The sequence below is a fragment of the Pseudomonas sp. KCJK8993 genome (assembly GCF_046230915.1).
GTDB lineage: Bacteria > Pseudomonadota > Gammaproteobacteria > Pseudomonadales > Pseudomonadaceae > Aquipseudomonas > Aquipseudomonas piscis.
In genome coordinates, this window is record NZ_JBJJLO010000024.1 from 1 (window position 1) to 57,671 (window position 57,671).

Annotated in this window: 46 protein-coding genes (1 of these 46 running past the window's edge); 25 read left to right on the forward strand and 21 right to left on the reverse strand. The window is 64.9% G+C overall.

The features are described from left to right. Positions 1-305: 305 nt before the first annotated feature. Positions 306-1,046, reverse strand: a complete 741-nt coding sequence (locus tag ACK6AU_RS10500) for a TraX family protein (RefSeq protein ID WP_409299198.1) — start codon at positions 1,044-1,046, stop codon at positions 306-308. Positions 1,047-1,161: 115 nt separating this feature from the next. On the opposite strand from ACK6AU_RS10500, the gene ACK6AU_RS10505 reads away from it, so the two are divergent. After that, on the forward strand, positions 1,162-2,202 hold the full coding sequence (locus tag ACK6AU_RS10505; protein WP_185697140.1) for a low specificity L-threonine aldolase: 1,041 nt from the start codon (positions 1,162-1,164) through the stop codon (positions 2,200-2,202). Positions 2,203-2,265: 63 nt separating this feature from the next. Here the strand turns inward: ACK6AU_RS10505 and gbcB are convergent, their stop codons facing one another. After that, positions 2,266-3,366 (reverse strand): glycine-betaine demethylase subunit GbcB, encoded by a 1,101-nt coding sequence (gene gbcB / locus ACK6AU_RS10510; protein WP_185697139.1) that lies wholly within the window; start codon positions 3,364-3,366, stop codon positions 2,266-2,268. Positions 3,367-3,656: 290 nt separating this feature from the next. On the opposite strand from gbcB, the gene gbcA reads away from it, so the two are divergent. Continuing rightward, complete coding sequence (gene gbcA / locus ACK6AU_RS10515; protein WP_185697138.1) at positions 3,657-4,949, forward strand: glycine-betaine demethylase subunit GbcA; 1,293 nt, start codon at positions 3,657-3,659, stop codon at positions 4,947-4,949. 85 nt (positions 4,950-5,034) lie between these two features. Here the strand turns inward: gbcA and ACK6AU_RS10520 are convergent, their stop codons facing one another. The 8 genes from ACK6AU_RS10520 to ACK6AU_RS10555 all read right to left on the reverse strand — a co-directional run bounded on the left by ACK6AU_RS10520 (position 5,035) and on the right by ACK6AU_RS10555 (position 18,668). Next, positions 5,035-6,312, reverse strand: a complete 1,278-nt coding sequence (locus ACK6AU_RS10520) for a metallophosphoesterase (protein WP_185697137.1) — start codon at positions 6,310-6,312, stop codon at positions 5,035-5,037. 113 nt (positions 6,313-6,425) lie between these two features. Continuing rightward, entirely contained in the window at positions 6,426-9,878 is a 3,453-nt protein-coding gene (locus tag ACK6AU_RS10525; protein WP_409299202.1) for an alpha/beta fold hydrolase, read from the reverse strand. Between the two features lie 883 nt (positions 9,879-10,761). Continuing rightward, positions 10,762-11,532: an electron transfer flavoprotein subunit beta gene (locus ACK6AU_RS10530; protein WP_185697135.1), complete on the reverse strand. Its 771-nt coding sequence runs from the start codon at positions 11,530-11,532 to the stop codon at positions 10,762-10,764. A 10-nt stretch (positions 11,533-11,542) separates the two neighbouring features. Continuing rightward, entirely contained in the window at positions 11,543-12,766 is a 1,224-nt protein-coding gene (locus ACK6AU_RS10535) for an electron transfer flavoprotein subunit alpha/FixB family protein (RefSeq protein WP_409299204.1), read from the reverse strand. Then, a complete protein-coding gene (gene dgcB, locus ACK6AU_RS10540) occupies positions 12,766-14,712 on the reverse strand; it encodes a dimethylglycine demethylation protein DgcB (RefSeq protein ID WP_409299206.1) in 1,947 nt (648 codons plus the stop codon). The genes ACK6AU_RS10535 and dgcB overlap by 1 nt, the downstream gene beginning before the upstream one ends. Before the next feature lie 161 nt (positions 14,713-14,873). After that, positions 14,874-16,934 carry a dimethylglycine demethylation protein DgcA gene (gene dgcA / locus ACK6AU_RS10545; protein ID WP_185697132.1) on the reverse strand — a complete coding sequence of 687 codons (2,061 nt, stop codon included), beginning with the start codon at positions 16,932-16,934 and terminating at the stop codon, positions 14,874-14,876. A 15-nt stretch (positions 16,935-16,949) separates the two neighbouring features. Further along, positions 16,950-17,480: a DUF5943 domain-containing protein gene (locus ACK6AU_RS10550; protein WP_022641515.1), complete on the reverse strand. Its 531-nt coding sequence runs from the start codon at positions 17,478-17,480 to the stop codon at positions 16,950-16,952. 210 nt (positions 17,481-17,690) lie between these two features. Next, positions 17,691-18,668, reverse strand: coding sequence for a dipeptidase (locus ACK6AU_RS10555; RefSeq protein ID WP_185697131.1), 978 nt, complete (start codon positions 18,666-18,668; stop codon positions 17,691-17,693). 343 nt (positions 18,669-19,011) lie between these two features. Here ACK6AU_RS10555 and ACK6AU_RS10560 point away from each other — a divergent pair, with 343 nt between their 5' ends. The 3 genes from ACK6AU_RS10560 (at position 19,012) to ACK6AU_RS10570 (ending at position 21,035) form a co-directional block, all read left to right on the forward strand. After that, positions 19,012-19,416, forward strand: a complete 405-nt coding sequence (locus tag ACK6AU_RS10560) for a lysozyme inhibitor LprI family protein (protein ID WP_022641517.1) — start codon at positions 19,012-19,014, stop codon at positions 19,414-19,416. A gap of 140 nt (positions 19,417-19,556) precedes the next feature. After that, positions 19,557-20,474, forward strand: coding sequence for a LysR family transcriptional regulator (locus ACK6AU_RS10565; protein WP_409299209.1), 918 nt, complete (start codon positions 19,557-19,559; stop codon positions 20,472-20,474). A gap of 144 nt (positions 20,475-20,618) precedes the next feature. Then, positions 20,619-21,035 carry a DUF3010 family protein gene (locus ACK6AU_RS10570; protein WP_409299211.1) on the forward strand — a complete coding sequence of 139 codons (417 nt, stop codon included), beginning with the start codon at positions 20,619-20,621 and terminating at the stop codon, positions 21,033-21,035. Positions 21,036-21,287: 252 nt separating this feature from the next. Here the strand turns inward: ACK6AU_RS10570 and ACK6AU_RS10575 are convergent, their stop codons facing one another. Next, positions 21,288-22,235 carry a GlxA family transcriptional regulator gene (locus ACK6AU_RS10575; protein WP_185697129.1) on the reverse strand — a complete coding sequence of 316 codons (948 nt, stop codon included), beginning with the start codon at positions 22,233-22,235 and terminating at the stop codon, positions 21,288-21,290. A gap of 193 nt (positions 22,236-22,428) precedes the next feature. On the opposite strand from ACK6AU_RS10575, the gene ACK6AU_RS10580 reads away from it, so the two are divergent. From ACK6AU_RS10580 to ACK6AU_RS10595, 4 genes are all read left to right on the forward strand, one after another. Continuing rightward, positions 22,429-23,373, forward strand: coding sequence for a choline ABC transporter substrate-binding protein (locus ACK6AU_RS10580; RefSeq protein ID WP_185697128.1), 945 nt, complete (start codon positions 22,429-22,431; stop codon positions 23,371-23,373). A gap of 88 nt (positions 23,374-23,461) precedes the next feature. Next, positions 23,462-24,349, forward strand: a complete 888-nt coding sequence (locus ACK6AU_RS10585) for a 3-keto-5-aminohexanoate cleavage protein (RefSeq protein WP_185697127.1) — start codon at positions 23,462-23,464, stop codon at positions 24,347-24,349. A 140-nt stretch (positions 24,350-24,489) separates the two neighbouring features. Next, entirely contained in the window at positions 24,490-25,455 is a 966-nt protein-coding gene (locus tag ACK6AU_RS10590) for an L-carnitine dehydrogenase (protein ID WP_409299214.1), read from the forward strand. 86 nt (positions 25,456-25,541) lie between these two features. After that, positions 25,542-26,018, forward strand: coding sequence for a thioesterase family protein (locus ACK6AU_RS10595; protein ID WP_185697125.1), 477 nt, complete (start codon positions 25,542-25,544; stop codon positions 26,016-26,018). A gap of 86 nt (positions 26,019-26,104) precedes the next feature. Here ACK6AU_RS10595 and ACK6AU_RS10600 read toward each other — a convergent pair whose 3' ends face one another. Both ACK6AU_RS10600 and ACK6AU_RS10605 read right to left on the reverse strand, forming a co-directional pair. Beyond that, positions 26,105-27,055: a TIGR03899 family protein gene (locus ACK6AU_RS10600; protein ID WP_409299216.1), complete on the reverse strand. Its 951-nt coding sequence runs from the start codon at positions 27,053-27,055 to the stop codon at positions 26,105-26,107. A 230-nt stretch (positions 27,056-27,285) separates the two neighbouring features. Further along, positions 27,286-27,714: a DUF4952 domain-containing protein gene (locus tag ACK6AU_RS10605; RefSeq protein WP_185697123.1), complete on the reverse strand. Its 429-nt coding sequence runs from the start codon at positions 27,712-27,714 to the stop codon at positions 27,286-27,288. Between the two features lie 253 nt (positions 27,715-27,967). On the opposite strand from ACK6AU_RS10605, the gene ACK6AU_RS10610 reads away from it, so the two are divergent. After that, positions 27,968-28,231 carry a hypothetical protein gene (locus ACK6AU_RS10610; RefSeq protein ID WP_015637320.1) on the forward strand — a complete coding sequence of 88 codons (264 nt, stop codon included), beginning with the start codon at positions 27,968-27,970 and terminating at the stop codon, positions 28,229-28,231. Between the two features lie 66 nt (positions 28,232-28,297). Next, positions 28,298-28,744, forward strand: a complete 447-nt coding sequence (aac(6'), locus tag ACK6AU_RS10615) for an aminoglycoside 6'-N-acetyltransferase (protein ID WP_409299220.1) — start codon at positions 28,298-28,300, stop codon at positions 28,742-28,744. Between the two features lie 22 nt (positions 28,745-28,766). Here aac(6') and ACK6AU_RS10620 read toward each other — a convergent pair whose 3' ends face one another. Together ACK6AU_RS10620 and ACK6AU_RS10625 are read right to left on the reverse strand one after the other, a co-directional pair. Continuing rightward, entirely contained in the window at positions 28,767-29,870 is a 1,104-nt protein-coding gene (locus ACK6AU_RS10620; protein ID WP_022641528.1) for a GlxA family transcriptional regulator, read from the reverse strand. A gap of 427 nt (positions 29,871-30,297) precedes the next feature. Next, a complete protein-coding gene (locus ACK6AU_RS10625) occupies positions 30,298-31,674 on the reverse strand; it encodes an L-serine ammonia-lyase (RefSeq protein ID WP_409299222.1) in 1,377 nt (458 codons plus the stop codon). Between the two features lie 430 nt (positions 31,675-32,104). Between ACK6AU_RS10625 and ACK6AU_RS10630 the strand changes: the two genes are divergently transcribed. The 3 genes from ACK6AU_RS10630 to choV all read left to right on the forward strand — a co-directional run bounded on the left by ACK6AU_RS10630 (position 32,105) and on the right by choV (position 35,139). Continuing rightward, positions 32,105-33,052, forward strand: a complete 948-nt coding sequence (locus ACK6AU_RS10630; RefSeq protein WP_185697120.1) for a choline ABC transporter substrate-binding protein — start codon at positions 32,105-32,107, stop codon at positions 33,050-33,052. 66 nt (positions 33,053-33,118) lie between these two features. Then, on the forward strand, positions 33,119-33,964 hold the full coding sequence (gene choW / locus ACK6AU_RS10635; protein WP_409299225.1) for a choline ABC transporter permease subunit: 846 nt from the start codon (positions 33,119-33,121) through the stop codon (positions 33,962-33,964). After that, on the forward strand, positions 33,961-35,139 hold the full coding sequence (gene choV, locus ACK6AU_RS10640; protein ID WP_185697118.1) for a choline ABC transporter ATP-binding protein: 1,179 nt from the start codon (positions 33,961-33,963) through the stop codon (positions 35,137-35,139). The genes choW and choV overlap by 4 nt, the downstream gene beginning before the upstream one ends. A 211-nt stretch (positions 35,140-35,350) precedes the next feature. Here the strand turns inward: choV and betT are convergent, their stop codons facing one another. Next, positions 35,351-37,348 (reverse strand): choline BCCT transporter BetT, encoded by a 1,998-nt coding sequence (gene betT / locus ACK6AU_RS10645; protein WP_185697117.1) that lies wholly within the window; start codon positions 37,346-37,348, stop codon positions 35,351-35,353. A gap of 425 nt (positions 37,349-37,773) precedes the next feature. On the opposite strand from betT, the gene betI reads away from it, so the two are divergent. From betI to yccS, 9 genes are all read left to right on the forward strand, one after another. Further along, entirely contained in the window at positions 37,774-38,367 is a 594-nt protein-coding gene (gene betI / locus ACK6AU_RS10650; protein ID WP_185697116.1) for a transcriptional regulator BetI, read from the forward strand. A gap of 106 nt (positions 38,368-38,473) precedes the next feature. Continuing rightward, positions 38,474-39,946 (forward strand): betaine-aldehyde dehydrogenase, encoded by a 1,473-nt coding sequence (gene betB, locus ACK6AU_RS10655; protein ID WP_409299228.1) that lies wholly within the window; start codon positions 38,474-38,476, stop codon positions 39,944-39,946. Positions 39,947-40,089: 143 nt separating this feature from the next. Further along, positions 40,090-41,793, forward strand: a complete 1,704-nt coding sequence (gene betA / locus ACK6AU_RS10660; RefSeq protein WP_185697115.1) for a choline dehydrogenase — start codon at positions 40,090-40,092, stop codon at positions 41,791-41,793. A 246-nt stretch (positions 41,794-42,039) separates the two neighbouring features. Beyond that, entirely contained in the window at positions 42,040-43,482 is a 1,443-nt protein-coding gene (locus tag ACK6AU_RS10665; protein WP_185697114.1) for a TldD/PmbA family protein, read from the forward strand. After that, positions 43,482-44,819: a TldD/PmbA family protein gene (locus ACK6AU_RS10670; protein ID WP_185697113.1), complete on the forward strand. Its 1,338-nt coding sequence runs from the start codon at positions 43,482-43,484 to the stop codon at positions 44,817-44,819. The genes ACK6AU_RS10665 and ACK6AU_RS10670 overlap by 1 nt, the downstream gene beginning before the upstream one ends. Before the next feature lie 74 nt (positions 44,820-44,893). Beyond that, positions 44,894-46,321 (forward strand): multidrug transporter subunit MdtD, encoded by a 1,428-nt coding sequence (mdtD, locus tag ACK6AU_RS10675; RefSeq protein WP_409299231.1) that lies wholly within the window; start codon positions 44,894-44,896, stop codon positions 46,319-46,321. Between the two features lie 118 nt (positions 46,322-46,439). Next, a complete protein-coding gene (gene dbpA, locus ACK6AU_RS10680; protein ID WP_409299233.1) occupies positions 46,440-47,825 on the forward strand; it encodes an ATP-dependent RNA helicase DbpA in 1,386 nt (461 codons plus the stop codon). 149 nt (positions 47,826-47,974) lie between these two features. Then, complete coding sequence (locus ACK6AU_RS10685) at positions 47,975-49,153, forward strand: NAD(P)/FAD-dependent oxidoreductase (protein WP_185697110.1); 1,179 nt, start codon at positions 47,975-47,977, stop codon at positions 49,151-49,153. Between the two features lie 142 nt (positions 49,154-49,295). Beyond that, complete coding sequence (yccS, locus tag ACK6AU_RS10690) at positions 49,296-51,485, forward strand: YccS family putative transporter (protein WP_409299235.1); 2,190 nt, start codon at positions 49,296-49,298, stop codon at positions 51,483-51,485. A gap of 48 nt (positions 51,486-51,533) precedes the next feature. Here the strand turns inward: yccS and ACK6AU_RS10695 are convergent, their stop codons facing one another. Then, positions 51,534-52,271, reverse strand: coding sequence for a substrate-binding periplasmic protein (locus tag ACK6AU_RS10695; RefSeq protein WP_409299237.1), 738 nt, complete (start codon positions 52,269-52,271; stop codon positions 51,534-51,536). A gap of 268 nt (positions 52,272-52,539) precedes the next feature. On the opposite strand from ACK6AU_RS10695, the gene ACK6AU_RS10700 reads away from it, so the two are divergent. Then, a complete protein-coding gene (locus ACK6AU_RS10700; RefSeq protein ID WP_185697107.1) occupies positions 52,540-52,992 on the forward strand; it encodes a GNAT family N-acetyltransferase in 453 nt (150 codons plus the stop codon). Positions 52,993-52,995: 3 nt separating this feature from the next. Here ACK6AU_RS10700 and ACK6AU_RS10705 read toward each other — a convergent pair whose 3' ends face one another. Genes ACK6AU_RS10705 through ACK6AU_RS10715 form a run of 3 tightly spaced genes read right to left on the reverse strand, consistent with a single transcriptional unit; the run spans position 52,996 to position 55,986 of the window. After that, positions 52,996-53,292, reverse strand: a complete 297-nt coding sequence (locus tag ACK6AU_RS10705) for a helix-turn-helix domain-containing protein (protein ID WP_185697106.1) — start codon at positions 53,290-53,292, stop codon at positions 52,996-52,998. A gap of 13 nt (positions 53,293-53,305) precedes the next feature. Next, positions 53,306-53,818 (reverse strand): M48 family metallopeptidase, encoded by a 513-nt coding sequence (locus tag ACK6AU_RS10710; RefSeq protein WP_185697105.1) that lies wholly within the window; start codon positions 53,816-53,818, stop codon positions 53,306-53,308. Positions 53,819-53,862: 44 nt separating this feature from the next. After that, positions 53,863-55,986 carry a bifunctional diguanylate cyclase/phosphodiesterase gene (locus ACK6AU_RS10715; RefSeq protein WP_185697104.1) on the reverse strand — a complete coding sequence of 708 codons (2,124 nt, stop codon included), beginning with the start codon at positions 55,984-55,986 and terminating at the stop codon, positions 53,863-53,865. Positions 55,987-56,305: 319 nt separating this feature from the next. On the opposite strand from ACK6AU_RS10715, the gene ACK6AU_RS10720 reads away from it, so the two are divergent. Beyond that, entirely contained in the window at positions 56,306-56,977 is a 672-nt protein-coding gene (locus tag ACK6AU_RS10720; protein ID WP_185697103.1) for a polysaccharide lyase family 7 protein, read from the forward strand. Positions 56,978-57,047: 70 nt separating this feature from the next. Here the strand turns inward: ACK6AU_RS10720 and fba are convergent, their stop codons facing one another. Beyond that, positions 57,048-57,671, reverse strand: the 3' portion of a protein-coding gene (gene fba / locus ACK6AU_RS10725) for a class II fructose-bisphosphate aldolase (RefSeq protein WP_409299241.1). It continues 432 nt past the right edge of the window; only the last 624 of its 1,056 coding nucleotides appear in the window; the start codon falls outside the window, past its right edge; it ends in the stop codon at positions 57,048-57,050.

Below are 57,671 nucleotides of genomic sequence, written 5' to 3' on the forward strand. Positions count from 1 at the left end.
GCAGGTGCTTATCAGGGGAATGGCGCGCAGCGCCCCTCGACGCAGTCGAGGACATCGCTGGAAGCGATGCCCCCTGAGAAGTACCGGAACGAGGGAACCCGAGCGCAGCGAGCGGCCGGACGTGGGGGCAAGACCTTTTGGTTCCTTTTGTCTGGGCCGGCACCCCGGGCGACTGACAAAAGGGACTCGCCGTAAGGGCGAAACCGCCAGCCGCTACACCCGCAGCGCCGGATATACATGCAACCCCCAGAACACCTGGCCGGCTACCAGGCCGCCAAGGTCGCCAAGGCCCCGAAGCGCCCCCATCACCCCAACACCTGCCTCACCCCCAACAACACCAAAAAATGCCCCGGATACAACCAATAGGCCCACCGCCGTATCGCCGGCACCCACCCTCCACCACGCATCCCCCGCAACAGCCACATCCCCAGCCCCGGTGCCAGCAGGCAAGCTACCACCCCCCAATCCGCCAGCGGATTGCCCAGGCGCACCGCCGCAAACAGCACCTCCCACTGGTTGCCCACCAGGCACAACACCCCCGGCAGCACGGCGAAATACCAGGGCCGACGCAGCACTAACAGCAAGGCCAATGGCAGCAGCACCCCGAACGCACCGAACATCAGCCACCGCGAAAACCCCAACGCCACCCCCAGGGCCATCACCCCCAAAACCAGGTCAAGACCGCTACGCCGCTGCCAGCCCCGCGCCACCAGCAATCCCAGGGCCAGGGTCGGCAGCACGTTCAGGGTGTCGGGCTCGGGAACGAACAGCCGGTAGGGAATTTCACTGAGCCCGCAGAAGGCCAGCAGCCACCCCAGGTAGCGCCACTGCCCGGTCCGCTGCGCAGTGCCGACGCGCCGAAGATTGGCCGCCATCGCCAGGCAGAACCAGGGAAACGCCAGGCGTCCGGGCACATACAGCCAGTCCAGTTCCAGGCCCACGTAGCGCAGGTGATCCAGGACCATGCTCAACAGCGCCAGCCACTTCAGCGCATCCAGTGCGCTGTCGCGCGGCAAGGGCACGGGCATCAATGTCGCGTCACGCATAAATCCTCATGTGCCATGCATTATTACTCGCTAACAGAGCGTGTGCGGGGTCGTTATTCTTGGGTAAAGTGCGCACCATGATCGACCACGGAACCCTCTCATACGGAAGCCGGCCATGACCGACAAGAGCCAACAATTCGCCAGCGACAACTACTCCGGTATCTGCCCCGAGGCCTGGGCCGCCATGGAACAGGCCAACCACGGCCACGACCGCGCCTACGGCGACGACCAGTGGACCGCCCGCGCGGCGGATCATTTCCGCCGGCTGTTCGAGACCGACTGCGAAGTGTTCTTCGCCTTCAACGGCACCGCCGCCAACTCCCTGGCCCTGTCGTCGCTGTGCCAGAGCTATCACAGCGTGATCTGCTCGGAAACCGCCCACGTCGAGACCGACGAATGCGGCGCCCCGGAATTTTTCTCCAACGGCTCCAAGCTGCTGATCGCCGGCACCGAGAACGGCAAGATCACCCCGGCCTCGATCCGCGAAGTGGCCCTCAAGCGCCAGGACATCCACTACCCCAAGCCCCGGGTCGTGACCCTGACCCAGGCCACCGAGGTCGGCAGCGTCTACACCCCGCAAGAAGTACGCGCCATCAGCGACACCTGCAAGGAACTGGGCCTGAACCTGCACATGGACGGCGCGCGATTCTCCAACGCCTGCGCCTTCCTCGGCTGCTCGCCGGCGGACCTGACCTGGAAGGCCGGGGTCGACGTGCTGTGCTTCGGCGGCACCAAGAACGGCATGGCGGTGGGTGAGGCGATCCTGTTCTTCAACCACAAGCTGGCCGAAGACTTCGACTACCGCTGCAAGCAGGCTGGCCAGCTGGCCTCGAAGATGCGCTTCCTCTCGGCGCCCTGGGTCGGCCTGCTGGAGAACGATGCCTGGCTCAAGTACGGCCACCACGCCAACCACTGCGCGCAACTGCTGGCCAAGCTGGTGGAGGACATCCCCGGCGTGGAACTGATGTTCCCGGTGCAGGCCAACGGCGTGTTCCTGCAACTCTCGGAACCGGCCCTGGCCGCGCTGGCCGCCCGGGGCTGGCGCTTCTACACCTTCATCGGCAAGGGCGGCGCGCGCTTCATGTGCTCCTGGGACACCGAGGAAGAGCGCGTGCGCGAACTAGCGGCGGACATCCGCACCGTGATGAGCGCCTGATCCGTCCGGCGAGGGGCTTGCGCCCGTGCATGCCCCTCGCCACCTCAGCCGCCCTTATGAGGCTCAGAACTCCACGCGCACATCGCCCTTGGGCACGCTGCAGCACGACAGGATGTAGCCTTCGGCTTCGTCTTCCTCGGTGATCCCGCCGTTGTGCTCCATCTCCACCTCGCCCCCCAGCTTGAGCACCTTGCAGGTGCCGCAGATGCCCATGCCGCAGGCCTTGGGAATCATCAGGCCAAGCTTGGCCGCCGCCGCGTGCACGGTCTCCCCCGGGGCCACGCGGATGCTCTTGCCCGACGCGGTGAATTCCACCTGGTGCAGGTCGGCGGCATCCACTTCCGGCGCCTCGGCGGCTTGCTCGGCCTGTTCCACCGCATCGGCCCGGGCATCGGCCGGCGTCGCGCCGAACGACTCCTCGTGGTAGCGGGTCATGTCGAAGCCGGCGGCCTCCAACAGGCGCTTGACCGCATTCATGTAGGGCGTGGGGCCGCAGCAGAACACCTCCCGCTCGAGGAAGTCCGGCGCCATCAGCTCCAGCATCTTGTGGTTGAGGTAGCCGCGATAACCGGCCCAGGGCTCGCCCAGGCCGTGGCGCTCGCAGATCAGGTGCAGGCTGAAGTTGTCGATCCGCGACGCCATGTGCTCCAGCTCGCGGTGGTAGATGATGTCCTTGGGCGAGCGGGCGCTGTGGATGAACACCATGTCGACATTGCCGTTGGTGTCGTAGAACCAGCGCGCCATGGACATCACCGGGGTGATGCCGACCCCGCCGCTGAGGTAGAGGATCTTCGGATTGGGGAAGTCGATGGCGTTGAACAACCCCACCGGCCCGTGCACCGCCAGTTCCTGGCCTTCGTGCAGGGTGTCGTGCAGGTAGTTGGAGACCTTGCCGCCGGGCACGCGCTTGATGGTCACCGAGAAGCTGTAGGGCACCGACGGCGAGCTGGAGATGGTGTAGGAACGCATCACCGGCTGGCCTTCGATCTCCAGCTCCAGGGTGACGAACTGCCCCGGCTTGAAGAAGAACATGATCGGCTGGTCGGCCATGAAGCAGAAGGTCCGTACGTCCCAGGTTTCCTGGATGACTTTGACGCAACGGACGATGTGCCGACCATTGGCCCAGGTCTGGGTGGTTACCGGGTTGAGGAAGGTATTGGACATGCTGTTCTCCACGGCCGACTGTCGGCGTCTTGCCAGCGATTCTGCGTAAGGCGCCCAGGGCCTGTTTACCTATCCGCGACATTCACATGCTTATCGCGACCAGGCCCCGGCTACAGGGCCTACGGCGTCGGGAACAGATTGGGCCATGTCGCCCATGGATAAGGTTCGTGGCGCCTGCGGACCCACACTCGGCCCCACGACAACCGCTGCTTTTTCGTGACTTGCGTAGCACCGACCGTAGCCACTCCCTAATACGCCGGCCGCACCGAACGGCCATGAGGACCTGAACGATGGACGTCACCACCCTGAGCCTGGGCGATCCACTGGAACCCGCACGCAAGGCCACCGCGCAGATGCTGCAGGAGCGCGAGCGGACCTTCTCCCTGCCGCAACCCTTCTACTGCGACCAAAGGCTGTTCGACATCGACATGCAGGAGATCTTCCACAAGGAATGGCTGATCGCCGGCATGACCTCGGAGATTCCCGCCAAGGGCAACTTCATCACCCTGCAGATCGGCAAGAACCCGATCATCGTCATCCGCGGCGCCGACGGCGTGGTCCACGCCTTCCACAACGTCTGCCGGCACCGCGGCTCGCGCCTGTGCACCAGCGACAAGGGCAAGGTGGCCAAGCTGGTCTGCCCCTACCACCAGTGGACCTACGAAGTGGACGGCCGCCTGCTGTTCGCCGGCACCGAGATGGGCGCCGATTTCGACATGAAGCAGTACAGCCTCAAGCCGGTGCAGGTGAAGACCGCCGGTGGCTACATCTTCATCTCGCTGGCCGAGAACCCGCCGGCCATCGATGACTTCCTGGCGACCCTGGCCCACTACATGGAGCCCTACGACATGGAGAACACCAAGGTGGCGGTGCAGACCACCTTGATGGAAAAGGCCAACTGGAAACTGGTGCTGGAGAACAACCGCGAGTGCTACCACTGCAATGCCTCGCACCCGGAGTTGCTCAAGACCCTGCTGGAATGGGACGACGTCACCGACCCACGGGCCGACCAGGCCTTCAAGGACCACGTAGCCGCCTCCGCCGCCGCCTGGGAAGCCGAGAAGATCCCCTACGCCCACGCCAGCTTCGGCCTGCGCAACCGTATCGTGCGCATGCCGCTGCTCAAGGGCACCGTGTCCATGACCCTGGACGGCAAGCAGGGCTGCAAGAAACTCATGGGCCGGATCAAGAACCCGGACCTGGGTTCGATGCGCATCCTGCACCTGCCCCATTCGTGGAACCACTGCATGGGCGACCACATCATCGTGTTCACGGTGTGGCCGATCAGCGCCCAGGAAACCATGGTCACCACCAAGTGGCTGGTGCACAAGGACGCCGTGGAAGGCGTGGACTACGACGTGGAGCGCATGCGCCAGGTGTGGGACGCCACCAACGACCAGGACCGGCGCCTGGCCGAGGAGAACCAGCGCGGCATCAACTCCACCGCCTACCAGCCCGGGCCCTACTCCAAGACCTACGAGTTCGGCGTGGTCAACTTCATCGACTGGTACAGCGAGCGCCTGCTCAACAACCTCGGCGCCGAACCGGCGCCCTACCTCAAGGGCGTGCCGGTCACCGGCTGAGCTGCGCGCGACCGCAGATCCTGAAGACCTCGCAAGCTCGGCAGCGGCTACATGATTCGCCTCTGTAGCCGCCACATCCGTGGTATCACACCAGGGGCCAGCGCACCGTGCCTTTCTCGCTGACGAACTGTTCGGTGATCTGCGCCCCCTGCAGCCTCACCCGGGCATAACCGTTGAGCACCCGCAGCGGGTAGTTGGCATCTCCGGCTTTCTGGGTTTCCGACCACAACACCCCAGGCGCGTGATCCAGCTCGCTGGCATCACCATAGGGGATCGCCCCGTGGCCGACGCAACGCCCGTTCATCACCCCCATGCCCTGGGGATCGGTCTTGGGCGCGTAGAAAATACCGTTGTGCAGGTGTCCCCAGTACCAATAGTCCGGCACGCGATTGCCCAGGGCCTTGCACACCTGGCCGTACAGCGCGGTCGGGGTCTTGCCGGTGATGTCCAGGCCCTGGTGATGGCTGAGCAGGATGATCTTGCGGCCCTGGCCGTGACTGGCCATCAGGTCGCTGAGCCATTGTTCCTGGACGGCATTGAGGTTGCCGTCCATGTACAGCTGCATCTCATCGGAGGCGTAGGCACTGTCCAGGCCAATGATCAGCCAGTGGGTGTTGAACAGGGCGAAATAGCTGGTGCCCTGCTGGTCCGGGAACAGCGTCTGGATCTCGTCGAAGTAGCCATGGGCGCCGCTGTACATCTCATGGTTGGAGTTGAGGCTGAACGAGGCCTTGCTGCCCATGGGCCAGGACGCCAGGTTGTTTCGCTCGTCGCTGTCGGTACCGGCGTAGTACACATCGCCCAGGTGGATGGTCACCTGCGGTTGGTCCGCGGTGATCAGGTCCGCCACCCGCTGCGCCGCCGACTGGGGCTCGAAGTAGCCGGTGCCCCAATCCCCGGCCAGGTCCAGCAGGACCTCATCGGGGATCTGCAGCAACGCCGGGGTGGTGCCGAAGGTGGCGTGGTCGCGCAGGTTCTCGATCCAGGCCACCAGGGCTTCGCTCCATTTCAGGTCCAGCAGCTCCCACTTGCGACAGCCCAGCAGGCTGCCGTCCTTGAGCACCTGGGTCGCCAGCTGGTCCACCGATTGTGGCAGGGGCTGGGCCGCGCCCAGGTGCAGCACCGACAGGCCATGGGCCAGCTCCCAGGGCACCGGCGGCTGGCCCGGCGGCAAGTCGCCGTGGGCGATGGCGTATTGCGCCTGGTCGTGGGCGCGCTGTACCAGGTCGAGGATGGCTTGCAGCTCCTTGGGCTCGAGTTGGTTGCGCAGATTCTTCCAGGCCAGGTCGAACCGGGCGACCAGGCCATCGACCTGGGCTTTCATCCGGCCGAACTCCTCTTCCACACTACTTGCCAGTGACATAGCGGTGTCCCTCCTGATAGCCCTGCGGCGGCACGGGTTGCTCGCCTCCCAGGGTCTTCATGTATTCGATCAACGGCCCTTTCTGCCGCTCGGAAAGCGGCGTGCCAGGAGGCTCAACCCAGGGCGGTCTTCTCCAGGTGCGCGAGGATCAGCGGGTACACATCCACCACCGCGTTCTGGCCGAAGATGCAGTCGATATGCCCATAGCCCGGCACCACATGCCGACTGAACAACTCGGGGCCATGCAACTGGCACAGGCGCTCGTAGGTCTTCTGGGTGCTCAGCGGCAGGTAGCACTGGTTGTCGGCGCCGCTGATGAAGCAGATCGGCAGCTTCAGCCGATCGAAATGCGGCATGTAGACGTCCTGTCCCTTGAAGTCCACCAGGTGGCCCTTGCGACAGATCAGCGCCAGGTGCTCGAAGGTCTGGATATTGGACTCGCCGAACAGCTCGTGCAGGTTGTCGTGCAGGTTCTGGTTGAGGGTGTCGTGGCGATACAGCGAGGCGTACATGAAGGTGATGCGATGGCACACCGGGTTGGTGCAGTAGCCCTGGGCCTCGATCCGCGCATAACCGTTGAGCGCCTTGTCGTAGAGCTTGTTGAACCAGCTTTCCTTGCTGTCGGCATAGGCCGTCAGCGACTTGATGCCGATGGCGTCGAGCATGCCCGGCAAGTGCAACCCGGCCTTGATCCCGGTGGCGGTAGCCACCACGGTGTCGGCGGCGACCTGCGAGCAGACCACCGAGCGCACATGCTCCAGGCCCGCCAGCAGCGACATGAAGAAGGTGGTGGCGCCATAGCAGTGCACCACGCATTGCACGTCCCGGGCGCCGGTGGCCTCGCGGACCTGGGCGATGGCGGCCTTGAAGTCGTAGGCGGCGATCTGGTCGCCATTGCACTCCTGCTTGCTGGCCGGCAACAGGATGCTGACCCGGAAATCCAGGAGCCAGACGTCATAGCCGTACTTGCACAGGTACTCCAGCAGGTTGGTCTGGATGGTGTCGGTGGAAAAGATGCTGGAGCCCACGCCCAGGCCATGGACCAGCATCACCGGGCCCTTGCCGCCGGCCCGGTAGCGGGTCAGGCGCAGTTGCACGCGGTCTTCGGTCTCGAAGAACTGCACGCTCGGCACCGGCGCGGCCAGCGGCCGCTTGACCCGTGGCGGAGCGTCGGGATTGAAGTAGATATCGCCGGCGAACACCCCGCCGTAGCTTTCCCAGAGGATCCCGGCGAAGAACTGGCCGAAACGTGCCAGGGCCTCGATGCGCTCACGCTCGTTGCGGGCGTTGAGCACCTTCATGGTGGTCATTTGCCGGGCGAAATCCGCAGGCTGGATGTGCATCACGCCCGAGCCCAGCACCGGCCCGTTCTTGTCCTGGCCCCGGTACAGGGTCACGTAGAGCGTGCTGGTGTCGGGCCAGATGTTCACCACGCCGTGGTCCTCGGGCACGGTCTTGAAGGCGCTGAAGTAATAGTCGCTGCCGTCCTCGGCGCGAAGGCGCATGTCGTAGTTCATGTGCCGCACGCCCACTTGCTGCTGGTATTGCTCGAACAGGTTGAACACCCCATGGCTGGCCACCAAGGGCTGAGGCGACAGCATCGGCGCCTCCAGGGTGCCCACCAGGGTCGCGGCGTGCTCGCGCTCCTTGATCATCCGGTTGAGGTCGGCGGCGGTGATGGTCAGGGTGAATTCGATGGACGAGTTCTGCTCTTCGCCGCGCTTGGCCGCCGCTTGATAGAGCGCCAGGTCGGTGCCCTGGGGCTGGGTGAAGGCCGTGGAGAAGAAACCCTTCATGGTCTCGGTGAACTGCACGCCCAGGGTCGGCGCCACAGCCGGCTTGCCAGGGGCCGAGGGCAGGCGGTAGTCGATCTTCCAGCCGCGGTCCTCGGCCAGCAGTTGCATGGTGCGCTCGCTCACCGCCGAGATGGTCAGCAGCGGATTGACCGCCAGGGAGGTGGGAATCACCGCGCCATCGGCCACATAGAGCCCGGGGTAGACATCGGTGCCCTGGGTGCCGCTGAACACCTGGCCCTTGTGGTTGACCACGCCCTGGCTCGCGTCCTCGCCCATCACGCAGCCGCCCAGGGGATGGACCGAGACGATGCTGTGCTTGAGCAGCCGGGTCCAGATCGGATTCTCCACCCAGACCCCGCCCAGGGCCCGGGTGCTCTGCAGCAGGCGCTGGTTGCCCAGCACCACGTTGGGCTGCTCGCCCACGCCCGGCCAGTCGATGCGCAACTGGTCCTGGGCGTCCAGCAGCATGCGCCCGCGACCGTTGTCGTGGCTCATGATCAGGTAAGTCTGCATGTTGTGCAGGGCGCCATGGTAGGGCCCGCGCAGGAAGCTTTCGGCCTCGCGTTCCTTGTAGCCCAGCTTGCCGCTCAAGCTGTTGTCGGTGGCCTGGCCCAGGGTGCTGGCGAACAGCGCCATGCTCGGCACCATGGCCTGGCCGAGGGCACCGGGGATCGAGCCTTCCTCGATGACCATGCGGCTGGTGCGATCGCCTTCGGTGCGCATGTCGATCACCGAGGTGATGCACGGGCCCACGGGTTTCAACTCGCTGGCCGGATGAGTGCCGAAGCCGATGCCGTTGATCGGTTGCTCGCAGTTATGGCCGAAACCGAGGATGTCGCCGTTGCCGCTCATGTGCTCGCCCAGCTGGGCCGAGGTGGCCAGGCCCTTGGCCCGCGAGCGCAGGAGGATCTCGGTGGAACCCAGGGTGCCGGCGGACAGCACGACGATATCGGCCTTGACGAACAGGGTCGGCGCCGAGAACTTCTCGCGACCGCTATCCAGGTACTGGAAGTGCACGATCCAGCCATCGCCATCACGCTCCAGGTGGCGCACCTGGGCCTGGCAGAAAATCTCGGCGCCGTGGTTGCAGGCGTCGGGCAGGTAGTTCATCAAGGTGGTGTTCTTGGCCTTGTTGTTACAACCCGAGACGCAGTCGCCGCATTGGTTGCAGGGCAGTTGCTCGACCCCGACATGGTTGAGGTTGTTGGGCAGCTTGTTGAAGGTCACGTTGATCGGCGGCTTGTAGAAATGCGCGCCTTGCTTGAGGTAGTCCGCGGACTTGCGATGGGCCTTGAGCTTGTCTAGGGCCGGCGCCGAATCGGGATAGGGATTGGGCTTGAGCATCTCCCGGGCCAGGGCGAAACCCTGCTTGAGCAAGGTGTCGCGGTGGTCGCGCACCGCCTGGGGCCAGCGTGGGTCATCGAACACCCCGGGCTCGGGCTCCAGGGCGACGTTGGCGTTGATCAACGAGGTGCCGCCCAGGCCGCAACCCACCACCACGTTCTGCTGGGCGTTGACATGCAGGTCGAACAAGCCGGTGCGCGAACCGATATGCCCATCGGGATCGTGCACCTGCAACTCCTCGGTGGCGCTGGCCAGGGTGTTGGGAAACTCCCCGGGGCGAATCTCTCGCCCACGCTCCAGCAGGCACACCCGGCGCCCGGCCCGGGACAACCGCGAAGCGGCGATGCCGCCGCCATAGCCGGAGCCGATGACGACGACGTCGTAGTGTTCCTGGATCTCGCTGATGGGGGTGGCGATCCGAGTCATGGCGGGGTTCCTCTCAGGCAGATGGGGCGACTCTATGGTCGCTTCCTTCAGGTGCAGCCGATCACGCAGGCAGCCGCACGGGCCGGCCGCTGCGCCAGAAACGCAAACCGTGGAAAGCAGTGTCGGGATCGAACAGCCACTGGGGCTATAGGCGTGCGCGCTGGTTGGCGGCACGGCGGCGGGTGCGCCGGGGGAAGGTCCCGCCGTTGGAAGCCCGTGGTAGATGACAGTCCATTGCCTGCACTCCCTGGGCCGGGTGTGGATAAGTAACGAGCCGGTCCTAGTGGCATCAGTCAAGTCAGGCCGCTTGCCACTGTCAAGGCGGTCATTAGAACTGTATGAAATTTGATCTATTGCCGTACACGCTATGAATTACAAGGCCCGTAGCGGTTGGCGAACAACTTATCCACATCTTGGCCCACAGCAATTGTGGGCAAGTGCACCGGGGATGGGGATATTTCCTTGGGGATTCCCAGGAAAATCCATAGGTTAGGCAAAAACAAGCGTTTGACGCGCCTCTGATCAATTTTTGAACAAAAGCCTGAAAGCCTTGCTACACATGGCCTACAGCGCGAGGCGAACACCTTATCCACAGATCGGCCAACAGACTTTGGGGGCAACTGCTGTGTACAACTGTCCCTTGAGGGGTTCGACAGCGCGGAAAAAAGCCAGGAAAAACCATAAGTTAGCCTGGTCAAATTTCATACAGATGGCTGGAGGGCTTGGCTGGCGTGGGTTGGAGCAAGGCGCGAACATCTTATCCACAGAGCCGCGCACAGGGATTGTGAGTAACCGTGGAGACAGGCCTGCAAGCCAGGCTCCCCCAGGAACAGCCGGTCGACACTCGATTGCTCGCGATAGCGCTAGTGCGGCGGGTGCCGCCCTAGCGGAGCACCCCCTCTTCCAGCAACAACTTGAAGATGGCCTCGGCCCCGGCTTGCGCGCTGAGGTCCTTGAGCACCTGGCCGGTGCCGCCGCTGGCCTTGGCGGTGGCGGCCTTCATGCGGTCGGCGCCGCTCTTGGCCTTGATCACCTTCAAGCGCTTGGGCCGTGGCCTGGCCGGCTGCAGGCTGGCGCCGGTGAACAGCTCGTCCTCCACCACCATGACCTGGTCGGCGCGCAACACCCCGCGCCGCGCCGGGCCATAGGCACTCTGGCGAGGCTTGGGCGCGGCGTTATCCACAGTGGCGAGGAACGGCAGGCGCACCTTGAGCCGGCGCCGCTGGCCACGGGGCAAGGCCTGCAGCACATGGGCCACGCCATCTTCCAGGGATTCCACCTGGGCCAGCCCCACCACCAGCGGCCAGCCCAGGTTCTCGGCCAGCAGGAACGGCAGCATGCCCGAGCCTTCGCCGGTTTCCGCCTGGCTGCCAGTCAACACCACCTGGGCCCCGGCATGGCGCAGGTACTGGGCCAAGGCTGGCAAGGCATCGGCGCCGGCCGGCTGCTCCAGCACATGCAACTGCTCCAGGCCCATGCCCAGGTAGGCGCGCAGGGCCGGCTCGGCGGCGTCGCCGGCGTGCAGCACCTGCAGTTGTCCACCGGCCAGTTGCAGGCCCAGTTCCACGGCCCTGGCGTCTTGTTCGGCACGCCGTGGCCGACCGGAGGTCGGGTGCGCGCCGATGGAGACCAGGCTGATTACATGACTGTTCATGAGTGCTCCCTCAAGCCGCATCGCGCTTGGCGGCGCTGCGGTAGGCTTCGACGGCGGCGATCAGCGCCTCGAGGATCGCGGCGCTGTCGCCGATCACCGCCAGGTCGGCGCGCTTGATCATGTCGCAGCCCGGGTCCATGTTGATCGCCACCACCTTGTCGCAGGCGCCGATGCCCTGCAGATGCTGGATCGCCCCGGAGATCCCCACCGCCACGTAGACCCGCGCGGTCACCCAGGTACCGGTGGCGCCCACCTGGCGGTCGCGGGGCATGAAGCCGTCGTCCACCGCCACCCGCGAGGCGCCCTCGGTGGCCCCCAGGGCCTGGGCCGCGCGATGGAACAGCGCCCAGTCCTTGACCCCGTTGCCCCCGGACAGGATGAACTCGGCCTCGGCCATGGGAATCGCCGCCGGGTCCACCGCCACTGCGCCCAAGTCTTCGATCCGCGCCAGGCTGCGGGCCACGCTTGTGGATAACTCCACCGGCAAGGCTTCGTGACGGGTTTCGCTGACCGGCTCGGCACATTCGGCCGCCGCCAGGATCAGCCGTGGCAGAGGCCGGGCCAGATCCTCCAGGCCCGCACCGGCACGACCGATGCATTGCCCTTCCTTGACCTGCCAGACCCGGGTCGCCGGGCGTTCGCCCAGGGTCGCGGCAAAACGCCGGCCCAGCTCGCCACCGCCGCTGCGGCTGTCGGGCAGCAGCCAGTGACGTGGGCCGAACTGGTTATCCACAGCCCGCAGGCCCTGGACCCGTTGCTCCGGTGCATAACCTTCGAACTCGCTGCCCGGCAGCACCAGCAGGCGGTCGGCCCCGGCCGTGGCGAAATTCGGCTCCTTGTGCTCGCCGAACACCACCACCAGCACCGCGCCGTCCTGGCCGGCCAGTTGCCGGGCCAGGCCCAGCAAGTCGCGGTCGTGGCTGCTCAGGCGACCGCCGACCATGTCCGGCACCACGTTGATGTAGAACGCCGGCTGTGCCAGCTGGTGCAGCGGCAGTTGCACCTCGACCGCCGCCGTGCGCTTGGGGCTGCTGCCGCCCTGCTGGGCGCCGCTGCGATCGATACGCTTGAGCCCGTTGGGACCGACGAAGCCCATGCCATGGGGATTCTTGCGCACCAGGCCATTGGGGCCCATCCAGCTGTGCTGCGCCGGCTGCATGGCCGCATGCAGCGGGTGCAAGCGGTTGCGGGCGATCCACTCGGCACGGGGATCGCGACGGATAATCTCACTCATCAGTGCACCTCCGCAGGTTCGGCTTTCGCCACTGGCGCCTTGCTCGGGGCTGCGCTTTCCAGCAGGGCCTCGGCCACCAGTTCGGCGATGTCCTTGATCATCGGCCGGGGCTCCACCACCCCTTCGAGCATTGCCGTGCATTGCGGACAACCCACCGCCACCAGCTCGGCGCCGGTCTCGCGGATGTCCTCCATGCGCATGTCGGGAATCCGCTGCTTGCCGGGAATGTCGGTGATCGGCGCGCCACCGCCACCGCCACAGCAGCGGGAGCGGAAACCTGCGCGCTGCATTTCCTTGACTTCGATCCCCAGGGCACGCAGCACCTGGCGCGGGGCTTCGTACTCACCGTTGTAGCGGCCCAGGTAGCAGGGGTCGTGGTAGGTCACGCTGCCACCCTTGTGCCGGCCAAGATCGAGTTGGCCGGCGGCGATCAGCTCGGCGATGTAGGTGCTGTGGTGCTGCACCTGGTAGTCACCGCCCAAGGCGCCGTATTCGTTTTTCAGCACATGGAAGCTGTGGGGATCGCAGGTGACGATGCGCTGGAACTGGTACTTGGCCAGGGTCTGGATATTGCGCCGGGCCAGTTGCTGGAAGGTCGCCTCGTCGCCCAGGCGCCGGGCCACGTCGCCACTGTCGCGCTCTTCCAGGCCGAGCACGGCGAAATCCACGCCCGAGGCCTTCAGCACCTTGACGAAGGCCCGCAGGGTGCGCTGGTTGCGCATGTCGAAGGCACCGTCGCCGACCCAGAACAACACCTCGGTGCTCTTCACCTCGGGCAGCAGCGTGAGGTTGAGGTCGGCTGCCCAGTTCATCCGCCCGCCGGGGTTGAAGCCACCCGGGTTGTCGGTGGCGATCAGGTTCTCCAGCACCTCGGCGCCCTTGTTCGGCGTAGCGCCTTTTTCCAGGGTCAGGTGGCGGCGCATGTCGACGATGGCATCGACGTGCTCGATCATCATCGGGCACTCCTCGACGCAGGCCCGGCAGGTGGTGCACGACCACAGGGTCTCGGCATCGACCAGGCCGTTGACGATCGGCTGGTGCGGGTTGCCGCGGTGTTCGCCGATCGGCTTGCCAGGGTACGGGCTGCCGGCGAAGTTCGCGTCACTGCCACCGGCCAGGCCGACGACCATGTCCTGGATCAGCTTCTTGGGGTTCAGCGGCTGGCCGGCGGCGAAGGCCGGGCAAGCCGCCTCGCACTTGCCGCACTGCACGCAGGCATCGAAGCCCAGCAGCTGGTTCCAGGTGAAGTCCACGGGTTTTTCCACGCCCAGGGGCGCGCTGGGGTCTTCCAGGTCCAGCGGCTTGAGGCCGGTGGAGCGGCCGCCGCCGAAGCGTTCGGCGCGGCGGTGCCAGGCCAGGTGCAGGGCACCGGCGAAGGCGTGTTTCATCGGCCCGCCCCAGGTCATGCCGAGGAACAGCTCCGACACGCCCCAGAGCACGCCCAGCGCGAGGATCGCCGCCAGCAGCCAGCCACCGAACTGCTCCGGGAGAATCCCGGCCACCGGCAGGGTCACCAGGAAGAAGCTCGCGGAAAACGCCAGCAGGCTCTTGGGCAGGCGCATCCACGGGCCCGTGGACAGGCGCGACGGCGGGTTGCGCCGGCGCCGGTAGACGAAGATCGCCCCCACGAACATCAGCGCCGACATCAGCAGCAAGGCATAGGCCAGCACGCGGTTGTGCAGGCCGAAACCGTGCACCAGCAGCGCCAGGACGATGGAAGCCACCGCGCCACCGGCGGTGGCCACGTGGGTGTTGGCGATGTACTTGTCGCGGGCCACCACATGGTGCAGGTCCACCATGTAGCGCCGGGGCATGGCCAGCAGGCCGCCGACCAGGTCGACCTTGGAGGCTCGCCCCCGGCGCCACATGGCCGCGCGCCGCAACGCGCCGAGGACCGCCAGGCCCAGGGCAGCGAACAGCAGGATGGGAAGAAGGGTATTCAACATGGTGAAGCTCCCAGAGACCTCGGGCTTAACTGCCGGATGACTTGCTCGCCCCCTGTAGGAGCGAGGCTTGTCCGCGAGACGTTGTGGCATTCGACACGAGTGTCGGCAGATCCATCGCTTTCGCGGGCAAGCCTCGCTCCTACGGGGTTATCCACAAGCGCTTAGAAATCCTTGCACAGGCGCAGGGCGTCGTAGATCGCGGCATGGGTGTTGCGCTGGGACACGCAATCGCCGATGCGGAACAGCAGGTAGCCATCGCCCGCTTCGCCCAGGCAAGGCTGCGGCTTGATCGCGAACAGCGCCTCGACGTCGATCTGGCCCTTGTTGCGCGAGCCGTCCTTGAGCCCGTAGTACAGCGCCTCGTCGGGACGCACGCCGTTCTCCACCACCACCTGGTCCACCACCCGCTCCTCGCGGGCGCCGGTGTATTCGTTCTCCAGTACCGCCACCAGCTTGTCGCCCTCGCGGTAGACCTTCTCCAGGGTCAGGTCCCCGGTCATGATCACTTCCTTGGGGTACAGGCTGCGGTAGTAGGTGGGGAACGAGGTGCCGCCGATGGCGATGCCGGGCTTGATGTCATCGGTGACGATCTCCACCTGCGAGCCTTTGTCGGCCAGGTAGTCGGCGACCGACATCCCGGTGAATTCGCAGATGGTGTCGTACACCAGCACGTTCTTGCCCGGGGCGACCCGGCCATCGAGGATGTCCCAGCTGCTGACCACCAGCCCTTCGGCGGCGCCCCAGTGTTCGTTCTGCTCGATGAACGGATGGCCACCCACCGCCAGCACCACCACGTCGGGGCGCAGGTCGAGGATGGTCGCCGCGTCCGCCGCGGTACCCAGGCGCAAGTCGACCTTCAGCCGTGCCAGCTCCAGTTGGTACCAGCGGGTGATACCGGCGATCTGGTCGCGCTGCGGGGCCTTGGAGGCGGTGGTGATCTGTCCGCCGATCGCCTCTTTCTTCTCGAACAGGGTCACGTCGTGGCCGCGCTCGGCCGCCACCCGGGCAGCCTCCATGCCCGCAGGACCGGCGCCGACCACCACCACCTTGCGCTTGGCGCCGGTGGTCTTCTCGATGATGTGCGGCACCCCCATGTATTCACGGGAAGTGGCGGCGTTCTGGATGCACAACACGTCCAGGCCCTGGTACTGGCGGTCGATGCAGTAGTTGGCGCCCACGCACTGCTTGATCTGGTCGATCTGGCCCATCTTGATCTTGGCGATCAGGTGCGGGTCGGCCATGTGCGCGCGGGTCATGCCGACCATGTCGACGTAGCCGCCCTCGAGGATGCGCGTGGCCTGGTTCGGGTCCTTGATGTTCTGCGCGTGCAACACCGGGACCTTGACCACTTCCTTGATGCCCGCCGCCAGGTGCAGGAACGGCTCCGGCGGGAAGCTCATGTTGGGGATGACGTTGGCCAGGGTGTTGTGGGTGTCACAACCGGAACCGACCACGCCGATGAAGTCGAGCATGCCGGTGTCGTCGTAGTACTTGGCGATCTGCTTCATGTCCTCGTGGGACAGGCCGTCGGGATGGAATTCGTCGCCGCAGATGCGCATGCCGACGCAGAAGTCGTCGCCGACTTCGGCGCGCACCGCCTTGAGCACCTCCAGGCCGAAGCGCATGCGCTTCTCGAAGGTGCCGCCCCATTCGTCGGTCCGCTTGTTGACCCGCGGGCTCCAGAACTGGTCGATCATGTGCTGGTGCACCGCCGACAGCTCCACGCCGTCCAGGCCACCTTCCTTGGCGCGACGGGCGGCTTGGGCATAGTTGCCGATCACCCGCCAGATTTCTTCCGGCTCGATGGTCTTGCAGGTGGCGCGGTGCACCGGCTCGCGGACCCCGGACGGCGACATCAGGGTCGGCCAGTTGAAGCCGTCCCAGCGCGAGCGCCGGCCCATGTGGGTAATCTGGATCATGATCTTGGCGCCGTGCTTGTGCATGGCGTCGGCAAGATTCTGGAAGTGCGGGATGATGCGGTCGGTGGACAGGTTCACCGAACTCCACCATTCCTGGGGACTGTCGATGGCCACCACCGAGGAGCCGCCGCAAATCGCCAGGCCGATTCCGCCCTTGGCCTTTTCCTCGTAGTACTTCACGTAGCGCTCGGTGGTCATGCCGCCGTCGGTGGCGTAGACCTCGGCGTGGGCGGTACTGAGCACGCGGTTGCGGATGGTCAGTTTGCCGATCTGGATCGGCTGGAACATCGCTTCGAAAGCCATTGTCTTGAACTCCGCTTACAACGCTTTGACGACGAACAGGCCGTCGTCGTGACCTTCTTCGGAACCGCCGTAGACCTGCTCGGCCACGGTGCGGATCTTGCTGCCACGGGCCGCCAGGATCTGGTCCATGGCGCCGGCGAACCAGCCGGTGAACATGTAGTCCACCTTGCGCCCGCACTTGCCGTAGACGTAGACGAAGGCCGAGTGCTCGAGCTTGACGCTGGCGGTGCCCTGGTCGAGGTCGATGTCCTGGATCTTGAACAGGCCCCAGCCGCGCTGCGACAGGCGCTTCATGTAGTGCTCGAACACCGCGACGCCTTCCAGGCCATGGCATTGGGCTTCTTTCTCGCACCAGTGCCAGGCGGACTTGTAGCCGGCCTTGTAGAGGATCTCGGCATAGGCGTCGGCGCCCAGCACTTCCTCGATGCCCATGTGGTTGTTGACGAAGAAATGCCGCGGTACGTACAGCATCGGCAGGGCATCGGACGTCCAGACGCCGGTCTCGCTGTCGACTTCGATGGGCAGTTGCGGGGCGATCTTGGCCATGGAAACTTGACTCCAGAAATTCATTCTTGGCTTGGCAAAGCCTTGGCTTTGCATGGAAAAAATTCGCGTGAATACCGCTGGAGCCGTCGCGAGCACACCGAGAGCAAGGGGACCCGCAGCGACAGGCGAGGGCAGTACGCCTGTACGGCGAGCCTGTCGCGAGGACGCGACGCAGCTATCGGTGGGCGCAGCAGGCTCCGGGGGTGTTCATCACTCGCCCCAGACGTCCTTGAGGACGTTGACCCAGTTCTCGCCCATGATCTTGCGTACCACGCGCTCGGAATGGCCGCGCCCCAGCAGGGTCTCGGTGAGGTTGGGGAATTCGCCCACGGTGCGGATGCCCAGCGGGTTGATGATCTTGCCGAAGTTGGTCAGGCGCCGGGCGTAGCCCTTGTCGTGGGTCAGGTACTCGAAGAAGTCCTGGCCATGGCCCTGGGTGAAGTCGGTGCCGATGCCGATGGCGTCTTCACCGACGATGTTCATGGTGTACTCGATGGCCTCGGCGTAGTCGTCGATGGTCGAGTCGATGCCCTTGGCCAGGAACGGCGCGAACATGGTCACGCCGACGAAGCCGCCGTGATCGGCGATGAACTTCAGTTCGGCATCGGACTTGTTGCGCGGGTGTTCTTTCAGGCCCGAAGGCAGGCAGTGGGAGTAGCAGACCGGTTTCTTCGATTCGAGGATGACTTCCTCGCTGGTCTTGGAGCCGACGTGGGACAGGTCGCACATGATGCCGACGCGGTTCATCTCGGCGACGATCTCGCGACCGAAGCCCGACAGCCCGCCGTCGCGCTCGTAGCAGCCGGTGCCCACCAGGTTCTGGGTGTTGTAGCACATCTGCACGATGCCCACGCCCAGCTGCTTGAACACGTCCACGTAGGCGATCTGGTCCTCGAAGGCGTGGGCGTTCTGGAAGCCGAAGAGGATGCCGGTCTTGCCCAGTTCCTTGGCCCGGCGGATGTCGGCGGTGGTGCGCACCGGCATCACCAGGTCGCTGTTGTCGCGGATCAGCTTCTGGCTGGCGGCGATCTGGTCGACGGTGGCCTTGAAACCCTCCCAGACCGACACCGTGCAGTTGGCTGCGGTCAGGCCGCCCTTGCGCATGTCCTCGAACAGTTCGCGGTTCCATTTGGCGATGATCAATCCGTCGATAACGATGCTGTCGGCGTGCAGTTCGGCTGGGCTCATCAGGCTGTCCCCTTTTATCTGGCGATTCCTGCGCCGAATCGTCTGCCGGCGCTTTGGGGCCAGCATATGCCTGAGGGCCAGGGCGCCCCGGTGCAAAAACGACAGGGGAATTGCCGAAAGCGTCAAGCGCCGACGAAGCGCCATGCCTGGCTCCGCGAAAACCACGCCAGGGCAGACAGGAACAGGCGTGAAAGCACAGCCCAGGGGGCCTGGATGGGCATTGCCTGCCGGGCCTGGGCGATAGTTTTCACGCGGCCCGGGGCAGGCTCTGTTCTTTGCCCGAACCTTGGGCCAGAATTCGCCGCTTCAACCAAGGCTTCACCGGATGGGAGACAGCGCTGCAATGAAGAAACCGATCTTCCTGGCCCTGATACTGCTGGCGAGCGGCGCCCAGGCTGCCGAAGAGGCCGACGGCTCGCCCTGCGACGGCGTGGAAAACGACGTGCAGACCCTGGAATGCGCGACCTACAACAGGACCACCGCCGAGCAACTACTCAATGACAACGTGCAGAGCCTGCTGGAGCGCCTGGGCACCTTGTATGGCAACGACAAGGCCCAGCTGGGCGACATCACCGCCAAGGTCAAGAACGCCCAGCAGCTGTGGCAGAAGCAGCGTGACGCCGACTGCGCCGTGGAGTCCTTCCCGGCCAAGCCCGGCAGCAAGGCCTACAACATCGCCAGCAACGATTGCCTGGCGCGCATGAGCGACGAGCGTTCGGAGTTCATCGAGTCCATCGCCCAGGAGTGATCCCCTGGTGCCGATCCGGGGACGCACCAGCGTCCCTGTCCCTTCGCAAGCCGCAGGCTGTGCTTGAATACCCTGCAAGGCCTGGACTGCCAGCCTGTTCAAGGCAGGGCCGGGCTCTTGCCCAGGGAGTGGGGGACACCATGGATTTTTCACTGGACCAGCTGCGGATGTTCGCCCAGGCCGCCCGCACCGGCTCGTTCTCGGCCGCCGCGCGCCAGCTGGGCAAGACCCAGTCCACCGTCAGCCTGGCCATCGCCAACCTGGAAGACGACCTGAAGGTGGAGCTGTTCGACCGCAGCACCCGCAGCCCGGCATTGACCGCCACTGGTCGGAAAATCCTGCTGCAGGCCGAGGCGGTGCTGGAGCGCTGCCAGGACTTGCAAGCCAGCGCCGACCGCTTGTCCCAGGTGCCGGAAGCGCAGTTGACGCTGGCGCTCCAGGCCCCTTGCGGCCCACTGCTGCCGCTGTTGCGCGATTTCGAGCAGGCTTTCCCCCAGGTCGACCTGCTGCTGCGCCAGCCTCGCTCCACCAGCGCCAGCGAACTGGTGGCCCGGGGTGAGGCAGCACTCGGCCTGGCCCCCTCAGCGCCTGGTTATCCCCAGGCGCTGGAGTTCCAGCACGTGGGCCGCTTGCACCTGGTGCATGCCTGCCGCCCGGATCATCCCCTGGCGCAGCGCAACCCCCTGAGCGCCGACGACTTGCAGCAGCACCGGCGCCTGTGCGCCTCCAGCCTGCCCAGCCAGCAGCCCCCCAGCAGCGAGTACCTGCGTTGCCTGCGGCTGTGGCAGGTACAGGAACTACACGTATTGCTGGAGATGCTGCGTGCCGGGCTCGGCTGGGCCGCCCTGCCCCGGCAACTGGTCCAGCGCGAGCTGGCCAGGGGCGAACTGGTGGAACTGCACCTGGCCGACCCGTTCCACGGCGACTGGCAGGTAGGCGTCGATCTGCTCTGGGCACGCCACAGCACCCTGGGCCAGGCCGGTACCTGGCTCAAGGAGCGCCTGCTGCACAGCCGGGTGTACGAAATGGACCGCCGCGGACCGCCGCCCGTCCGCTAGAGAGAGGGGCAACAAAGGGACAAGCTTCTGTCGTGGAGGAAATACAAGTCTCGGCCGCGCCGCGGCATTCGGCATTCGGCATTCGCGCCGACCAGCTGGAGCTGTAAGCTGCGCACCAGCCAACGACTTTCACAAGGATTCCCCATGAGCATTTGCGGTATCGAGATCAAGGGCAGCGAGGCCATCTTCGCCCTCGCCTCCCTGCAAGGCGGCACGCTTGAACACCAGGCCATCGCGGTGAAGAAGATCACCCTGGAAGACGACGATGAAGCGGCCAACGTGCGCACCTTCGCCGCCCAGGTGCGGGATTTTGTCCGCGAGCAGGGCATCACCCGGATCGCCATCAAGAAGCGCAGCAAGAAAGGCGAGTTCGCCGGTGGCCCTACCACCTTCAAGATCGAGGGCGTGTTCCAGTTGCTGGAAAATTGCGAGGTGACCCTGCTGTCGCCCCAGACCCTCACCGCCCAGCACAAGAAGCACGGCTACGAGCTGCCGGCGAGCCTCAACAAATACCAGCACGAGGCGTACAAGGCGGCCTGCGCGGCGCTGCTGAAAAAGTAGTCCGCGTATCTCTAGGAGCGAGCGGGCGGCGATCCGACTGGCCCACGCTGGCGTACGGCCTGACCCAACGGATTGCCTGCCTCGCGAGCCCGTTTCGCTCCCACCGATAGGGCGGCTCAGAGCCTGCTCACGCTCTAGCGAGCGACGCTCAGGCCAGGAAAAAATGGCTGAGAAAGCGCAATTCTGGGTCCTGAATGAGCAAGCCGTTTTTAACGCCCCATGGGCTAAGCGCAGCAGAGCGTGGACAAGCTCTCAGGCCTTCGGGTTGTGTTGCCGGTCCTCTCGGGGGCAGCGGGAGAACCGCGCGCGGTAGCTGCGGGTGAAGTAGGACGGCGATTCGAAACCGCAGGCGATGCTCACCTCCAGCACGCTCAGGTCGCTCTGGCGCAATAACTGGCGGGCCTTGTCCAGGCGCAGCCCGAGGTAGAAATTGCTCGGCGTGTCGTTGAGGTGCAGGCGGAACAGGCGCTCCAACTGGCGCCGGGTGATGTTGACCGACTCGGCCAGGGCCAGGGTGCTCAGGGGCGGCTCGCTGTGCTGCTCCATCTCGCCGATCACCTGCACCAGTTTCTTGTTGTTGATGCCGTAGCGGCTGGCGACCTCCATGCGCTGGTGGTCCTTGCGCGGGCGGATGCGCCCCAGCACGAACTGCTCGCTGACCTGGATCGCCAGCTGCGGGCCGTGGGCCTGGCCGATCAGGTCGAGCATCATGTCGATGGACGCCGTGCCGCCGGCCGAGCTGATGCGTCGGCGGTCGATCTCGAACAGTTCCTGGGTGACGCTCAACTGTGGATAGGACTCCTTGAAGGCGTCGATCGCTTCCCAGTGCAGGGCCACTCGGTGCCCTTCCAGCAGCCCGGCCTCGGCCAGCACCACGCTACCGGTGTCGATCCCGCCCAGGGTCACCCCTTCCCCATCCAGGCGCCGCAGCCAGTGCTCCAGGGCCGCGCCGAAGGACCGCAGCGGCTCGAACCCGGCCACCACCAGCAAGGTGGCGCCCTTCTTCAAGGGCTCCAGCGCGGCATCGGCGTTGACCGACATGCCGTTGCTGGCCTGCACCGCCCCGCCATCCACACTCAATACATGCCAGCGATACAGGCCGCCGCGAAAGCGATTGGCCACCCGCAGAGGCTCGATGGCCGAGATGAAACCGATGGCCGAGAACCCCGGCAGCAGCAAGAAATAGAAATCCTGGGACATGGGACGCACTCGGAGGACGGGCGGCGTGGCCATTGTGATACGCCGTTTCCCGGGCGGCTTCAAGACGCAAGGTCGCCGCAGTGCAAGAGCCGGTCGCCGCTGTGCGTTTTCGCAACCCGCCAGCTGCGTAACGTGGCATCACCGGCGCACGAAGACGCCGCCCCCACAATAACGACCTGCCGAGGAAACCCTCATGAAACGACTGATCAGCCGTTGTGTACTGGCGCTTAGCGGTACTGTCCTGTTCAGCTCCGGGGCCATGGCCGCCGACGCCGCCAGTTGCCAGAACGTGCGCCTGGGCGTGGTCAACTGGACCGACGTGATCGCCACCAGCGCCATGGCCCAGGTCCTGCTGGACGGCCTCGGCTACAAGACCAAGCAGACCAGCGCCTCGCAGCAGATCATCTTCGCCGGCATCCGCGACCAGCGCCTGGACCTGTTCCTGGGCTACTGGAACCCCCTGATGACCCAGACCATCACCCCGTTCGTCGAGGCCGGCCAGGTCAAGGTCCTCGACCAACCCAGCCTGAAAGACGCCCGCGCCACCCTCGCCGTGCCCACTTACCTGGCGGAAAAAGGCCTGAAGAGCTTCGCCGACATCGCCCGCTTCGAGAAGGAACTGGGCGGCAAGATCTACGGCATCGAGCCCGGTTCCGGCGCCAATGCCCAGATCAAGGCGATGATCGCCAAGAACCAGTTCGGCCTCGGCAAGTTCCAGCTGGTGGAGTCCAGCGAGGCCGGCATGCTCGCCGCGGTGGACCGCGCGGTACGGCGCAAGGAAGCGGTGGTGTTCTTCGGCTGGGCGCCGCATCCGATGAACGTCAACGTGCAGATGACCTACCTCTCCGGCAGCGACAACGCCCTGGGGCCCGATGAAGGCCGGGCCACGGTCTGGACGGTCACGGCCCCCAGCTACGCCCGGCAGTGCCCCAATGTCAGCCGGCTGCTGGCCAACCTGACCTTCAGCGCTGAGGACGAGAGCCGCATGATGCAGCCGCTGCTGAACCACAAGGACGCCCTGGAGTCCGCCCGGCAGTGGCTCAAGGATCATCCGCAAGACCAGCAGCGCTGGCTCGACGGGGTGACCACCTTCGACGGCAAGCCGGCCATCGAGCACCTGCAACTGACCCGCCAATGACCTGAAGACCCGTGCCGTCGCGCCGCCCGCCAGGGCCGCGCACGGCAGCGCCACGCCCCCAGCAAACACGCCTGTAAGGAATTGCACCATGAACCACGACGTCATCATCACTTGCGCACTCACCGGGGCCGGCGATACCACCGCCAAGAGTCCCCATGTGCCCATCACCCCCAAGCAGATCGCCGCCGCCGCGGTAGAAGCCGCCAAGGCCGGGGCCACCGTGGTCCACTGCCACGTCCGCGATCCCCGGACCGGCAAGTTCAGCCGCGACGTGGCGCTGTACCGCGAAGTCATGGAGCGCATCCGCGAAGCCGACGTCGACATCATCGTCAACCTCACCGCCGGCATGGGCGGCGACCTGGAGATCGGCCCGGGGGAACGCCCCACCGAGTTCGGCCCCCATACCGACCTGGTCGGCCCGCTGGCGCGCCTGGCCCACGTCGAGGCGCTGCTGCCGGAGATCTGCACCCTGGACTGCGGCACCCTGAATTTCGGCGACGGCGACACCATCTACGTCTCGACCCCGGCCCAACTGCGGGCCGGGGCTCGGCGCATCCAGGAACTGGGGGTGAAGGCCGAGCTGGAGATCTTCGATACCGGCCACCTGTGGTTCGCCAAGCAGATGATCAAGGAAGGCCTGCTGGACGACCCGCTGTTCCAGCTGTGCCTGGGCATTCCCTGGGGCGCTCCGGCCGATACCACCACCATGAAGGCCATGGTCGACAACCTGCCGCCGGACGTGGTCTGGGCCGGCTTCGGCATCGGCCGCATGCAGATGCCAATGGCCGCCCAGGCCGTGCTGCTGGGCGGCAACGTGCGGGTCGGCCTGGAAGACAACCTGTGGCTGGACAAGGGCGTGCTGGCGACCAACGGCCAGTTGGTGGAGCGCGCCAGCGAGATCCTCAACCGCCTGGGAGCACGCGTCCTGAGCCCGGCCGAGGGGCGCCAGAAGATGGGCCTGAACAAGCGCGGCTGATCCCGATACCTCCCTCTTCCGTAGGAGCGAGGCTTGCCCGCGAAAAATGGGGACATCCAATGCATTTTCTGCGTCTGGAGGATCCCATCGCGGGCAAGCTCCGCTCCTACAGAGGGCCACAACTCTTTCAGGAAACGACCATGAGCTTTATCACCGACATCAAGACCTTCGCTGCCCTGGGCAGTGGCGTGATCGGCAGCGGCTGGGTAGCCCGCGCCCTGGCCCATGGCCTGGACGTGGTGGCCTGGGACCCGGCCCCCGGCGCCGAGGCGGCCCTGCGCCAGCGGGTGGCCAATGCCTGGGGCGCCCTGGAGAAGCAGGGCCTGGCGCCCGGCGCCTCCCAGGATCGCCTGCGTTTCGTGGCGACCATCGAGGAATGCGTGCGTGACGCGGACTTCATCCAGGAAAGCGCCCCGGAACGCCTGGAACTCAAGCTGGAGCTGCACAGCAAGATCAGCGCGGCGGCCAAGCCCGACGCGCTGATCGGCTCCAGCACCTCGGGGCTGCTGCCCAGCGAATTCTACGAAGGCGCGACCCACCCGGAACGCTGCGTGGTGGGCCACCCGTTCAACCCGGTGTACCTGCTGCCGCTGGTGGAGGTGGTGGGCGGCACGCGCACCGCGCCAGAGGCCGTGCAAGCGGCGATCCAGGTCTACCAATCCCTGGGCATGCGCCCGCTGCACGTGCGCAAGGAGGTCCCGGGGTTCATCGCCGACCGCCTGCTCGAGGCCCTGTGGCGCGAAGCCCTGCACCTGGTCAACGACGGGGTGGCGAGCACCGGCGAGATCGACGATGCGATCCGCTTCGGCGCCGGCCTGCGCTGGTCGTTCATGGGCACCTTTCTCACCTACACCCTAGCGGGCGGGGATGCCGGCATGCGCCACTTCATGGCCCAGTTCGGCCCGGCGCTGCAACTGCCCTGGACCTACCTGCCGGCCCCGGAGCTGACCGACACGCTGATCGATGCGGTGGTCGAAGGCACTGCCGAGCAACTGGGCGAGCGCAGCATCGCCGCCCTGGAGCGCTATCGCGACGACTGCCTGCTGGCGGTGCTGGAGGCGGTGAAGAACACCAAGGCCAGGCACGGCATGAGCTTTCGCGAGTAACGCCCCCGGGTAGCCACTGCCGGACGCCTTGGGGCCTTCGGCGGCGGCCCCGGGATTCCAGCCTGTCCCTTGCCCGAGTCCCTGCCATGCCTGCACTGACCACCTACAACACCCGCATCCGCGCCGACTGGGTCGACTACAACGGCCACTTGCGCGACGCCTTCTACCTGCTGATCTTCAGCTACGCCACCGATGCCCTGATGGACCGCCTGGGGCTGGACAGCGACAACCGCGAGGCCAGCGGCCACTCGCTGTTCACCCTGGAGCTGCACCTGAATTACCTGCACGAGGTGAAGCTCGACACCGAGGTGCAAGTACGCACCCAGATCATCGGCCACGACCACAAGCGCCTGCACCTGTACCACAGCCTGCACCAGGCCGGTGATCCCCGGGAGCTGGCCGGCAACGAACAGATGCTGCTCCACGTCGATCTTGCCGGGCCGCATTCGGCGCCGTTCACCGCCGCCGTGCGGCAACGGCTTGCGGCGCTGCAAGCCGCACAGGCCGACCTGCCACCTCCAGCCTGGATCGGCCGGGTGATCGGCTTGCCCACGCAGAGCTGATCGCCAGCCCGAAAAGACACCGTCCCGGGGCCACCAGGTGCAGGCGCCAATGGCCATGACGGGGCGGGACCCGGCACGGCCAACGCTCAGGGACGGTCGATCAGTTCGACCTTGGCGATCTTCTGCAACTTGTCCTGGAGCAGCTCGACGTAATCGGGGTTCACCTCTTCGTCCAGCAGTTGGTAGAGCTCGGCGCCCACGCCGGTGAAGTTGATGAAGGCCAGGGTCGACTTGTCCTTCAACACCTCGACCCTCAGGGACTTCGAGTAGAAGTCGAAATCCAGCACGGTGGCCGCTGGCAGATCGGAAATGCACAGCTCCTTGGCATGGATCAGGCCCAGGGCCTGGAGCGCGAGTTGGTCTGTAAGGGGAATGCCGCAGCGGTGCAATTCCAGGTCTTGAAAATCGATGTCTGCCAGGGCATTGAACCAGCGCAGCTTGCGTCGGCCATTGACCAGGACCACCGGGGCACTGCCCTTGCCCAGCTTGCTGGCGACCGCGCACAACTTGCGAAAGGCGTTCGCTTCGGCGGCGGTCATGCTCTTGAGGACATCCATCGCACGCACGGAAAAACTGCCCGGACTGCCTACCTCCAGGGACAGGATCCTGGCCCAGAGCGCCTGCATCTGCTGCGAGGAGATCTTCTGCGCGCGCTCGACGAAGTCGGTCAGCCAATCCTGGTCGACACTGTGCTCGTCCGCCGACTCGGGAGGGTTTTCCAGGGCCTGGGCAAAGATCCGCTCGAGGTTTTCCTGCTTCAGCAGTTCCTGGTGCAACCTGCGCTTGGCGCTGCGCCGGGCCAGTTCCTCTTCATGCTCGAGCATCACCGAGCGGCGCTGCTGGTCCGCCTCCAGCAGGGCTTGTTCACGCTGGATTTCCGACGCAGTCGTGGCCTGGGCCAGCTTCAGCACGCTATAGGCCTGGGCATCGGCATCACGACGCAAGCCGATGGGCCGGTACAGGTGGCCGCAGCCGTTGGAAATCGTCTCGATCAGCTTGTTCAGTACCTTGTCCGACACTGGCGCTTCCTCATCCATGGGCAATCTCGCGAAAGTTGAACCAGGCGCACTATCGCATAACCGCCAAGCGCATAAAAAAAGCCCCGATCAAGCCGTGACAGGATCGGGGCAGGACTACTGCTGAGGAGCCGCGGTGAGAAGGTGACCAAACCGTTCTGCCGTTAGCTGGCTCCAGTCTGCCCACTCTGGCCGGGCGCCGATTAGCCGAATGCGACCTGCCCATAGGTAAAAGGGCCATTGCGAGCGCATCAGGGCTCCTCGGTGTACAGCACGACCCTCACATGGAAATAGCCGATCTTGTCCCAGTCCTCCCGGCGGTTATAGGGCGTTTCTTCCGAGCCCATGCCGAGCTGGTACTGGCGGCCGCTGGCCGGGTCCCGATAGGCGCTGGAGCCCTGGGTTTCCCAGCCACAGCAGGCGAACTTCAAGTCGCTCATGTCCCCTGTGAGGCGCTGCAGGTAACGCTCCACTGCCTGGGCATGCCGACCTTCGACCCGGTAGGTGGCGGTCAGCGGCGCACCCTGTTCCTGGGGTGCGGACTCACAACCGACAAACTCCAGGACCTGCGGCGGTTCGGCGCCGGCCCGCAGAAAGTCGGCACACGCGGGGCCGGCCCAGGCGCCATTGGAAAACACCCATGCCAGGACAGCCAGGGCCGCTGCTAGCAGCACTTTCATCGATTCCAACTCCATGGTTTGCGGATCAGCGGCCAACCATCGGCCGCTGGCGCAGGATACCTGTGGTCGACGCTTGCGGTGACGGTTTCTCCGACCTTGCGACGGGGCATTCAGGCAAGTCCGCCGGGCTGACTTAGCCGAAAACGACCTGTTCATAGGTAAACGGGCCATCGCGACAATCTGCCCTTGCCGCCATCGGGACGGCCTACCAGAATCGGCTGGCGACCCCACTCCCTGAACAAGGACAAGCGCCATGATGCACGCGGATTTGATTGACCAGGACGACCTGCTGGGGCAACTCCGGGCCCTGGGATTCGAGATGCCCGCAGGCGCCAGTGCCGAGCAGGCCTGCGAATGCGCGGTCAGGGGCCTGAGCGATGCCCGGGCCAAGGCGCTCAAGGGCATGGTCGAGCAGATGCTCACCGGCAACGCGACCATTCTTCCTGCCGTGCGCCAGGCCATCGATCGTCAATTGCTGCCGGCCCTGGCCGAGTACCAACAGCAAAAACGCGCCTGAATCGCCCCGGGGCCCTGGGCCGGTTGCTAGAGTACGCACCTCTTTGTACCGCACAGGCGACCGCCCATGATCCGTATCCTGCCCGGCCAAGCCGTCGACCCCGGCCATTGGCTGCAATTGCGCCTGGGCCTGTGGCCCCACTGCCCGGCCGAGGAACACCGGGAAGAAATCCGCCAGATGCTCGCCGAGCCCGCACGCTACGGCTGCTGGCTGGCCCAGGCTGCCGACGGTGAAACGCTGGGCCTGGCCGAGGCGTCGTTGCGCCACGACTACGTCAATGGCACCGACAGCTCGCCGGTGGTGTTTCTCGAAGGTATCTACGTCGCTCCCCAGCACCGGCGCCAGGGCCTGGCCCAGCGCCTGATCGAACGAGTCAGCCAGTGGGGACGGCAGCAGGGCTGCGTGGAGATCGCCTCGGACGCCAGCCTGGACAACCTGGTCAGCCACGCCCTGCACCGCGCGCTTGGCTTCGAGGAAACCGAGCGCGTGGTGTATTTCAAGAAGGCGCTGTGACCGGGGCTGCCAGCGACCGCGCCTAGAGGCGCACGCTGGCGAAGGTCGACTCGTTGCGCGCCTGGCTCAGGGCCGACAGCGGCCCGGACAATGGCGCCAGGACCATGGCCTGGGGCAGCGGCATCATCGCCACCTGCTGGGTGGTGTTGGAACCGATGCGCTCGTCACGTGGCGGAATGCCGAAATATTCGCGATAGCACTTGGAGAAGTGCGGGGTGGAGACGAAACCGCAGACCGAGGCCACTTCGATGATCGACATCGGCGTCTGCTTGAGCAGTTGCCGGGCGCGGATCAAGCGCAGCTTGAGGTAGTAGCGCGATGGCGAGCAGTGCAGGTACTTCTGGAACAGACGCTCCAGTTGCCGGCGCGATACCGCGACGTACACCGCCAGTTCGTCGAGATCGATCGGCTCCTCCAGGTTGGCTTCCATCAGCGCGACGATTTCCTGCAGCTTGGGCTGGTTGGTGCCGAGCATGTGCTTGAGCGGCACGCGCTGGTGATCCTGCTCGTTGCGGATCCGCTCGTAGACGAACATCTCCGAGATCGCCGCCGACAGCTCGCGGCCGTGATCGCGGCTGATCAGGTGCAGCATCATGTCCAGCGGCGCGGTGCCGCCGGAGCTGGTGAAGCGGTTGCGATCGAGGGTGAACAGCCGGGTGCTCATGGCCACCCGGGGGAAGGCTTCCTGCATTGCCGCCAGGCATTCCCAGTGCACGCTGCAATCGAAGCCGTCCAGCAGGCCGGCGCAGGCCAGGGCCCAGCTGCCGGTGCACACCGCGCCGAGGCGCCGGGACTGGCGGGCCTGGCTCTGCAACCAGGACACATGCTCGCGGGTGACGGTGCGCTGGATGCCGATACCGCCACAGACGATCACGGTATCCAGGCTGGGGGCTTTGTGCATGGACGCGTCGGGGGTGATTTGCAGGCCATCGCTGGCCCAGACCTGGCCGCCATCGACGCTGAGGGTGGTCCAGCGATACAGCTCGCGACCGGACAGTTGGTTGGCCATGCGCAGGGGTTCGACTGCGGAGGCCAGGGAAATCAGCGTGAAATTATCCAGCAGCAAGAAACCGATGGATTGAGGCGCACGGTTCTGGGGTTGGGCCCCGGAGTTGAACGACGTCATCGCGATATCTCCTCACACAAAGCGGGTGATGGCCTCAGGCGGAGGCTCTTGTTATTGGTGCCCGTTTCTCGATGGAAACCGGCTTGGTCATCTCAGAGCAATTGCCATGCCTAAAGTTGAATGGGCATTCAATAACTCCTGAAAACGACGTCGCGAAGCGTCTATATAGCCCTTGCCCAAGTACGGATTGGCAGTGCGCGGGGGAAGGCCGGCGGATCGCGGCCGAGGACGGTGAGCAGTTAGGTAGCACTTGTAGAGCCGTTGCGTGAGGCGGACAACGCCGAGTGTCACTCAAAGCGCAACCGGACCGGTGTCCACCGGGCAAGCGCCGGCCCGGTTCGGCCACTTGCCTATGCGCGACGCGCCAAAAGGTGGCATCGGCCCGGGGGCCGGGCCATTTGAGCGCGCGTTCGCACGCCCGAACCGATCAGCACTCCACCGCGCTGACCGCCAGGCCACCGCGAGAAGTCTCTTTATATTTGTCGTGCATGTCGGCGCCGGTATCGCGCATGGTGCGGATCACCCGGTCCAGGGAAATGAAATGCTGGCCATCGCCGCGCAGGGCCATCTGCGCGGCGTTGATCGCCTTCACCGCGGCGATCGCGTTGCGTTCGATGCAGGGCACCTGCACCAGCCCGCCCACCGGATCGCAGGTCAGGCCGAGGTTGTGTTCCAGGCCGATCTCCGCGGCGTTGCACAATTGTTCCGGGGTAGCGCCGAGAATCTCCGCCAGGCCCGCCGCCGCCATGGCACAGGCCGAACCGACCTCGCCCTGGCAACCGACCTCGGCACCGGAAATGGAGGCGTTCTTCTTGCACAGGATGCCGATGGCCGCCGCGCCGAGGAAAAAGTCCACCACGTTGGCGTCGGTCACGTCCTCGCTGAACTTCATGAAGTAGTGCAGCACCGCCGGGATGATGCCCGCCGCACCATTGGTGGGCGCGGTGACCATGCGTCCGCCGGCGGCGTTCTCTTCGTTGACCGCCAGGGCATAGAGGTTGACCCACTCCATGGCGCTCAGGGTCGAGCCGATCACATTGGGCTTGTTCAACTCCAGCAAGCTGCGGTGCAGCTTGGCCGCCCGGCGCCGCACGTTGAGCCCGCCCGGCAGCGTGCCTTCGTGCTTGAGGCCTTGTTCGACGCAGTCCTGCATGGCCCGCCAGAGCGCCATCAGCCCGCTGCGGATTTCCTCCTCGGAACGCCAGGTCTTCTCGTTGGCCAGCATCAGCTCGGCCACCCGCAGGTTGTGCCTGCGGCACAGTTCGAGCAGCTCTACCGCGCTGGAGAAATCGTAAGGCAGCTCGCTGCGATCCAGGTCCGCCACACCGCTGTCGGCCTGGGCCTGGTCGACGACGAAACCGCCGCCCACCGAATAATAAGTGTCGCGATGCAGTTCGCCGCCCTCGCCTTCGGCCACCAGGGTCATGGCATTGGGATGGAACGGCAGGTTCTGCTCCAGCAGGAGCATGTCCCGGGACCAGACGAACGGCAGCGGCAGGCGCCCGTCCAGCAGCAAGGTGGACGTTTCCCGCAGCACGTCGATGCGGGTGCCGATCAGCGACGGGTCGATCGCGTCCGGCCATTCGCCCATCAGGCCCATGATCACCGCGTTGTCGCTGCCATGGCCGATGCCGGTGGCCGACAACGATCCGTACAGTCGCACCTCGATCCGCCGCACCTGCTCCAGTTGCTGCCGTTGGCCCAGGGCCTGGACGAACAGCGCCGCGGCGCGCATGGGACCGACGGTATGGGAACTGGACGGGCCGATGCCGATTTTGAACAGGTCGAAAACACTGATAGCCATGCCTGGATAACTCCTCGATGAGCACAGTCCGGGCGCCGAAAACGCCCACTGACGGAGCTGCTACGCTCAAGCTGCAATCCGCCGAGAAGGGCGCATCATCGGGCTTTTGCCGCGCTTGCCGACGTCTGACACCGACTCGCTCATGCCCACCAACGCCGCTTGGCGCCAGGGTCGAATTTCGGGCGTTTTTGTAGCCCGGACGCAGGAAAAATCGCGCAAAAACGCTGGATGCGACCTCACCGACACTGGATGCGACCCTCCCTGTACTGGATACGACGCACCCGGTAGGCGACAGATTTTCACTGGTACATGATCAGTCTCGACTCGATTGCAAGGCACGGTGGTAGAGCTGTTCCCGACACACCAACCGCCATACTCAATAAGCGCGGTCCGAACGCCGCCAAGAAGAACATCCAGGAGTCCCCCCTCTATGAAAGGTTCCCCCTCGTTGTTGCTGGCCGCCATGCTGAGTCTGCCGTACCTGGCACAGGCCGCAGAACCGGCGCAATGCAGTACCGTGAACTTCTCCGATGTCGGCTGGACCGATATCACCGTGACCACCGCCACCACCAGCGTCGTGCTCAACGCCCTGGGCTACAAGACCAAGACCACGATGATCTCCGTGCCGGTGACCTACAAGTCTCTGGCCGACGGCAAGAACATGGACGTGTTCCTCGGCAACTGGATGCCGACCATGGAAAACGACATCAAGCAGTATCGCGATGCCGGCACCGTGGAGACCGTGCGCGCCAACCTGGAGAACGCCAAGTACACCCTGGCGGTGCCCCAGGCGCTGTATGACAAGGGCCTCAAGGACTTCGCCGATATCGCCAAGTTCAAGACCGAGCTGGACGGCAAGATCTACGGCATCGAGCCGGGCAACGACGGCAACCGCACCATCCAGAGCATGATCGACAAGAACGCCTTCGGCCTGAAGGACGCCGGCTTCAAGGTGGTCGAATCCAGCGAGGCGGGCATGTTGAGCCAGGTCGAACGCGCCCAGCGCCGCGACACCGCGGTGGTGTTCCTGGGCTGGGAACCGCATCCGATGAACACCCGCTTCAAGATGAAGTACCTGACCGGTGGCGACGAGTTCTTCGGTCCCAACTTCGGCCAGGCGACCATCTACACCAACACCCGCAAGGGCTACGTCCAGGAGTGCAGCAACGTCGGGCAACTGCTGAAGAACCTGTCGTTCACCCTGAACATGGAAAGCACCCTGATGGGCAACGTGCTGGACGACAAGATGAAGCCTGACGCGGCCGCCAAGGCCTGGCTCAAGAAAAACCCCGAAGTACTCGACACCTGGCTCGCCGGCGTGACCACCATCGATGGCAAACCAGGACTGGAGGCCGTCAAAGCCAAGCTTGCCCAGTAAGTCGCTGACGCCGGGCGGGTTCGCCCGCCCGGGCTGTTTTTCCATTGCATGCGGACGTTCATTACCATGCTCACTGATCAGAAAATCCCCTTGGGCCAGTACATCGCGGCCTTCGTCGAATGGCTGACGAAACACGGCGCCAGCATCTTCGATGCGATCGCCACTACCCTTGAGGCCATGATTCACGGCGTGACCTTCGCGCTGACCTGGTTCACCCCCCTGGCCCTGATCGGCCTGATCGCCCTGCTGGCGCACATGATCCAGCGCAAATGGGGCCTGACCGTATTCGTCGTGCTGTCCTTCCTGCTGATCCTCAACCTGGGGTACTGGCAGGAAACCATGGAGACCCTGGCCCAGGTGACCTTCGCCACCCTGGTCTGCGTGGTCATCGGCGTGCCGCTGGGCATCCTCGCCGCACACAAGCCGATGTTCTACACCGCCATGCGCCCGGTACTCGACCTGATGCAGACCGTGCCGACCTTCGTCTACCTGATCCCGACCCTGACCCTGTTCGGCCTGGGCGTGGTCCCGGGACTGATTTCCACCGTGGTGTTCGCCATCGCCGCACCGATCCGCCTGACCTACCTGGGCATCTGCGACGTGCCGCAGGAACTGATGGACGCCGGCAAGGCCTTTGGCTGCTCGCGGCGCCAGTTGCTGACCCGTATCGAACTGCCCCACGCGATGCCGAGCATCGCCGCCGGCGTGACCCAGTGCATCATGCTGTCGTTGTCGATGGTGGTGATCGCGGCCCTGGTGGGCGCCGACGGCCTGGGCAAACCCGTGGTCAATGCACTGAACACCGCCGATATCTCTCTGGGCTTCGAAGCGGGCCTGGCGATCGTGTTGCTGGCCATCATGCTCGACCGTATCTGCAAGCAGCCGGAACTGCCGGCAAGGGGTGAGGCATGAGCATCATTCGTTTCGAAGACGTCGACGTCATCTTCTCCAACAAGCCGCGCGAGGCCCTGGCACTGCTGGACAAGGGCCAGACCCGCGAGCAGATCCTCAAGCAGACCGGCCTGGTGGTCGGCGTGGAAAAGGCCAACCTGGATATCAACAAGGGCGAGATCTGCGTGCTGATGGGCCTGTCCGGCTCGGGCAAGTCGAGCCTGCTGCGCTGCATCAACGGCCTCAATACCGTGAGCCGCGGCAAGCTGTTCGTCGAGCACGAAGGCAAGCACATCGATATCGCCCACTGCACCCCGGCGGAGCTGAAGATGATGCGCACCAAGCGCATCGCCATGGTGTTCCAGAAGTTTGCCCTGATGCCCTGGCTGACGGTGCGCGAGAACATCAGCTTCGGCCTGGAGATGCAGGGCCGTCCCGAGAAGGAGCGGCGCAAGCTGGTGGACGAGAAGCTGGAGCTGGTGGGCCTGACCCAGTGGCGCAACAAGAAGCCCGACGAGCTGTCCGGTGGCATGCAGCAACGCGTGGGCCTGGCCCGCGCCCTGGCCATGGACGCCGACATCCTGCTGATGGACGAGCCCTTCTCGGCCCTCGACCCGCTGATCCGCCAGGGCCTGCAGGACGAGCTGCTGGAGCTGCAGCGCAAGCTGAGCAAGACCATCGTGTTCGTCAGCCACGACCTGGACGAAGCCCTGAAACTGGGCAGCCGCATCGCCATCATGAAGGACGGGCGGATCATCCAGTACAGCAAGCCCGAAGAGATCGTGCTCAACCCGGCGGACGACTACGTGCGCACCTTCGTCGCCCATACCAACCCGTTGAACGTGCTGTGCGGGCGCAGCCTGATGCGCACCCTGGACAACTGCAAGCGGGTCAACGGCTCGGTGTGCCTGGACCCCGGCGGCGACTCCTGGCTGGACCTGGCCGAGGGCAACACCATCAAGGGCGCCCGGCGCAACGGCTCGCAGCTGGACCTGCAGAACTGGGTGCCGGGGCAGTCGGTGGAAGAGCTGGGCCGGCGCCCGACCCTGGTGGATTCCAATATCGGCATGCGCGAGGCCCTGCAGATCCGCTACCAGACCGGCAACAAGCTGGTGCTCCACGATAACCACAAGGTGGTGGGGATCCTTGGCGACAGCGAGCTCTACCACGCGCTGCTCGGCAAGAACCTGGGCTGATGCACGGAAACGACAACGCCGCGACCTGGGTCGCGGCGTTGTCGTTTGAGCGGGAATAGAGGGTGCGAATTGCACCTGTTGCAGGAGCGGATGTGGCGGTAAGCCACACATCGCTTCGCGGGCAAGCCCTGCTCCTGCGTAGGAGCCAGGCTTGCCCGCGATGCAGGCGACGCGGTACCCGGTGAACCCGGGCCCGCGTCTACTTCAGGACTTAGCTATAGACCCGGCCCAGGAGTTGCCGATGGCTTTCGAACTGATCGAGCACGTCACGGGTGATCTGATCCTGGGTGAAGCCCATCAAGTCGTATTCCTGGCTGCCGTTGTGCAGGTACACCTCGGCACGGTAGTAGCGTGCACGCGCCTCCGGCGCATCGGCCGACTCGCTCGGCGCCGCCAGGTAACCGTCCAGGCTCACTTCATAGACGAAGGGGTTGCCCTCTTCCATCTCGATCCGCACACCCATGCAGCGCTTGGACTTGCCCAGCAGGGTCTGCACATCCAGCCCCTGGTTGCGCAACTGGGTCGCGGCTTCTTCCAGGGCCGGGGTCACGTGCTTGTCCATGAAGCGCTGGACCACTGCCTGGGTCGGCTGCAGGTCCAGCTGGGTCAGGCGCTCGCTGAAACCGCGACGGCCGCGGGCCGCCAGCTCCGCTTGTTCCTGCTCGACCCGGGTGTCCTGGGCCATGGCCTTGTACAGGCCGAACATGAAGCACACCAGCACCACCGAGAACGGCAGGCCAGCCAGTACCACCATGGTCTGCATGGCCTGGAAGTTACCGGCGAACAGCAGGCCGACGGTCACCAGGGTGATCACGACCGACCAGAAGATCCGCAGCCAGTGCGGGGCGTCTTCGTCGACGTTACCGCCCTTGCAGGACAGGTTGGCCATCATCACCGCGCCGGAGTCGGCCGGGGTCAGGAACAGCACGAAGCCCACGAAGATCGACACACCGATGACGATCTTCGACGCCGGGTAATGCTCAAGCAGCTGGTAGATCGCCATGGACGGCTGTTCCAGGGCGGTCTTGCCCAGTTCCACCGCGCCCTGGTTGAGCACCAGGTCCAGGGCCGAGTTGCCGAAGATCGACAGCCAGGCCAGGGTGAAGCCCAGCGGGATCAGCAGTACGCCAGCCACCAGCTCGCGCACGGTACGACCACGGGAAATACGAGCGATGAACATGCCGACAAAAGGTGCCCAGGAAATCCACCAGGCCCAGTAGAACAGGGTCCACAGGCCCAGCCAGCGATCGGACTTGGCACTGTCGCCTTCATACACATAGAGGTCGAATGTCTTGAGCACCACGCCGTTGAGGTAGTCGCCGATGTTCTGCACGAAGCCGTTGAGCAGGTGCAGGGTCGGACCGAACAGCAGGACGAAGATCAGCAAGCCACTGAACAGGACGATGTTCAGGTTGGACAGGCGGCGAATGCCGTTCTCCACCCCGGATACCGCGGCGATGGTGGCCACCGTGCTCATGACGATGATCACGATCAACAGGTTGGTGTTGCTGTGCTCCATGCCGAACAGGTTTTCCAGGCCGGACGATACCTGCATCGAGCCGATGCCCAGGTTGGTCACCAGGCCCAGCAGGGTCACGAACATGCCGAAACCGTCCACCGCGTGGCCGGCCGCGCCCTTGACCCAGCGCTCGCCGACCAATGGGTACAGCGCCGACCGCAGGGCCAGCGGCTGGTTATGCCGGTAGGCGAAGTACGCCACCGCCAGGCCCACCAGGGCATAGATCGCCCAGCCGTGCAGGCCCCAGTGCAGGAATGTCAGTTGCAGCGCCTGGCGCGCGGCCTGGTTGCTGGCCGGCACGCCTTCGGGCGGGTTGAAGTAGTGGTCCAGGGGCTCGGACGCACCGAAGTACAGCAGCGAGATGCCGATGCCGGACGAGAACAGCATCCCGGCCCAGGCGCCATAGCTGAAGTCCGGGGTATCTTGCTTGGCCCCCAGCTTGAGCTTGCCGTAGGAAGAAAACGCCAGGCCCACCACGAACACCAGGTAGGCGGCGATCACCAGCATGTAGTACCAGCCGAAACTGCGGGACAACCAGGCCTGGGCAATGTCCAGCATCTTGCCGGCCTCTTGCGGGGCGATGATCAGGATGGCAGTCAACAACAGGATCAGCGCGGTCGAGGTATAGAACACCCAACCGTTGACCCGCACCTTTTCCGGCGGGGTCTTTATAAGAGAGGCAGAACTCATTGCACAGATGCTCCAGGCAGTGCGAGAGAAGGACACAAGGCAACACGGCACCCGACCAATCGGTTAGTTGGCAGCCGATCGTCGGGTGATATAAAGACACCCCGAAAAAAGCCCGGACCCACGGCGGCTGCGTTGCGAACCAGCATCCCCGACCTCGACTCGAACCCCTGGTTCGGCGTCAGGCCTGAAGCGTCTTGCCCATTCAACACGTCCGTCCTTACCGGTTCACGCCATGCCATCCCTGGGGTGCGGTCTTTTTCGGAGGTCGTTTTCCGCCATCCACATGCGGGAAGAATCCGTAGGCAGCGACGATTTGTCGCAGATCTTATTCTTTGTTGATTGAACGTTCAATCAAAACAAAATAGACTGGCCCGCAAGCCGACAGCCGTCATGCGTCTGCCGGCGGGCCTAAGGAGAGGTAGCAGATGCCCAAGGTCGGTATGCAACCCATACGCCGCCAGCAGTTGATCGAAGCCACGCTGCAAGCGGTCGACCAGGTCGGGATGGGGGACGCCAGCATTGCGCTGATCGCCCGTTTGGCCGGAGTGTCGAACGGCATCATCAGTCACTACTTTCGGGACAAGAACGGCCTGATCGCAGCGACGATGGGTTACATCATGAGCATGCTCAACGAAGGCGTCAGAGCACGTCGCCTGGCCCTGACGGACGACAGCCCGCGCGCTCATCTGAAGGTGATCATCGAGGGCAACTTCGATGCCAGCCAGGTGAACGGCCCGGCAATGAAAACCTGGTTGGCCTTCTGGGCTTCCAGCATGCACCAGCCCGATTTGCACAGGTTGCAGCGGATCAACGACCACCGCTTGTATTCCAACCTGTGTTGCCAGTTCCGCCGCGCCCTGCCGCTCTACCATGCGCGCAAGGCAGCCCGCGGCCTGGCGGCCTTGATCGACGGCTTGTGGCTGCGTGGCGCCCTGTCGGGTGATGCATTCGACACCGACCAGGCGATACGGATTGCTTACGAATACATGGATCTACAACTGGCTAAGCAGGAGCGCTAGAGCACAACCAAGACGCTCGGCCTCTGCATGCCACTGGTCAGCGTGCCCGAATCCAAGGACACGCCCGGTGGCCAAGCCCATAACTCAATGCACTTGCGAGGACACTATGGCCCGTTTTGAACTGCAAAAACTCTACATCGACGGCGGCTACACCGATGCCGGCAGCGACGCCACCTTCGATGCCATCAACCCGGCCAACGGTGAAGTTCTCGCACAAGTGCAACGTGCGACCAAGGAAGACGTGGAACGCGCCGTGGTCAGCGCCGAAAAAGGCCAGAAGATCTGGGCCGCCATGACCGCCATGGAGCGTTCGCGCATCCTGCGTCGCGCCGTGGACATCCTGCGTGAGCGCAACGACGAGCTGGCCGCCCTGGAAACCCTGGATACCGGCAAGGCCTACTCCGAGACCAAGTACGTCGACATCGTCACCGGCGCCGACGTGCTGGAATACTACGCAGGCCTGGTACCGGCCATCGAAGGCGAGCAGATCCCGCTGCGCGACACTTCCTTCGTCTACACCCGCCGCGAGCCACTGGGCGTGGTCGCCGGCATCGGTGCCTGGAACTATCCGATCCAGATCGCCCTGTGGAAATCCGCACCGGCCCTGGCCGCTGGCAACGCGATGATCTTCAAGCCGAGCGAAGTGACTTCGCTGACCACCCTGAAACTGGCCGAGATCTACACCGAGGCTGGCGTACCGGCTGGCGTGTTCAACGTCCTGACCGGCAGCGGTCGTGAAGTCGGCACCTGGCTGACCGAGCACCCGCGCATCGAGAAAGTCTCCTTCACCGGCGGCACCGACACCGGCAAGAAGGTCATGGCCAGCGCTTCGAGCTCCTCGCTCAAGGAAGTGACCATGGAACTGGGCGGCAAGTCGCCGCTGATCATCTGCGACGACGCCGACCTGGATCGCGCCGCCGACACCGCGATGATGGCCAACTTCTACAGCTCCGGCCAGGTTTGCACCAACGGCACCCGCGTGTTCGTACCCAGCCACCTGAAGGCCGCCTTCGAAGCCAAGATCGTCGAGCGCGTTGCCCGCATCCGCGTGGGCAACCCGGAAAACGAGAACACCAACTTCGGTCCGCTGGTGAGCTTCGCCCACATGGAGAACGTGCTGGGCTACATCGCCAAGGGCAAGGAAGAAGGTGCCCGCGTACTGTGCGGCGGCGAGCGCCTGACCGACGGCGAATTCGCCAAGGGCGCCTTCGTCGCTCCGACCGTGTTCACCGACTGCACCGACGACATGACCATCGTCCGTGAAGAAATCTTCGGCCCAGTGATGAGCATCCTCACCTACGAGACCGAAGAAGAAGTGATCCGCCGTGCCAACGACACCGACTTCGGCCTGGCCGCCGGTATCGTCACCCGCGACCTGAACCGCGCCCACCGCATCATCCACCAGCTCGAAGCCGGTATCTGCTGGATCAACGCCTGGGGCGAGTCCGACGCCAAGATGCCAGTCGGCGGCTACAAGCAGTCGGGCGTGGGCCGCGAGAACGGCATCAGCTCGCTGAACAACTTCACCCGCATCAAGTCGGTGCAGGTCGAGCTGGGCGACTACAGCTCAGTATTCTGAGCAGCGGCAAGTAGCTAGCTATCAGCGGCAAGCCAAGGCATTAGCACGGCTTGCCGCCTGCCCCTCATTCAATGCCAAGCCCGCTTCGCTGCCTTCTCTTGCAGCTTGAAGCTTGAGGCTTGCAGCTCTCCACGGAGGCTCCAATGTCCCAAGAATTCGACTACATCATCGTTGGTGCCGGCTCTGCCGGTAACACCCTGGCGACCCGTCTGACCGAAGACGAAGGCGTCACCGTCCTGCTGCTGGAAGCCGGCGGCCCGGACTATCGTTTCGACTTCCGTACCCAGATGCCTGCGGCCCTGGCGTTCCCCCTGCAAGGCCGCCGCTACAATTGGGCCTATGAGACCGATCCAGAGCCACACATGAACGGCCGCCGCATGGAATGTGGCCGTGGCAAGGGCCTGGGCGGTTCCTCGCTGATCAACGGCATGTGCTACATCCGCGGCAACGCCATGGACTACGACGGCTGGGCCAAGCTGCCGGGCCTGGAAGACTGGAGCTACCTGGACTGCCTGCCGTACTTTCGCAAGGCCGAAACCCGCGACATCGGCCCTAACGACTACCACGGTGGCGAAGGCCCGGTACGGGTGACCACGCCCAAGGCTGGCAACAACCCGCTGTTCCACGCCATGGTCGAGGCCGGTGTACAAGCCGGTTATCCACGCACAGAAGACCTCAACGGCTACCAGCAGGAAGGCTTCGGTCCGATGGACCGCACCGTGACTCCCGAAGGCCGTCGCTCCAGCACCGCCCGCGGTTACCTGGACGTAGCCAAGAAGCGCTCCACCCTGACCATCGTCACCCACGCCCTGACCGACAAGGTCCTGTTCGAAGGCAAGCGCGCCGTAGGCGTGAGCTACCTGCAAGGCAGCACCGAGGAGCGCGTGGAAGCCCGTGCACGCAAGGAAGTCATCATCAGTTCCGGCGCCATCGCTTCGCCACAGCTGCTGCAACGCTCCGGCGTCGGCCCGCGCGCCCTGCTGGAAAGCCTGGACATCCCGGTGGTCCACGACCTGCCGGGCGTCGGCGAAAACCTGCAGGACCACCTGGAGCTGTACCTGCAATACGCGTGCACCCAGCCAGTCTCGCTGTACCCATCGCTGCTGTGGTGGAACCAGCCGGCCATCGGTGCGCAGTGGCTGTTCAAGGGCACCGGCATCGGCGCCAGCAACCAGTTCGAAGCCGGTGGTTTCATCCGTACTCGCGAAGAGTTCGAATGGCCGAACATCCAGTACCACTTCCTGCCGGTAGCCATTAACTACAACGGCTCCAACGGTGTGCAGGAACACGGCTTCCAGGCCCACATGGGCTCCATGCGTTCGCCAAGCCGCGGCCGGATCCAGGTCAAGTCCAAAGACCCGCGCCAGCACCCGAGCATCCTGTTCAACTACATGGCCACCGAGCAGGACTGGCAGGAATTCCGCGATGGCATCCGCCTGACCCGGGAAATCATGCAGCAGCCGGCACTGGACGCCTACCGCGGCCGCGAGATCAGCCCGGGCATCGAAGTGCAGACCGATGAACAGCTGGACAAATTCATCCGCGAGCACGCCGAGACCGCGTTCCACCCATCCTGCTCGTGCAAGATGGGCACCGACGACATGGCCGTGGTCGATGGCCAGGGTCGCGTGCACGGCATGCAGGGCCTGCGTGTGGTGGATGCCTCGATCATGCCGATCATCACCACCGGCAACCTCAACGCGCCGACGATCATGATGGCCGAGAAAATCGCCGACAAGATCCGTGGCCGCCAGCCGCTGCCGCGCAGCAAGGCTGCCTACTACGTGGCCGGCGATGCCCCGGTACGTGGCAAGCCGGTACGCGACGTAGCCGCGAACGCGCAGTAAGCATGATGGGCGCCGGCCGCAATGGCCGGCGCCATTCCCTTGGATTTCCCCGCCTTCTTCCCCCCCTTTCCATTGCACCCACCGCGTCCTTGATCGCAGCCGCGGGCAACGGCTACAGTCTGCCCATCCGCTGCATCCCCTGCGCTCCACGGACTTTATCCCGAGCCCTGCGCGACCTATACCTGTAGGAGCCGGCCCGCCGTCGATAAGACCCGCAAGCCCCTGCTCTTCACAAGGAGGTCATTCATGTTCGACTTTCACCCCCAGCTCAAGCAGCGCTTCGCTGCCTTGCGCACGGGCGCCGAGTTCTTTTCCCTGCGCTACGTGCGCGAATCCGACCGATACCTGTCGGTGCGCAAGAATGTCGCCGAGCCGCCCAGGCTGGGCCGCGACGAAGGCGCGATGCTGACCGTGCGAGTCGCCGGCGTGGAGGCCTATGCCGCCACCAACGACCTGTCGCCAGGCGGCCTGCAGGCGGCCCTGGACCGCGCCGAACGGCAAGCCCGGGTGATCGCCGCCCACGCCCTGCTGGACCTGCGCGAACAACCGGTCTCCAGCCACCGTGCCGATTACTTCTCGCCCAATCTCGAGCAGCCCTTCCCGTCCCTGAGCGATTGCTACCAGCTGCTGGGCGACGAATCGGCCTCGGTGCCCAAGGACGAGCGCCTGGTGAACTGGCAGGTAGGCATCGGCGTGACCCAGGTCGAGCAGATCTACCTCAACAGCGCCGGGGCCGAGTTGCGCCAGGCCCAGCGCTTCGTCTACCCGGGCCTGGACGTCACCGCCTACGACGGCAACGACAGCCAGACCCGCAGCCTGGGCCGGGAGAATTTCGGCCAGCAGGGCGCCGGCGACGTGATCAGCCGCTGCGGCCTGCTGGGGGCCGCCCCCCGGATCGCCGAGCAGGCCCTGCAACTGCTGCTGGCTCCCAACACGCCCCAAGGCCCGCGGGACCTGCTGCTGATGCCGGACCAGATGATGCTGCAGATCCACGAGTCCATCGGCCATCCCCTGGAGCTGGACCGCATCCTTGGCGATGAGCGCAACTACGCCGGCACCAGCTTCGTCAAGCAGGCGGACTTCGGCCACCTGCAATACGGCTCGCGGCTGCTCAACGTGACCTTCGACCCGGACATCCCCGAGGAGCTGGCCAGCTATGGCCATGACGACGAAGGCACCGCCGCCAGCAAGCAGTTCCTGATCCGCGAAGGGTTGCTGGTACGCCCCCTGGGCGGCGCCCTGTCGCAGTACCGCAGCGGCCTGGACGGCGTTGCCAACAGCCGCGCCAGCAGCTGGAACCGCGCGCCCATCGACCGCATGGCCAACCTCAACATCGAGCCTGGCGAGCAGTCCCTGGAACAGCTGATCGGCGGGATCGAGCACGGCATCCTGATGTCCACCAACCGCTCCTGGTCCATCGACGACGCGCGCAACAAGTTCCAGTTCGGCTGCGAATGGGGCCAGTTGATCGAGAACGGCGAACTCAAGGGCGTGGTGAAGAACCCCAACTACCGGGGCATTTCCGCGCAGTTCTGGCGCAACCTCAGCGCCGTCGGCAACCGTGGCACCTTCCAGGTCCTGGGCACGCCCAACTGCGGCAAGGGCGAACCCAACCAGGTGATCCGCGTGGGCCACGCCTCGCCAGCCTGTGTATTCAGCAAGATCGACGTATTCGGAGGAGATGCCTGATGACCAGCGCGACCAATCAGGCCCAGCCGTTCAAGACGCTGGTGCAATGGCTCAAGGACGAGATCCGCGGGTCGGAACAATTCACCCTGAGCTACGCTGCCGAAGCCTCGGAGTTCATCCGCTTCAACCATGCCAAGGTACGCCAGGCCGGGCAGGTGCAGCAGGCCAGCCTGACCTTCAAGCTGATCGACGATGGCCGCCACGCCGACCTCGACATCACCCTGGCCAACGATCCCGAGGTGGACCGCCAGCGCCTGGCCGAGGGCCTGCAACAACTGCGTGAAACCCTGCCGCTGCTGCCGGCCGACCCTTACCTGATGCTCAACCACACCCACTGGCAGTCCCAGCATGAGCAAAGCCATCCGCTGCCAGGCAGCGAGCAGGTGGTGGAGGAAATCGGTCGCGCCGCCGCAGGCCTGGATCTGGTCGGCATCTATGCCGCTGGTCCCATCAGCCGTGGTTTCGCCAGCTCCAGCGGGGCCTTCGGCTGGCACCAGGCCAACAGCTTCAACTTCGACTTCAGCCTGTTCCACGCCAATGGCGAGGCGGTGAAGGCCAGCTACGCCGGACACGCCTGGAACAGCGACGCCTTCGCCCAGCGCTTCGACCAGGCCCGCCGGCAACTGGAGTTCCTCGGCCGGCCGTTGCGTACCCTGGCCCCCGGCCAATACCGCGCCTACCTGGCCCCCGCGGCCCTGGAGGAGATCATGGGCATGCTGGCCTGGGGCGGGTTCTCGGCCCAGTCCATCGCCAGCAAGCACAGCGCTCTGCAGAAACTCTATGCCGGTGATGCGAACCTGAGCCCGCTGGTCTCGGTGCGCGAGCAGGTCAGCGGCTCCCTGAGCCCGGCGTTTTCCGACGAAGGCTACCCGCGCAGCGACCTGGCGCTGATCGCCGGTGGCGCCGCCGAGGCGCGCCTGATCAACTCGCGCAGCGCCGCCGAATATGGCCTGACCGCCAACGGCGCCGGCAGCGGCGAATACCCCAGCGCCCTGGACATGGCCGCCGGCCAGTTGGCCCAGCAGGACATCCTCAGGCAATTGGGCACTGGGCTGTACATCAGCAACCTGTGGTACCTGAACTACTCGGACCTGCCTGCGGCGCGCCTGACCGGCATGACCCGCTTCGCCACCTTCTGGGTGGAAAACGGCGAGATCCAGGCGCCGGTGAGCACCATGCGCTTCGACGACAGCGTCTACAGCCTGCTGGGCTCGCAGCTCGAGGCGCTCACCGAGCAACGCGAGCTGTTGCTCTCGGCCAGCACCTACGGCCAGCGCCAGACCGCGTCGATGCATCTGCCCGGGGCACTGGTCAGCCGCCTGACGCTAACCTTGTAGAATCGGCCTAGAGTTGCAAGCCACAAGCTTGCAACTTGAAGCTTGCAACTTACCTCTGTCGTTGTTGAGGTCCCATGCCCGAACGTTCGCCACTCGATGCCACTACTATCCGCTGGCTGCCGTGGGTAGTGGCCATCGCCTTCTTCATGCAGTCCCTGGACGGCACCATCCTCAATACCGCGCTGCCGGCCATGGCCAGGGACCTGGCCGAAGACCCGTTGCGCATGCAGGGCGTGGTCATCGCCTACATGCTCACCGTGGCGCTGCTAATCCCGGCCTCGGGCTGGATCGCCGATCGCTTCGGCACCCGCAACATCTTCTTCGGCGCGATCTTGCTGTTCAGTGTCGGCTCGCTGCTGTGCGCCCTTTCCGAGTCCCTGGGCATGCTGGTGGCGGCCCGGGTGATCCAGGGCCTGGGCGGCGCGCTGATGCTGCCGGTGGGAAGGCTGGTGGTGCTGCGCGCCTACCCGCGTTCGGAACTGGTACGGATCATGGGCTTCATCACCATTCCCGGGCTGCTGGGTCCGCTGATCGGCCCGACCATGGGCGGCTGGATGGTGCAGTACCTGACCTGGCACTGGATCTTCCTGATCAACCTGCCGGTGGGCGCCATCGGCTGCTACGCGGTGTGGCGCTTCATCCCCGACCTGCGCGGCAGCGAGCGCACCCGCTTCGATGGCCTGGGCTTTCTGCTGTTCGGCGCGGCGATGGTGCTGATCACCATCGCCATGGAAGGCCTGGGCGAACTGCACCTGCCGCACTTGCGGGTGATGTTGCTGCTGTTCGCCGGCCTGGCATGCCTGGCGGCCTACTGGTTGCGTGCCGGGCATATCGCCGATCCGCTGTTCGCCCCGTCGCTGTTCAAGGTGCGGACCTTCGCCGTCGGCATCCTCGGCAACCTGTTCGCCCGCCTGGGCAGCGGCGCCCTGCCGTTCCTGGTGCCCTTGCTGCTGCAGGTGGCCCTGGGCTACTCGCCGTCCCAGGCCGGGATGAGCATGCTGCCCCTGGCGGCTGCGGCGATGCTGGCCAAGTCCATTGCCCGACCACTGATCGAGCGCCTGGGCTATCGCCTGGTGCTCACCGGCAACACCCTGGCCCTGGGCCTGATGCTGGCGAGCATGGGCCTGGTCAGCGAGCAGACGCCCTACCCGCTGCTGCTGGGCATGCTGGCGGTGCTGGGAGCGATCAACTCGCTGCAGTTCACGGCGATGAACACCGTGACCCTGATCGACCTCGACGATGCCGCCGCCAGCAGTGGCAACAGCCTGTTGTCGGTGGTGGCGCAACTGTCCCTGAGCCTGGGGGTGGCCTGCGCCGGGGCGCTGCTGGGCGGCTTCACCGCCTCCATGGACAGCGATGGCGGCGACACGGTGCTCGGTGCCTTCCAGCTGACCTTCCTCACCGTGGGCCTCATGGCCATGCTGGCGGCGGCGATCTTCCTCCAGCTGTCGCCCAGCGATGGCCGCAGGACGCGCAAGGTCCAGGAGCATATCGAGCACTGATTGACCATCCCCCTACCACATGAGCCTGGGAGGTCCTGGCTACTTTTCGTCCAGAAATTGCAGGAAGGGGGAGCGGGGCTGATACACTGCGCGACATTTTGTTTTGCAGGCCCGTCCCGTGACCACCATCGCCACCGCTTTTAATACCTTGCCCCTGTCCGCCGCCATGCTGGCCAACCTCGACTCCCTCGGGTATGCCCAGATGACGCCGATCCAGGCGCAAAGCTTGCCGGTGATCCTCAAGGGCCTGGACCTGATCGCCCAGGCCAAGACCGGCAGCGGCAAGACCGCGGCCTTCGGCATCGGCCTGCTCAACCCGATCAACCCGCGCTACTTCGGCTGCCAGGCCCTGGTGATGTGCCCGACCCGCGAGCTGGCCGACCAGGTCGCCAAGGAGCTGCGCCGCCTGGCCCGCGCCGAGGACAACATCAAGATCCTGAGCCTGTGCGGCGGCGTGCCCTTCGGCCCGCAGATCGCTTCGCTGGAGCATGGCGCCCACATCATCGTCGGCACCCCGGGGCGCATTTCCCAGCACCTGGACAAGGGCACGCTGAAACTCGACGGCCTCAACACCCTGGTACTCGACGAAGCCGACCGCATGCTCGACATGGGCTTTCATGATGCGATCGAGGCCATCATCGGCCAGACCCCGGCACGCCGGCAGACCCTGCTGTTCTCCGCCACCTACCCGGCGGGGATCAAGCAGTTGGCGGCCAAGTTCATGCGCGACCCGCAGCAGGTCAAGGTCGAGGCGCTGCACAGCGACAGCCAGATCGAGCAGCACTTCTACGAAATCGCCCCGCAGGATCGCATCGACGCAGTGGTCAAGGTACTCGACCATTTCCGCCCGCAGTCTTGCGTGGCCTTCTGCTTCACCAAGCAGCAGGTGCAGGAAACCGTCGACCACCTGACCGCCAAGGGCATGTCCGCCGCTGGCCTGCACGGTGACCTGGAGCAGCGCGATCGCGACCAGGTGCTGGCGATGTTCGCCAACCGCAGCATCTCGGTGCTGGTGGCCACCGACGTCGCCGCCCGGGGCCTGGATATCGACGCCCTGGACATGGTGATCAACGTCGAGCTGGCCCGGGACGCGGAAATCCATATCCACCGTGTTGGCCGTACCGGTCGCGCCGGCGAGAAAGGCCTGGCCGTCAGCCTGGTGTCGCCGTCCGAGGCCCACCGCGCCCAGGCCATCGAGGAACTGCAGAAGGCCCCGTTGAACTGGGAGCAGATCGATAGCCTGAAGAACCGCGGCGGCGGCCCGCTGCTGCCGGCCATGAGCACCCTGTGCATCGCGGCCGGGCGCAAGGACAAGGTGCGGCCGGGCGATATCCTCGGCGCCCTGACCGGCGAGGCCGGCATCCCCGGCGCCCAGGTCGGCAAGATCGCGATCTTCGACTTCCAGGCCTACGTGGCCGTGGAGCGTGGCATCGCCAAGCAGGCCCTGCAACGCCTCAACAGCGGCAAGATCAAGGGCCGTTCGCTGCGCGTACGGATTCTGTAACCCACCCCGTTCGATCTGTAGCCGCTGCCGTAGGCTGCGAACCTCTCCGAAGGAGGCGCCGCTCTTGAGGCCGTGAAGCCCCTGCGGGCTTGTCGCAGCCTTCGGCAGCGGCTACAGGTTTATTTGCCTGCACTCTCGAGGACACCGTTTTGCGCTCTACCGAAGTCGTGATCATCGGCGCCGGCGCCGCCGGCTTGATGTGCGCCCTGACCGCCGCCGGCCGTGGGCGCCAGGTGCTGTTGCTGGACCATGCCAACAAGGCCGGGAAGAAGATCCTGATGTCCGGTGGCGGACGCTGCAACTTCACCAACATGTACACCGAGCCGGCCAACTTCCTGTCGCAGAACCCACACTTCTGCAAGTCGGCCCTGGCCCGCTACACCCAGTGGGATTTCATCGGCCTGGTGGCCAAGCATGGCGTGCCCTACCACGAGAAGAAGCTCGGCCAGCTGTTTTGCGACAACAAGTCCAGCGATATCCTCGCCATGCTCCTGGCCGAATGCGAACAGGTCGGGGTCGAGCTGCGCCTGGACACCTCGATCCAGCAGATCGAGAAACTGGAGTCGGGCTACCTGCTGCAGACCACCCTGGGCCAGGTGCGGTGCCAGTCCCTGGTGATCGCCACCGGCGGCCTGTCGATCCCGACCCTGGGCGCCACCGGCTTCGGCTACCAGGTGGCCAGGCAGTTCGGCCATGAGCTGCTGCCGACCCGCGCCGGGCTGGTGCCCTTCACCATCACCGACCAGCTCAAGGAGCTGTGCAGCGAACTGTCCGGAACCTCGGTGGACTGCCTGGTGAGCTGCAACGGCCAGAGCTTTCGCGAGAACATCCTGTTCACCCACCGTGGCCTCAGCGGCCCGGCGATCCTGCAGATTTCCTCGTACTGGCAGCCTGGCGACAGCGTCCAGATCAACCTGCTGCCCGAGCACGACGCCCTGGGCTGGCTGCACCAGCAACAGGCCGAGCGCCCCAACAGCGAGCTCAAGACCCTGCTGGGGGAGATCTTCACCAAGAAGATGGCTGGCCTGCTGGCCGACCACTGGTTCATCTCAAAGCCGATGAAGCAGTACACCCCCGGCGAGCTGGCGGAGGTCGCCGACAAGCTCGGCAACTGGCAGCTGGTGCCGGCGGGCACCGAGGGCTACCGCACCGCCGAAGTGACCCTGGGCGGGGTCGACACCCGCGAAGTCTCATCCAAGACCATGGAATCGCTGAAGAGCCCGGGGCTGTATTTCATTGGCGAAGTGCTGGACGTCAGCGGCCACCTGGGCGGTTTCAACTTCCAGTGGGCCTGGGCCTCGGGCTACGCGGCGGCGCAGTACGTCTGATGCCTGAGCCGGCGCAGGGCGCCGGCAGGTGCGGAGCCACATCGTCGGGAACAGAATTTGCTGGCGGATGTGACGGCGGCATTGCGCCGTCGTCAATACTGGCTCAATTTAGCGGCATCGCCCGGAAGGCTCCTCCCAATCCATGCCATCGACTTCTTTTCGCCAGTCCCTGCGCCGCCTCTGGGCGCTGGATAAATTCAGCTACAGCGTGCGGGTATTCATCGCCCTGACCGGCAGCATGGCGCTGTGCTGGTACCGGGACGAGATGAGCCTGCTGATCCCGCTATTCCTCGGCGTCATCGCCAGCGCCCTGGCGGAAACCGACGACAGCTGGCAAGGCCGCCTCAACGCCCTGGCGGTGACGCTGGTGTGCTTCAGCATCGCCGCGCTGTCGGTGGAGTTGCTGTTCCCCTACCCCTGGATCTTCGCCATCGCCCTGGCCCTGGCCAGCTTCGGCCTGACCATGCTCGGCGCCCTGGGAGAACGCTATGGCGCCATCGCCTCGGCGACCCTGATCCTCTCGGTCTACACCATGATCGGCGTCGACCAGCGCGGCGGCGCAATGCTCGACTTCTGGCACGAGCCGCTGCTGCTGGTGGCCGGCGCCGCCTGGTACGGCCTGCTCTCGGTGCTGTGGCAGGCGATGTTCTCCAACCAGCCGGTGCAGCAGAGCCTGGCACGGCTGTTTCGCGAGCTGGGCTATTACCTCAAGCTCAAGGCCTCGTTGTTCGAACCGATCCGCCAGCTGGACGTGGAGGCCCGGCGCCTGGAACTTGCCCGACAAAACGGCAAGGTGGTAGCCGCCCTCAACAGCGCCAAGGAAATCATCCTGCACCGGGTCGGCAACGGTCGCCCGGGGTCGAAGGTCAGTCGTTACCTGAAGCTGTACTTCCTGGCCCAGGACATCCACGAACGCGCCAGTTCCTCGCACTATCCCTACAACGCCCTGGCCGACGCCTTCTTCCACAGCGACGTGCTGTTCCGCTGCCAGCGCCTGCTGCGCCAGCAGGGCAAGGCCTGCCGGGCCCTGGCGGAGTCGATCCAGATGCGCCAGCCGTTCGTCTACGACTCCGGGTTCGCCGAAGCCCTGAGCGACCTGCAAGCCTCGCTGGAACACCTGCGCATCCAGAGCAACCCGGCCTGGCGCGGGCTCTTGCGCTCGCTGCGGGCCCTGGCCGCCAACCTCGGCACCCTCGACCGGCTGCTCAGCGATGCCAGCAACCCCGACGCACTGGCCGATGCCACCGACAGCAGCCTGCTGGATCGCTCGCCGCGCAACCTCAAGGACGTCTGGACCCGCCTGCGCACCCAGCTGACACCCACTTCGCTGTTGTTCCGCCATGCCCTGCGCCTGCCCCTGGCGCTGAGTATCGGCTACGGCATGGTGCACCTGATCCACCCGTCCCAGGGCTACTGGATCATCCTCACCACGCTGTTCGTCTGCCAGCCCAACTACGGCGCTACCCGGCGCAAGCTGGGCCAGCGAATCATCGGCACGGCCATCGGCCTGACCATCGCCTGGGCGCTGTTCGACCTGTTCCCCAATCCGCTGGTGCAGTCGCTGTTCGCCATTGCCGCCGGCGTGGTGTTCTTCGCCAACCGCGCCACCCGCTACACCCTGGCCACCGCCGCCATCACCTTGATGGTGCTGTTCTGCTTCAACCAGGTGGGCGACGGCTACGGGCTGTTCCTGCCACGGTTGTTCGATACCCTGCTGGGCAGCCTGATCGCCGGGCTCGCGGTGTTCCTGTTCCTGCCGGACTGGCAGGGCCGGCGCCTGAACCAGGTGCTGGCCAACACCCTGGCGTGCAACAGCATCTACCTGCGCCAGATCATGCAGCAGTACGCCGCCGGCAAGAGCGACGACCTGGCCTACCGCCTGGCTCGGCGCAACGCCCACAACGCCGACGCGGCGCTGTCCACCACCCTGGCCAACATGCTCATGGAACCGGGGCACTTTCGTAAGGAAGCGGATGTGGGCTTCCGCTTCCTGGTGCTGTCCCACACCCTGCTCAGCTACCTCTCGGGCCTGGGCGCGCACCGTGGCACCCAACTGCCGGAAGAGGTGCGCGAACAGCTGATCGGCGGTGTCGGCAGCAGCCTGGCGGCCAGTATCGACGAGATCGCCCAGGGCCTGGCCAGCAGGACCCCGATCGCCATCCAGAGCGACGCCGAGGAAGCCCTGGCCAACGAGCTGGAACAGATGCCGGACGACATCGATGAAGAGCAGCGCCTGGTGCAGACCCAGCTGGGATTGATCTGCCGCCAGCTGGGTCCGTTGCGGACCCTGGCGGCCCACCTGATCAAAGGGACAGCACAGCCGCAAGCCTGAGGAGCACCCACAGCCTGGCCTGGCACTCGACGCTTGCCGCTGCCCCCTCTACATGCCGTGCTGGCGCAACAACCGGGCGTAGCTGCCATCGGCCTTCATGGCGGCGATCTCGCGATCGAACCTGGCGATGATCTGCGCATGTTCGGGGTTCTTCAGGCTCACCAGGATATGCAGGCTGTTCTCGCTCAAGGGCTTGGGCAGGAACTCCACCGCATTGCGCACCCGGGGCGACTCCCGGGCCAGGTAGTAGCGGGCGACGTATTCATCCTCCAGGGTCAGCTTGACCCGGTCCGCCGCCAGCATGCGCACGGCCATGGCGAAGTTGTGCACCGGCACCTTCTGCAAGTCCGAGTCGCTGTCGAATTCAGAGGAATAGGCGTAGCCGCGCACCACGGCAATCGGGTGCTCATGCAACTGCTTGAGGTTGTGGTACTCCAGGGGCGCGTCCTTGCGCTTGAGGAAGCGGATACGGTTGACCAGGTACTCGGCGGAGAACTGCCCCAGCCGGGTGCGTTCATCGTTGTACCAGGCGTTGACCAGCACGTCGTAGCGCCCCTCGCCGATTCCCAACAGGGCCCGGGCCCAGGGCACTTGCTCGAATTCACTGGCGTAGCCGGCGCGGGCCAAAGCGGTACTGACGATATCGGTGGCCACGCCGCCGTTGACCAGGGTCGCGTCGGTAAACGGGGGCCAGGCATCAGCGACCAGTCGCAGCTTCTCCGCAGAAGCGCCCTGGCCCAGCAACAGCAATCCGATCAAAGCCAGAGCCCGATGCAATCGCAGCATGCTTGAAGATCCTTAGCGGGCACAGTGCCCAGCGCGTTCCAGCCTACACTCGAGGGCCGATGCAGCGACCACCCAGGTCCTAACCTTAGCTCATCGCAGCCAATGCACAGGACTTGCAAAACAGATTACACAAAGAAGGGAAAAGCCAGTGAACGGAGTAATGGCATTTTGACCCATCTCACAGAAACAAACTCCATACATCTGCCAGCAAGACATCCTCTGGCGATGTGCTTAGTATTTCGCGCAGCTCTTTTCACAGGATAAAGAAATGACCGTCGAATGGGTCTGCAAACACCACACCGATCTGGGCAAGGAACAGCTCTACGCCATTTTACAGCTACGCACCGAAGTCTTCGTCGTGGAACAGAAATGCCCCTATCAGGAGGTCGACGGTCGTGACCTGGAAGGTGACACCTGCCACCTGATGGCCTGGGACGGCGACCGCCTGGTGGCCTACCTGCGCCTGCTGGACCCCATTTCCCAGGGCGGCGACGTGGTGATCGGCCGCGTGGTGATCGCCGAGCAGGCTCGCGGCAAGGGCCTGGGGCATACGCTGATGGAACAGGCCCTGAAACAGGCGCAGCGGCACTGGCCCGAAACGCCGATCTACCTCTCGGCCCAGGCCCACTTGCAGGCTTACTACGGCCGCTATGGGTTCAGCGTGGTGGGCGAGGAATACCTGGAAGACGACATTCCGCACATCGGCATGCGCCGCAGCTGAGACTCAGGGATAACCCAGCACGGCCTTGATCTGGCCCAGGTGGGGTTCGATCCAGGCCTTGTCGATGGCCCCCCAGCTGTGGATCCGGTAATGCCCGGCATGGTTGCGGGCGCCGTCCTGCTGCTGGAACTGGCAAACGATGTCCAGGTCGGCCAGGGCGGCGATGGTGTCCTGGGCGGTGCGCCGGGGCATGCCCGTGAGTTCGGTCAGCGCTGGCACGCTGTTGGCCTGGCCGCTGTCGATCAGGTACGCCACGTACAAGCGGCGGTAGAAACTGCTCTTGGTCTTGCTTACATCCATCGCCCACTCCTTGTTAGCCCATTGCGCCCGCCTTCGGCTGCAGGTCGCGCCAGGTGAGGTAGACCCGCAGGTCGAACTCCAGCTGGTGATAGCCCGGCAGCATGTGCTCGCAGAGCTTGTAGAACGCCTTGTTGTGGTCCGATTCCTTGAAGTGCGCCAACTCGTGGACCACGATCATGCGCAGGAACTCGGGCGCCGCCTCCTTGAACAGCGAGGCGATGCGGATTTCTTTCTTGGCCTTGAGCTTGCCCCCCTGCACCCGCGACACCGTGGTGTGCAGGCCCAGGGCGCGATGGGTCAGGTCCAGGCGGTTGTCGAACAGCACCTTGTCGATGGCCGGCGCGTTGCGCAGGTATTCCTGCTTCAGCTCCAGGGCATAGCTGTACAGGGCCTTGTCACTCTGTACGCCGTGCTTGTGGGGATAGCGCCGCTCCAGATACTCGCCCAGGCGATCTTCGTCGATCAGCTGGCGCACCTGCTCTTGCAGGGCGACTGGATAGGCCTGGAGGTACTTCAAGACGATCATGGGCAACGGCGACACCTGGAGCTAGGGTCGCCAGTTTAGCGAATTCAGGCCTGCAGCGCGCTCCAGTCGAAGGGCTGGACGAACTGGCTGGCGCTGCCGGAGGTCAAGGGTCGCGCCACCAGGAAACCCTGGACGTATTCGCAACCGTTGTCCTTGAGCCAATGGTATTGCTCGAGGGTCTCCACGCCTTCGGCGATCACCAGCAACCCGAATTGCTTGCACAGGTCGATCACGCAGCGGGCGATCGCAGCGTCCCGTGGTGAGGTCAGCAACCGGGCGATCAGGTGTCGGTCGAGCTTGAGGGTATCCAGTGGCAGGTCACGCAAGAAGGCCAGGCAGCAGCTACCCGAGCCGAAATCGTCGAGGGCCACGCGCACGCCCAGCTGGTGCAATTGCTGCAACTGCTTGCGGGTCTCTGCCAGGTTCTGGGTCAGCGCCGCTTCGGTGACCTCGACCTCCAGCTGGCGCGGTTGCAAGCCGTTGCGCAGCAGCACCTGGCGCAGCTCGGCCGAAAGATTGGGCATGCTGAACTGGGTCGCGCTGAGACTGACGCTCAGTACCAGGTCGGGGCTGAACACCTGCTCCCAATCCTTGCGCTGCGCAGCGCCCTGCTGGTAGATCCAACTGCCCAGGAGACTGATCAGCCGCGCCTCTTCCAGCAGCGGCAGGAACAGCCCCGGCGGTACATCGCCGACACTGGGATGGCGCCAGCGCAGCAGGGCTTCGAAACCACGCAGGCGACCATCGGCGATGGCCACCTGGGGCTGGTAGACCATGGTGAATTCCTTGCGTTCCACCGCACTGCGCACGCTTTCCTCGAGCATCAGCCGGGACCGCGCGCGCCCATTCATCTCGTGGTCGTAGTAGCGATATTGCTGGCGGCCGGCACGCTTGGCTTCGTACATGGCGATGTCCGCGGCCCGCAGCAGGCCATCCAGGTTGGAACCGCAGTCGGGGTAGATGGCGATGCCGATGCTGGCCCCCAGGACCACGTCCATGCCATCGATCTGCTGGGTGATGGACAGGCGTTCGATCAAGCGCTCGGCGACTTTCGCCGCCTGTTCGGGAAATCCCAGCTCCAGCAAGGCGGTGAACTCGTCGCCCCCCATGCGCCCGATGATGTCGAACGAGTGCAGGCCCTCCTTCAGCTGTTCCGAGACCCAGCGCAGTATCCGGTCGCCGGCGTCATGCCCGAGAGAGTCGTTGACCCGCTTGAAGCCGTCCAGGTCCAGGTACAGCAGGACCAGGGACTTTCCCGGGCGGTCGCTGCGCAACAGGATGCTCTCCACTGTCTGGTAGAAACCTCGGCGATTGAGCAGTCCGGTCAAGGGGTCGGTGACGGCCTGGTATTCCAGCTGCTGGTGCAGGTGCCGTACCTCGGACATGTCCAGCAGGGTCACCACCATGGCCTTCTGCTCGCTCGGCAGCGGGGCGCAGGACAACGCCACGCTGATCTGCTGGCCGGGAGCGGTGCGCAGCAGGGCATCATGCAGGCGGAAGATCTCGCCCCGACGATAACTGGCGTACAACTCGGACACATGCCAGTCCGGGACATGGGGTTTTTGCAGATAGTCGAGAAAGGCCGAGCCCTCCAGCTCCTTCGCCTGGGCATTGAGCAACCGCGACACCGCGGGATTGGCGAAGCGTATCCGCCCCTCCTCGTCCACCACCAGGATGCCCTCGGCGGCATTGTCCAGTACCGAGGCGTTGAAGGCCCGGGCCTGTTCCAGGTCATGACTCAGATGCTGCAAGGCCCGACGGTTGCGCTGGTGCTCCAGCAACGCCTGGACCTTGGGTTTGAGAATCTGCGGGTCGAAGGGCTTGAACAGGTAGTCCACCGCGCCATTGGCATAGCCCTTGATCACGGCATCCTGGGATTGCTCGTTGGCGGTGAGAAAGATGATCGGCGTCAGGCGTGTGCGCTGGCTACCGCGCATCAGGCGGGCCACTTCGAAACCATCCATGCCCGGCATCTGCACGTCGAGCAGGACCAGATCCACCTCATGCTCCAGTAACAGACTGAGGGCCTCGACACCCGAGGCGGCGGTCATTACCCGCCAATCCTGGCGCTGCAACAGCGCGCGCATGCTCAGGAGGTTCTCGGGGTAGTCATCGACGATCAGAAGAGTGGAGTGGCCCTCGGCGGTCTCCGGTTGCACGCATTCCATGCTGCTTCTCTTGTCTGTAATGAGACTGAACTGGTGAAAAAAACCTGACAAAGACTGAGGTTTCACTCTAGCCCCGGATATTCAAAAGCAGAAGCTGTCGTGGAGCCATCACTCCGCCAATGGCCCCTGCTCCCGACTAACGGTCACAGTTCTGCCGCATTGCAATTCATGAATATGGCACCTGGAGATTTCACTGGCGTCATTTTTCCGCCGTACGGCGCTTGCCGGAACATCCTTGCGAAGGCTAAAAAAACGCCCGAGAAGCGCGGCCTGGAGCCTTCGCCCAGCTGCGCCCGGTACACTTTTGCGGAACCGTCCCATGATCGACCTGGCAACCTGGAACCTCAGCGTTCCCGTCGGCAGCCCGCCGGCCACCATCGATACTCCGACCTTGGTCAAGGGCTTCAAGAACCAGTACTTCCATGCCGATTCCGGCACCTTGTTCTTCTGGTCGCCAGTCACCGGCTCGAAGACCGAGAACGCCATCTATCCACGCACCGAGCTGCGCGAGACCTATGCCAACGGCACCCTGCGCAACTGGACCTACCCCGAAGCCGACAACCTGCTTCAAGCCACCCTGGCGGTGAACCAGGTGCCCTCCTCGGGCAAGATCGTCATCGGCCAGATCCATGCGTACAACAGCACCCGGCCGCTGGTGAAGCTGGAATACCAGTACAAGGCCAGTCAGGGCCGCGGCAACATCGTGGCCAAGGTGCGCATGCGCCCTGACGACACCCGCTCCCGGGTCATCGACATCGCCGAGAACGTGCCCATGGACCGGCGGTTCTCCTACCTGATCCACCTGAGCCCGGGCGGCGTCCTGGGCATCAGCGCCGCCGGCTATCGCTGGGATACCCAGCTGGGCGCCGCCTGGCGTGACAAACCGCTGTACTTCAAGGCGGGGGTCTATGTGCAGGACAACAGCGGCTACACCAGCGAAGGTGGCAAGGTGACCTTCTCCAAGCTGGACATCGACCACAACAAGCGCTGAGCCGGCACACAGGCATGAAAAAGCCCGCATCGCTGCGGGCTTTTTCGTAGACGACCGAGGCTTAGTTGACCTAGGCGTTCAGCTCACCCTTGAGGTAGCGCTGGAACATGCCTTCCAGTGAGATCGGCTTGATCTTCGAGGCATTCCCGGCGGTGCCGAAGGCTTCGTAGCGAGCGATGCACACGTCGCGCATGGCAGTCACGGTGGCGCCGAAGAACTTGCGTGGGTCGAACTCGCTCGGGTTGGTGGCCATCAGGCGGCGCATGGCACCGGTGGACGCCAGGCGCAGGTCGGTGTCGATGTTGACCTTGCGCACGCCGTGCTTGATGCCTTCGACGATCTCCTCGACCGGCACGCCGTAGGTTTCCTTGATGTCGCCACCGTACTGGTTGATGATCGCCAGCCACTCTTGCGGGACCGAGGAAGAACCGTGCATCACCAGGTGGGTGTTGGGGATGCGCTTGTGGATTTCCTTGATGCGGTCGATGGCCAGCACGTCGCCGGTAGGCGGCTTGGTGAATTTGTAGGCACCGTGGCTGGTACCGATGGCGATGGCCAGGGCGTCGACCTGGGTCTTCTTGACGAAGTCGGCGGCTTCTTCCGGATCGGTCAGCATCTGGCTGTGGTCCAGCACGCCTTCGGCGCCAATACCGTCTTCTTCACCGGCCATGCCGGTTTCCAGGGAACCCAGGCA

Coding starts and splice junctions, on each gene's coding strand:
- ACK6AU_RS10595 (WP_185697125.1), top strand. CDS start 25,542: ATGCCTGCACTGACCACCTACAACACCCGCATCCGCGCCGACTGGGTC.
- ACK6AU_RS10555 (WP_185697131.1), bottom strand. CDS start 18,668: ATGAGCCCAGCCGAACTGCACGCCGACAGCATCGTTATCGACGGATTG.
- ACK6AU_RS10525 (WP_409299202.1), bottom strand. CDS start 9,878: ATGACTCGGATCGCCACCCCCATCAGCGAGATCCAGGAACACTACGAC.
- dgcA (WP_185697132.1), bottom strand. CDS start 16,934: ATGGCTTTCGAAGCGATGTTCCAGCCGATCCAGATCGGCAAACTGACC.
- ACK6AU_RS10710 (WP_185697105.1), bottom strand. CDS start 53,818: ATGATCGTCTTGAAGTACCTCCAGGCCTATCCAGTCGCCCTGCAAGAG.
- ACK6AU_RS10695 (WP_409299237.1), bottom strand. CDS start 52,271: ATGCTGCGATTGCATCGGGCTCTGGCTTTGATCGGATTGCTGTTGCTG.
- ACK6AU_RS10530 (WP_185697135.1), bottom strand. CDS start 11,532: ATGAACAGTCATGTAATCAGCCTGGTCTCCATCGGCGCGCACCCGACC.
- ACK6AU_RS10705 (WP_185697106.1), bottom strand. CDS start 53,292: ATGGATGTAAGCAAGACCAAGAGCAGTTTCTACCGCCGCTTGTACGTG.
- ACK6AU_RS10500 (WP_409299198.1), bottom strand. CDS start 1,046: ATGCGTGACGCGACATTGATGCCCGTGCCCTTGCCGCGCGACAGCGCA.
- betA (WP_185697115.1), top strand. CDS start 40,090: ATGTCCCAAGAATTCGACTACATCATCGTTGGTGCCGGCTCTGCCGGT.
- ACK6AU_RS10670 (WP_185697113.1), top strand. CDS start 43,482: ATGACCAGCGCGACCAATCAGGCCCAGCCGTTCAAGACGCTGGTGCAA.
- yccS (WP_409299235.1), top strand. CDS start 49,296: ATGCCATCGACTTCTTTTCGCCAGTCCCTGCGCCGCCTCTGGGCGCTG.
- ACK6AU_RS10630 (WP_185697120.1), top strand. CDS start 32,105: ATGAAAGGTTCCCCCTCGTTGTTGCTGGCCGCCATGCTGAGTCTGCCG.
- choV (WP_185697118.1), top strand. CDS start 33,961: ATGAGCATCATTCGTTTCGAAGACGTCGACGTCATCTTCTCCAACAAG.
- ACK6AU_RS10600 (WP_409299216.1), bottom strand. CDS start 27,055: ATGGATGAGGAAGCGCCAGTGTCGGACAAGGTACTGAACAAGCTGATC.
- mdtD (WP_409299231.1), top strand. CDS start 44,894: ATGCCCGAACGTTCGCCACTCGATGCCACTACTATCCGCTGGCTGCCG.
- ACK6AU_RS10535 (WP_409299204.1), bottom strand. CDS start 12,766: ATGAGTGAGATTATCCGTCGCGATCCCCGTGCCGAGTGGATCGCCCGC.
- ACK6AU_RS10700 (WP_185697107.1), top strand. CDS start 52,540: ATGACCGTCGAATGGGTCTGCAAACACCACACCGATCTGGGCAAGGAA.
- betI (WP_185697116.1), top strand. CDS start 37,774: ATGCCCAAGGTCGGTATGCAACCCATACGCCGCCAGCAGTTGATCGAA.
- ACK6AU_RS10605 (WP_185697123.1), bottom strand. CDS start 27,714: ATGAAAGTGCTGCTAGCAGCGGCCCTGGCTGTCCTGGCATGGGTGTTT.
- ACK6AU_RS10625 (WP_409299222.1), bottom strand. CDS start 31,674: ATGGCTATCAGTGTTTTCGACCTGTTCAAAATCGGCATCGGCCCGTCC.
- ACK6AU_RS10620 (WP_022641528.1), bottom strand. CDS start 29,870: ATGACGTCGTTCAACTCCGGGGCCCAACCCCAGAACCGTGCGCCTCAA.
- ACK6AU_RS10610 (WP_015637320.1), top strand. CDS start 27,968: ATGATGCACGCGGATTTGATTGACCAGGACGACCTGCTGGGGCAACTC.
- betT (WP_185697117.1), bottom strand. CDS start 37,348: ATGAGTTCTGCCTCTCTTATAAAGACCCCGCCGGAAAAGGTGCGGGTC.
- dgcB (WP_409299206.1), bottom strand. CDS start 14,712: ATGTTGAATACCCTTCTTCCCATCCTGCTGTTCGCTGCCCTGGGCCTG.
- ACK6AU_RS10505 (WP_185697140.1), top strand. CDS start 1,162: ATGACCGACAAGAGCCAACAATTCGCCAGCGACAACTACTCCGGTATC.
- ACK6AU_RS10585 (WP_185697127.1), top strand. CDS start 23,462: ATGAACCACGACGTCATCATCACTTGCGCACTCACCGGGGCCGGCGAT.
- ACK6AU_RS10570 (WP_409299211.1), top strand. CDS start 20,619: ATGAGCATTTGCGGTATCGAGATCAAGGGCAGCGAGGCCATCTTCGCC.
- ACK6AU_RS10565 (WP_409299209.1), top strand. CDS start 19,557: ATGGATTTTTCACTGGACCAGCTGCGGATGTTCGCCCAGGCCGCCCGC.
- ACK6AU_RS10590 (WP_409299214.1), top strand. CDS start 24,490: ATGAGCTTTATCACCGACATCAAGACCTTCGCTGCCCTGGGCAGTGGC.
- ACK6AU_RS10720 (WP_185697103.1), top strand. CDS start 56,306: ATGATCGACCTGGCAACCTGGAACCTCAGCGTTCCCGTCGGCAGCCCG.
- ACK6AU_RS10665 (WP_185697114.1), top strand. CDS start 42,040: ATGTTCGACTTTCACCCCCAGCTCAAGCAGCGCTTCGCTGCCTTGCGC.
- gbcA (WP_185697138.1), top strand. CDS start 3,657: ATGGACGTCACCACCCTGAGCCTGGGCGATCCACTGGAACCCGCACGC.
- ACK6AU_RS10560 (WP_022641517.1), top strand. CDS start 19,012: ATGAAGAAACCGATCTTCCTGGCCCTGATACTGCTGGCGAGCGGCGCC.
- ACK6AU_RS10520 (WP_185697137.1), bottom strand. CDS start 6,312: ATGTCACTGGCAAGTAGTGTGGAAGAGGAGTTCGGCCGGATGAAAGCC.
- betB (WP_409299228.1), top strand. CDS start 38,474: ATGGCCCGTTTTGAACTGCAAAAACTCTACATCGACGGCGGCTACACC.
- ACK6AU_RS10575 (WP_185697129.1), bottom strand. CDS start 22,235: ATGTCCCAGGATTTCTATTTCTTGCTGCTGCCGGGGTTCTCGGCCATC.
- ACK6AU_RS10550 (WP_022641515.1), bottom strand. CDS start 17,480: ATGGCCAAGATCGCCCCGCAACTGCCCATCGAAGTCGACAGCGAGACC.
- choW (WP_409299225.1), top strand. CDS start 33,119: ATGCTCACTGATCAGAAAATCCCCTTGGGCCAGTACATCGCGGCCTTC.
- gbcB (WP_185697139.1), bottom strand. CDS start 3,366: ATGTCCAATACCTTCCTCAACCCGGTAACCACCCAGACCTGGGCCAAT.
- ACK6AU_RS10580 (WP_185697128.1), top strand. CDS start 22,429: ATGAAACGACTGATCAGCCGTTGTGTACTGGCGCTTAGCGGTACTGTC.
- ACK6AU_RS10715 (WP_185697104.1), bottom strand. CDS start 55,986: ATGGAATGCGTGCAACCGGAGACCGCCGAGGGCCACTCCACTCTTCTG.